Source organism: Microbacterium sp. NPDC007973 (genome assembly GCF_042958465.1).
Classification (GTDB): domain Bacteria; phylum Actinomycetota; class Actinomycetes; order Actinomycetales; family Microbacteriaceae; genus Microbacterium; species Microbacterium galbum.
In genome coordinates this window covers 1-57333 of the sequence record NZ_JBIBJJ010000002.1, presented here as the reverse complement: position 1 = coordinate 57333, position 57333 = coordinate 1, and the positions used below count along the sequence as shown (strand labels likewise).

Annotated in this window: 48 protein-coding genes (1 of these 48 only partly in view); 30 read left to right on the top strand and 18 right to left on the bottom strand. The window is 71.8% G+C overall.

Annotation, left to right across the window (positions count from 1 at the left end):
- On the top strand, window positions 1-394 hold the 3' end of the coding sequence (locus tag ACFZA2_RS05380; protein ID WP_391401663.1) for a cytochrome b/b6 domain-containing protein. The gene continues 1436 nt to the left of window position 1, outside the view; 394 of the gene's 1830 nt are visible here — the last part of the coding sequence; the start codon falls outside the window, past its left edge; the stop codon is at window positions 392-394.
- 132 nt (window positions 395-526) lie between these two features.
- On the opposite strand, the gene ACFZA2_RS05375 is transcribed toward ACFZA2_RS05380, so the two are convergent.
- Window positions 527-1078 carry a TetR/AcrR family transcriptional regulator C-terminal domain-containing protein gene (locus ACFZA2_RS05375; RefSeq protein ID WP_391401661.1) on the bottom strand — a complete coding sequence of 184 codons (552 nt, stop codon included), beginning with the start codon at window positions 1076-1078 and terminating at the stop codon, window positions 527-529.
- Between the two features lie 54 nt (window positions 1079-1132).
- On the opposite strand from ACFZA2_RS05375, the gene ACFZA2_RS05370 reads away from it, so the two are divergent.
- From ACFZA2_RS05370 to ACFZA2_RS05360, 3 genes are read left to right on the top strand one after another with little or no spacing between them, the layout of a single operon-like run.
- On the top strand, window positions 1133-1735 hold the full coding sequence (locus tag ACFZA2_RS05370) for a biotin transporter BioY (protein WP_391401658.1): 603 nt from the start codon (window positions 1133-1135) through the stop codon (window positions 1733-1735).
- Window positions 1732-2418, top strand: coding sequence for an energy-coupling factor ABC transporter ATP-binding protein (locus ACFZA2_RS05365; protein WP_391401655.1), 687 nt, complete (start codon window positions 1732-1734; stop codon window positions 2416-2418). The genes ACFZA2_RS05370 and ACFZA2_RS05365 overlap by 4 nt, the downstream gene beginning before the upstream one ends.
- Window positions 2412-3008 carry an energy-coupling factor transporter transmembrane component T family protein gene (locus ACFZA2_RS05360; protein ID WP_391401652.1) on the top strand — a complete coding sequence of 199 codons (597 nt, stop codon included), beginning with the start codon at window positions 2412-2414 and terminating at the stop codon, window positions 3006-3008. Before ACFZA2_RS05365 ends, ACFZA2_RS05360 begins: the two co-directional genes overlap by 7 nt.
- A 49-nt stretch (window positions 3009-3057) precedes the next feature.
- Here ACFZA2_RS05360 and cofE read toward each other — a convergent pair whose 3' ends face one another.
- Window positions 3058-3864 carry a coenzyme F420-0:L-glutamate ligase gene (gene cofE / locus ACFZA2_RS05355; protein ID WP_391401649.1) on the bottom strand — a complete coding sequence of 269 codons (807 nt, stop codon included), beginning with the start codon at window positions 3862-3864 and terminating at the stop codon, window positions 3058-3060.
- A gap of 2 nt (window positions 3865-3866) precedes the next feature.
- On the bottom strand, window positions 3867-4373 hold the full coding sequence (locus ACFZA2_RS05350; RefSeq protein WP_315994393.1) for a GNAT family N-acetyltransferase: 507 nt from the start codon (window positions 4371-4373) through the stop codon (window positions 3867-3869).
- A gap of 105 nt (window positions 4374-4478) precedes the next feature.
- Between ACFZA2_RS05350 and ACFZA2_RS05345 the strand changes: the two genes are divergently transcribed.
- The gene (locus ACFZA2_RS05345; protein WP_391401645.1) at window positions 4479-5384 is read left to right on the top strand and encodes a DUF817 domain-containing protein; all 906 of its coding nucleotides are present in this window, start codon (window positions 4479-4481) and stop codon (window positions 5382-5384) included.
- Between the two features lie 45 nt (window positions 5385-5429).
- Entirely contained in the window at window positions 5430-5990 is a 561-nt protein-coding gene (locus tag ACFZA2_RS05340; RefSeq protein ID WP_363389000.1) for an acyl-CoA thioesterase, read from the top strand.
- Between the two features lie 30 nt (window positions 5991-6020).
- On the opposite strand, the gene ACFZA2_RS05335 is transcribed toward ACFZA2_RS05340, so the two are convergent.
- Window positions 6021-6998 carry an acetylxylan esterase gene (locus ACFZA2_RS05335; protein ID WP_391401641.1) on the bottom strand — a complete coding sequence of 326 codons (978 nt, stop codon included), beginning with the start codon at window positions 6996-6998 and terminating at the stop codon, window positions 6021-6023.
- A 184-nt stretch (window positions 6999-7182) separates the two neighbouring features.
- Between ACFZA2_RS05335 and ACFZA2_RS05330 the strand changes: the two genes are divergently transcribed.
- The gene (locus ACFZA2_RS05330; protein ID WP_391401638.1) at window positions 7183-10893 is read left to right on the top strand and encodes an aldehyde dehydrogenase family protein; all 3711 of its coding nucleotides are present in this window, start codon (window positions 7183-7185) and stop codon (window positions 10891-10893) included.
- 241 nt (window positions 10894-11134) lie between these two features.
- Window positions 11135-12646: an alpha-N-arabinofuranosidase gene (locus tag ACFZA2_RS05325; RefSeq protein WP_391401635.1), complete on the top strand. Its 1512-nt coding sequence runs from the start codon at window positions 11135-11137 to the stop codon at window positions 12644-12646.
- 194 nt (window positions 12647-12840) lie between these two features.
- Here ACFZA2_RS05325 and ACFZA2_RS05320 read toward each other — a convergent pair whose 3' ends face one another.
- From ACFZA2_RS05320 to ACFZA2_RS05280, 9 genes are read right to left on the bottom strand one after another with little or no spacing between them, the layout of a single operon-like run.
- Window positions 12841-13422 carry an acireductone dioxygenase gene (locus ACFZA2_RS05320; protein WP_391401632.1) on the bottom strand — a complete coding sequence of 194 codons (582 nt, stop codon included), beginning with the start codon at window positions 13420-13422 and terminating at the stop codon, window positions 12841-12843.
- 43 nt (window positions 13423-13465) lie between these two features.
- Window positions 13466-14101 carry a methylthioribulose 1-phosphate dehydratase gene (gene mtnB / locus ACFZA2_RS05315; protein ID WP_391401629.1) on the bottom strand — a complete coding sequence of 212 codons (636 nt, stop codon included), beginning with the start codon at window positions 14099-14101 and terminating at the stop codon, window positions 13466-13468.
- A complete protein-coding gene (mtnC, locus tag ACFZA2_RS05310; RefSeq protein WP_391401626.1) occupies window positions 14098-14802 on the bottom strand; it encodes an acireductone synthase in 705 nt (234 codons plus the stop codon). The genes mtnB and mtnC overlap by 4 nt, the downstream gene beginning before the upstream one ends.
- Window positions 14799-15779 (bottom strand): NAD(P)-dependent oxidoreductase, encoded by a 981-nt coding sequence (locus tag ACFZA2_RS05305; protein WP_391401623.1) that lies wholly within the window; start codon window positions 15777-15779, stop codon window positions 14799-14801. Before ACFZA2_RS05305 ends, mtnC begins: the two co-directional genes overlap by 4 nt.
- Window positions 15776-17413 (bottom strand): FGGY family carbohydrate kinase, encoded by a 1638-nt coding sequence (locus ACFZA2_RS05300; RefSeq protein WP_391401620.1) that lies wholly within the window; start codon window positions 17411-17413, stop codon window positions 15776-15778. The genes ACFZA2_RS05305 and ACFZA2_RS05300 overlap by 4 nt, the downstream gene beginning before the upstream one ends.
- Entirely contained in the window at window positions 17410-18525 is a 1116-nt protein-coding gene (locus ACFZA2_RS05295; protein ID WP_391401618.1) for an ABC transporter permease, read from the bottom strand. The genes ACFZA2_RS05300 and ACFZA2_RS05295 overlap by 4 nt, the downstream gene beginning before the upstream one ends.
- Window positions 18522-19523, bottom strand: coding sequence for an ABC transporter permease (locus tag ACFZA2_RS05290; protein WP_391401615.1), 1002 nt, complete (start codon window positions 19521-19523; stop codon window positions 18522-18524). The genes ACFZA2_RS05295 and ACFZA2_RS05290 overlap by 4 nt, the downstream gene beginning before the upstream one ends.
- 49 nt (window positions 19524-19572) lie before the next feature.
- Window positions 19573-21117, bottom strand: coding sequence for a sugar ABC transporter ATP-binding protein (locus ACFZA2_RS05285; protein WP_391401612.1), 1545 nt, complete (start codon window positions 21115-21117; stop codon window positions 19573-19575).
- Window positions 21114-22130, bottom strand: coding sequence for a sugar ABC transporter substrate-binding protein (locus ACFZA2_RS05280; protein ID WP_391401609.1), 1017 nt, complete (start codon window positions 22128-22130; stop codon window positions 21114-21116). The genes ACFZA2_RS05285 and ACFZA2_RS05280 overlap by 4 nt, the downstream gene beginning before the upstream one ends.
- A gap of 202 nt (window positions 22131-22332) precedes the next feature.
- Between ACFZA2_RS05280 and ACFZA2_RS05275 the strand changes: the two genes are divergently transcribed.
- The 3 genes from ACFZA2_RS05275 (at window position 22333) to rocD (ending at window position 25640) form a co-directional block, all read left to right on the top strand.
- The gene (locus tag ACFZA2_RS05275) at window positions 22333-23292 is read left to right on the top strand and encodes a carbohydrate kinase family protein (RefSeq protein WP_391401606.1); all 960 of its coding nucleotides are present in this window, start codon (window positions 22333-22335) and stop codon (window positions 23290-23292) included.
- Between the two features lie 255 nt (window positions 23293-23547).
- The gene (gene ddaH, locus ACFZA2_RS05270; RefSeq protein WP_391401602.1) at window positions 23548-24426 is read left to right on the top strand and encodes a dimethylargininase; all 879 of its coding nucleotides are present in this window, start codon (window positions 23548-23550) and stop codon (window positions 24424-24426) included.
- Window positions 24423-25640 carry an ornithine--oxo-acid transaminase gene (rocD, locus tag ACFZA2_RS05265; RefSeq protein WP_391401599.1) on the top strand — a complete coding sequence of 406 codons (1218 nt, stop codon included), beginning with the start codon at window positions 24423-24425 and terminating at the stop codon, window positions 25638-25640. The genes ddaH and rocD overlap by 4 nt, the downstream gene beginning before the upstream one ends.
- 141 nt (window positions 25641-25781) lie before the next feature.
- Here rocD and ACFZA2_RS05260 read toward each other — a convergent pair whose 3' ends face one another.
- The gene (locus ACFZA2_RS05260) at window positions 25782-27404 is read right to left on the bottom strand and encodes a molybdopterin-dependent oxidoreductase (protein WP_391401597.1); all 1623 of its coding nucleotides are present in this window, start codon (window positions 27402-27404) and stop codon (window positions 25782-25784) included.
- 228 nt (window positions 27405-27632) lie between these two features.
- Here ACFZA2_RS05260 and ACFZA2_RS05255 point away from each other — a divergent pair, with 228 nt between their 5' ends.
- Complete coding sequence (locus ACFZA2_RS05255) at window positions 27633-29861, top strand: CBM35 domain-containing protein (protein WP_391401594.1); 2229 nt, start codon at window positions 27633-27635, stop codon at window positions 29859-29861.
- 73 nt (window positions 29862-29934) lie between these two features.
- On the opposite strand, the gene ACFZA2_RS05250 is transcribed toward ACFZA2_RS05255, so the two are convergent.
- The gene (locus ACFZA2_RS05250; protein ID WP_391401591.1) at window positions 29935-31695 is read right to left on the bottom strand and encodes an amylo-alpha-1,6-glucosidase; all 1761 of its coding nucleotides are present in this window, start codon (window positions 31693-31695) and stop codon (window positions 29935-29937) included.
- A 181-nt stretch (window positions 31696-31876) separates the two neighbouring features.
- Here ACFZA2_RS05250 and ACFZA2_RS05245 point away from each other — a divergent pair, with 181 nt between their 5' ends.
- From ACFZA2_RS05245 to ACFZA2_RS05200, 10 genes are all read left to right on the top strand, one after another.
- Window positions 31877-32899 (top strand): LacI family DNA-binding transcriptional regulator, encoded by a 1023-nt coding sequence (locus ACFZA2_RS05245; RefSeq protein ID WP_391401588.1) that lies wholly within the window; start codon window positions 31877-31879, stop codon window positions 32897-32899.
- A 45-nt stretch (window positions 32900-32944) separates the two neighbouring features.
- Entirely contained in the window at window positions 32945-34207 is a 1263-nt protein-coding gene (locus ACFZA2_RS05240; RefSeq protein ID WP_391401586.1) for an extracellular solute-binding protein, read from the top strand.
- A gap of 69 nt (window positions 34208-34276) precedes the next feature.
- Window positions 34277-35248, top strand: coding sequence for a carbohydrate ABC transporter permease (locus ACFZA2_RS05235; RefSeq protein ID WP_391401583.1), 972 nt, complete (start codon window positions 34277-34279; stop codon window positions 35246-35248).
- A complete protein-coding gene (locus ACFZA2_RS05230) occupies window positions 35245-36063 on the top strand; it encodes a carbohydrate ABC transporter permease (RefSeq protein ID WP_391401580.1) in 819 nt (272 codons plus the stop codon). The genes ACFZA2_RS05235 and ACFZA2_RS05230 overlap by 4 nt, the downstream gene beginning before the upstream one ends.
- Window positions 36064-36066: 3 nt before the next feature.
- Window positions 36067-38004 carry a glycoside hydrolase family 127 protein gene (locus ACFZA2_RS05225; RefSeq protein WP_391401577.1) on the top strand — a complete coding sequence of 646 codons (1938 nt, stop codon included), beginning with the start codon at window positions 36067-36069 and terminating at the stop codon, window positions 38002-38004.
- A gap of 33 nt (window positions 38005-38037) precedes the next feature.
- The gene (locus ACFZA2_RS05220) at window positions 38038-39207 is read left to right on the top strand and encodes an alpha/beta fold hydrolase (protein WP_391401574.1); all 1170 of its coding nucleotides are present in this window, start codon (window positions 38038-38040) and stop codon (window positions 39205-39207) included.
- A 91-nt stretch (window positions 39208-39298) separates the two neighbouring features.
- A complete protein-coding gene (locus ACFZA2_RS05215; protein ID WP_391401571.1) occupies window positions 39299-40345 on the top strand; it encodes an acyl-CoA dehydrogenase in 1047 nt (348 codons plus the stop codon).
- Entirely contained in the window at window positions 40342-41748 is a 1407-nt protein-coding gene (locus tag ACFZA2_RS05210) for a PIG-L family deacetylase (protein WP_391401569.1), read from the top strand. Before ACFZA2_RS05215 ends, ACFZA2_RS05210 begins: the two co-directional genes overlap by 4 nt.
- On the top strand, window positions 41745-42464 hold the full coding sequence (locus tag ACFZA2_RS05205; protein WP_391401566.1) for a glycosyltransferase: 720 nt from the start codon (window positions 41745-41747) through the stop codon (window positions 42462-42464). The genes ACFZA2_RS05210 and ACFZA2_RS05205 overlap by 4 nt, the downstream gene beginning before the upstream one ends.
- Window positions 42465-42550: 86 nt before the next feature.
- On the top strand, window positions 42551-43732 hold the full coding sequence (locus tag ACFZA2_RS05200; RefSeq protein ID WP_391401563.1) for a zinc-dependent alcohol dehydrogenase: 1182 nt from the start codon (window positions 42551-42553) through the stop codon (window positions 43730-43732).
- 210 nt (window positions 43733-43942) lie between these two features.
- Here ACFZA2_RS05200 and ACFZA2_RS05195 read toward each other — a convergent pair whose 3' ends face one another.
- The gene (locus ACFZA2_RS05195; RefSeq protein WP_391401560.1) at window positions 43943-45166 is read right to left on the bottom strand and encodes a carbamoyl-phosphate synthase large subunit; all 1224 of its coding nucleotides are present in this window, start codon (window positions 45164-45166) and stop codon (window positions 43943-43945) included.
- A 118-nt stretch (window positions 45167-45284) separates the two neighbouring features.
- Between ACFZA2_RS05195 and ACFZA2_RS05190 the strand changes: the two genes are divergently transcribed.
- From ACFZA2_RS05190 to ACFZA2_RS05180, 3 genes are read left to right on the top strand one after another with little or no spacing between them, the layout of a single operon-like run.
- On the top strand, window positions 45285-47078 hold the full coding sequence (locus ACFZA2_RS05190) for a circularly permuted type 2 ATP-grasp protein (protein WP_391401558.1): 1794 nt from the start codon (window positions 45285-45287) through the stop codon (window positions 47076-47078).
- On the top strand, window positions 47072-48004 hold the full coding sequence (locus tag ACFZA2_RS05185) for an alpha-E domain-containing protein (protein ID WP_315994419.1): 933 nt from the start codon (window positions 47072-47074) through the stop codon (window positions 48002-48004). The genes ACFZA2_RS05190 and ACFZA2_RS05185 overlap by 7 nt, the downstream gene beginning before the upstream one ends.
- Before the next feature lie 46 nt (window positions 48005-48050).
- Window positions 48051-48896: a transglutaminase family protein gene (locus tag ACFZA2_RS05180; protein ID WP_315994420.1), complete on the top strand. Its 846-nt coding sequence runs from the start codon at window positions 48051-48053 to the stop codon at window positions 48894-48896.
- Window positions 48897-48918: 22 nt separating this feature from the next.
- Here ACFZA2_RS05180 and ACFZA2_RS05175 read toward each other — a convergent pair whose 3' ends face one another.
- Complete coding sequence (locus ACFZA2_RS05175; RefSeq protein ID WP_391401554.1) at window positions 48919-49530, bottom strand: TetR/AcrR family transcriptional regulator; 612 nt, start codon at window positions 49528-49530, stop codon at window positions 48919-48921.
- A gap of 72 nt (window positions 49531-49602) precedes the next feature.
- Here ACFZA2_RS05175 and ACFZA2_RS05170 point away from each other — a divergent pair, with 72 nt between their 5' ends.
- Complete coding sequence (locus ACFZA2_RS05170) at window positions 49603-51078, top strand: MDR family MFS transporter (protein WP_391401551.1); 1476 nt, start codon at window positions 49603-49605, stop codon at window positions 51076-51078.
- A 21-nt stretch (window positions 51079-51099) separates the two neighbouring features.
- Here the strand turns inward: ACFZA2_RS05170 and ACFZA2_RS05165 are convergent, their stop codons facing one another.
- Window positions 51100-52110 carry a LacI family DNA-binding transcriptional regulator gene (locus tag ACFZA2_RS05165; RefSeq protein ID WP_363389065.1) on the bottom strand — a complete coding sequence of 337 codons (1011 nt, stop codon included), beginning with the start codon at window positions 52108-52110 and terminating at the stop codon, window positions 51100-51102.
- 143 nt (window positions 52111-52253) lie between these two features.
- On the opposite strand from ACFZA2_RS05165, the gene ACFZA2_RS05160 reads away from it, so the two are divergent.
- The 4 genes from ACFZA2_RS05160 to rhaS are packed head-to-tail and all read left to right on the top strand — an operon-like array spanning window position 52254 to window position 57012.
- On the top strand, window positions 52254-53786 hold the full coding sequence (locus ACFZA2_RS05160) for a sugar ABC transporter ATP-binding protein (protein WP_391401548.1): 1533 nt from the start codon (window positions 52254-52256) through the stop codon (window positions 53784-53786).
- A 52-nt stretch (window positions 53787-53838) separates the two neighbouring features.
- The gene (locus ACFZA2_RS05155; protein ID WP_315994425.1) at window positions 53839-54873 is read left to right on the top strand and encodes an ABC transporter permease; all 1035 of its coding nucleotides are present in this window, start codon (window positions 53839-53841) and stop codon (window positions 54871-54873) included.
- Window positions 54870-55934 carry an ABC transporter permease gene (locus ACFZA2_RS05150; RefSeq protein ID WP_391401544.1) on the top strand — a complete coding sequence of 355 codons (1065 nt, stop codon included), beginning with the start codon at window positions 54870-54872 and terminating at the stop codon, window positions 55932-55934. The genes ACFZA2_RS05155 and ACFZA2_RS05150 overlap by 4 nt, the downstream gene beginning before the upstream one ends.
- A gap of 37 nt (window positions 55935-55971) precedes the next feature.
- Window positions 55972-57012 carry a rhamnose ABC transporter substrate-binding protein gene (rhaS, locus tag ACFZA2_RS05145; RefSeq protein ID WP_315994427.1) on the top strand — a complete coding sequence of 347 codons (1041 nt, stop codon included), beginning with the start codon at window positions 55972-55974 and terminating at the stop codon, window positions 57010-57012.
- Window positions 57013-57333: the final 321 nt, after the last annotated feature.

The following is a 57333-nucleotide window of genomic DNA, read 5'->3' as shown; positions in this document are numbered from 1 at the left end:
GCAGCTGTCGTACTTCGCCGTCACCTTCGTCGCCGCGCCCCTCGCGATCGTCAGCGGCGTGCGCCTGTCGGGCGTCTGGCCGAAGGATGCCGAGAAGCTCAACCGGCTGTACCCGGCCGAGTGGGCGCGGAAGGTCCACTTCCCGACGATGCTCTTCTTCGTGGCCTTCATCGTGGTGCACGTCGCCCTCGTGCTCGCGACCGGCGCCCTGCGCAACCTGAACCACATGTACGCCGCCCGCGGGTCGGTCGACCCCGAGGCGTTCACGGGCGATCCGACCGGACTGCTCATCTTCGCGGCATCCCTCGTCGTGATGGCGGCGGCATGGATCGCCGCGCGTCCCGCGGTGCTCGTGCCGATCGCCCGCCTGTTCGGCGAGGTGAAGCAGCGCTGACGCGCGGGCCCGAGAGGGGATACCGAGACCGCATCCGCTCGTCGAGCCCGCCCGCGGTTGCAGGTGAACGTGTGCGGTTTCGGCGGCCGGGTGCGGTTTCCGCGTCGCTCGGGCCGCCGCGCCGCGCCCCTGTCAGACCCGTCCGCGCGCCCGCAGCCCGCCGGCGATGAGGTCGAGGCCGAAGGAGAAGTCCTCGCTCTCGAGGCCCGAGTCACCCTCGCGCGCGCCGAGGCTGTCGTACTGCAGGCGCTGCTGTTCGTGCCAGACGAAGCCGAGCACATAGTGCAGCACCGTGGTTGCGCCGCGGCGCGCGGTGTCGGCGTCGAACCCTGCGGTGGTGATCGCGGCGGTCAGTCGATCGTGCGCGAGGGACGACCCGAGTCCCAGGGCGAGCGTGCTCGAGACCACCTCGGCGCCGTCGCGATAGGCGAGCAGGGCGTCGCGCAGGGCGTGCGCCTCGCGGACGAGGTCGACGGCCGGGCCGGATGCCATCCGTCCGACGATCCGATCCGAGAGCTCTGCGAGCAGCGACTGCTTGTTGGGGAAGTGCCAGTACAGGGCGCTCGGTTGCACCTCGAGCGCCGTCGCGAGGCGTCGCATCGTCAGGTCGGGAAGGCCGTGGTCGTCGAGGATGCGCAGGGCCGTGCGGGCGACGTCGTCGGCGGAGTGTCCTCGCGGTGCCATGGGGATGAGTATAGTGAACGCCGTTCAAGTGAACACCGTTCAGGAAGGCTCCCCATGACTCGCACCCTCGACGCCACCGACCTCGCCCGCGTCGCCGTCTTCGCCGCCCTCATCGCCGCGCTCGGGCTCCCCGGGAGCTTCCCGGTCTTCGGCGGCGTGCCGATCACCGCGCAGACGCTCGGCGTCATGCTCGCCGGTGCCGTGCTCGGCCCCTGGCTCGGCGCGCTGTCGGTGACGGTGCTGCTCGCCCTGGTCGCGGTCGGTCTCCCGCTGCTCGCCGGGGGGCGAGGCGGGATCGGCGTCTTCCTCGGCCCCACCGCCGGATACGCGCTCGGGTGGATCCTCGGCGCGATCGTCATCGGCCTCCTCGTCCACGCGGGAGGTCGCCGCCCGGTCGTCTGGCGCACCGCGCTGGCGATGCTCGGCGGCGGGGTCGGAGCGATCTACGCCCTCGGCATCCCCGTCCAGAGCCTCGTCACCCGACTTCCGCTCGGGGAGACCGCCCTCTCCAGCCTCGTCTTCGTGCCCGGGGATCTGCTCAAGGCGGCGCTGGCGACGGTGGTGGTGACCGCCCTCGTGCGCGCCTACCCCCGCGGCTTCCGTCGGGACTGGCGCGAGGCGGCCCTTGCGCCGGTCGCGGTCGGAACCACGGCGTGAGCACGATCCGCTGCGACGGGCTGTCGGCCCGCCTCGGCGGTCGCGAGGTGCTGCGCGACGTCACGCTCGACCTTTCCGCCCGCACCATCGCCGTCGTCGGCGACAACGGTTCGGGCAAGTCCACGTTCGCGCGGCTCGTGGCGGGCCTCGTCCCGCGCTCGGGGGGAGAGCTGACCGTGCGGGGCCTCGATCCCGATCAGGATGCCACCGAGTTGCGCCGCCGCGCCGCCCTGGTCCTCAGCAACCCCGACGCGCAGATCGTGATGCCGGTCGTCGCGGACGACGTCGGGTTCTCGCTGCGCGCCGAACGCCTGTCGAAGGCGGAGCGCGCGGAGCGGGTGGCCCGCGCCCTGGCGCGATTCGCGCTCGCCGACGTCGCCGATCGGCCCGCGCACGACCTGTCCGGCGGTCAGAAGCAGCTGCTGGCGCTGTGCGGCGCGTTCGTCCGCGAGCCCGACCTCGTCGTCGCCGACGAGCCCACGGCCTTCCTCGACGCCCGCAACGCGCGCCGCATCGCCGACCACCTCCTGGCCGACACCGGGCACGCCCTGATCCTCGTGACCCATGACCTGGCCCTCGCGCGACGGTGCGAGGCCGCCGTGCTGTTCGCGGAGGGGTCCGTGAGCGCCGCGGGCGCGGCATCCGACGTGGTGGACGCCTACGAACGGGCGCTGACGTGCTGAGCCTGTACCGGCCCGGCGACGGCATCCTGCACCGGTTGCCCGCGGGCCCCACGATGCTCCTGCTCGCGATCGTCGCGCTCGGGCTGGCGTCGCTGCCGAGCGCGGCGTGGGCCGCGGCCGTCTGCGGCGGAGCCGTGGTCCTCTCCTATGCCGTGTCCGGCCTCGGGATGCTCGAGCTGGGGAGGCAGCTCCGGGGCCTGCGCTGGATCCTGGCGATCACCGCGACCGGCCAGCTCGTCTTCCTCGGCCCCGAACCCGCGTTGGCGAACACGGCGCGCGTCGCGGCGGCGCTGCTCATCGCGGCCCTGCTGCCGCTGACCACCCGCGTGGACGACATGCTCGACGCCCTCGAGCGCGGCCTCCGCCCGCTCCGCAGGATCGGGATGGATGCCGACCGCGCGGCGCTCCTGCTCGCGGTCGCGATCACGACGGTCCCGGTCCTCGCTCGGCTGGCCGCCGAGGTGCGCGAGGCGCAGCGCGCCCGCGGCATCCGTCCGTCGCTGCGCGCGGGCATCCTCCCTTTCGTCGTGCTGTCGCTCCGGCACGCCGACCAGCTGGGCGAGGCGCTCGCCGCCCGCGGGGTGCGCTGACCTCGCCTCGTCCTCGCCGACGGCGTGGTTCGAGCGACTCGGCGCCCCGCTACGCCCCCGCCGCGCGGCCCGCCGCGAAGCCCTCGGCATAGGCCTCGTCGGCGCCCTGGCGGAACATGTCGCGCACCGGGTCGCGCACGATCGAGCGCGCACCGGGAAGGTCGAGGTCTCCGACGAGGTCGGCGCGCCCGCGCACGATCGCGACGGGCCGGCGCGCGGCCTTGCCCTTGACCAGATCGGTGGCGGCGGCGATCTCGTCGGCCACGCACGGCAGGGTCACCACGAGGGGGCGGCCTTCGGCATCCACCGTCCCGCGGAGGTCTTCGAAGACGTGGATGCCACCGGCCCCGATCGCGTGATCGGTCTGGCCCTCGCGCCAGGCGCGGCCGAGCGTGTCGGTGATGATCACGCCCACGTGCGCGCCCGTCGCCGTGCGCAGGCCCGTGGCGAGGGCTCGCGCCGAGGCGTCGGGGTCGACGGGCAGCAGCAGCACGGTGCCCTCGGGGGTGTTGCTCGCGTCGACGCCCGCGGCGGCCGAGACGATGCCGAGGGGGTTCTCGACGATGCGCGTCACGTGCCCGGTGGGGGAGGTGCGGGAGGCCACGAGGCGCACGGTCTCGCGCGTGATCGCGTCTTCGCGGTCGGCGGCCTCGATGATGCGGCCCTCCGCCTTCGACACGATCTTGCTCGTGACGACGACGATGTCGCCGTCACGCAGCGACCGGTCGGAACCGTCGTGCGGCGATCGGTCTGAACCGTCGCGCGGCGACTCGCGCACGGCATCCAGGATCACCCCGACGAGGTCGTCGCCGGGGGTGATCTCACGGATGCCGTCGAGGGCCCAGATCTGCAGCACGGTCAGCGGACGAAGCGCACCTCGGTGAGCTCCTCGCCGAGGAAGGGCTCGGTGTGCGAGGCGCCGTCGAGGGCGAAGCCGTTGCGCGTGTAGAAGCGGTGCGCGCGGGGGTTGTCCTCGGCGACCCAGAGGTACAGGCCCTCGCCCTCCTCGACGGCGGCGTCGAAGAGCTGCTGGCCGATGCCCGTGCCGTGGTAGGCGTCGAGCAGGTAGATGAAGTACAGCTCGCGCTCGCGCGGGGCGTCGTCATCGCGCGCCGGACCCGAGCCGACGAAGCCGACGATCTCGCCGTTCACGAGGGCGGCGTGCATGCGGTATCCGTCGCCCTGGGCGGCCCAATGGGTCCAGAGCTCGGCCATGCGACGCGGGGAGACGGCCTCGAGGGCCGCCTTGCTGATGAGGTGGTCGTAAGTCTCGTGCCAGCAGGTGGCGTGCACGCGGCCCAGGGCCTCGGCATCCACATCGCGCACCGGACGGACGACGATGTCGGTTCGGGTTTCCGCAGTCATGGCGCGACTCTACGCGCGGGCACGGCGGAGGTGAAATCGGGGTGGGCGCGCGAGGCGATGGGGTAAGAGAGGCGTCTGTCCGGCGCGGTGTGCCACGATGCGCGGGTGCCGGATCGTCGCTCGTTCACCCCCGTCGAGGCCCGCATCGACGCGGTCGCGAACCGTCTGCTCGCCGGCGCGCCCACCTCGGGGGCGCGGGCGCGGGCCGTGGAGTTCGCCGTCTTCGTGCTCAAGCAGGCGTGGGCCTGCGTGTTCGGGGCGGCCTTCCTCGTGGTCGTCCTCGCGGCGAAGCTCTGGTACCCCGACGGCGCCGCGCTCGCCCGCAACGACGCCCTCACGATCGCCGCGGTGCTGATCCAGGTCGCCATGGTCGCCGGTCGCCTCGAGACCCTGCGCGAGCTGCGGGTCGTCGTGCTCTTCCACATCGTCGGTACCGTGATGGAGCTGTTCAAGACCGACGTCGGCTCGTGGATGTACGCCGCCGACGGCGTGCTGCGCCTCGGCGGGGTACCCCTGTACAGCGGGTTCATGTACGCCGCGGTGGGCAGCTACATGGTCCGCGTGTACCGGCTGTTCGACCTGCGCTTCTCGCGGTACCCGAGACGGTGGCTCACCGCCGTGGTCGCGGCGCTCATCTACGTCAATTTCTTCTCGCACCACTGGATCGTCGACCTGCGCTGGGGGCTCGTCCTGGCCGTCGTCGTGCTGTGGGGCCGCACGACCATGCACTTCCGTTTCTTCCGCGGGACGTTCCGCATGCCGCTGCTCCTGGCGTTCGCGGGCGTGGCGCTGTTCATCTGGCTCGCCGAGAACATCGCCACCTACGCGGGAGCCTGGCTCTACCCCTCGCAGGTGGGCGGGTGGCATCCGGTCGACGCGTCGAAGCTGTCGTCGTGGTTCCTGCTCATGATCGTCTCGGTGGTGCTCGTCACGTGGGTCTATCCGCCGCGCAGGCCGGATGCCGAGGAGCCGACGCCACAGGGATCGACCGGTCATCCTGTGGATATGTGACAACGCAATCGCCGATCCGTCGTCGACTCGCTACGCTCGCCCCTCGTGAACGTCCTCTGGCGCACGCTTCTCGTGCTCGTCCGTGCCCGCCGTCGTCTGCGCCGCGAGGGGCCCATCGACCCGAACACGGTGGCGCGCCTGCGCATCCGCGTGCTGCCGACCGACATCGATCTGCTGCGCCACCTGAACAACGGGCGGTACCTGTCGCTGTTCGACCTCGGGCGCTGGGACCTGCTGACCCGCGCCGGACTGATGTCGGCGATGACGACGCAGGGCTGGTACGCCGTGGTGGCGGCCGAGACCATCACCTTCCGCCGCTCGCTGGAGCTCTGGCAGCGCTTCGAGCTCGAGACGCGCCTGATCGGGCACGACGACCGCGCCGTGTACCTCGAGCACCGCGCGCTGGTGAAGGGCGAGATCTACGCCCGCGCGATCATCCGGGCCCGCATCCTGCGCCGCACCGGCGGGACCGTCCCGCACGACGAGCTCTTCGCCGCCGTCGGTCGGCCGGAGGGGCTGCCCGACATCGAGTCGTGGGTGCACGACTGGGCCGCGGGTTCGTCGCTGCCGTCGACGAAGCGCCCGGCGCCGAGCGTCTGGAGCTGAGCGCCGACCCCGCAGCCGCCGCCGAGCGGCTCAGCGACCGAAGCGCGCGTCGAGCCAGGCCACCTGCTTCATGAAGTGACGATAGCCGCCGCCCTCGTGCCCGTTGTAGCGGTAGACCTCGATCGCGGTATCCGTGGATGCCAGCGCGTGGAACGACGCGAAGACGCCCGAGGGCAGCACGACGTCGTCCATCAGCGCGACCGAGAACAGCGCGGGAGCGGTGATGCGGCGGGCGAGGATCGCCCCGTCGACGTAGGAGAGGGTGCGCAGCACCGCGTCCTCGGCATCCCGGTGGACGGACAGGAACCGCGTGATCTCGGTGAAGGGGGCGAGGGGGGTGCGCACGATCGCCGACGGGAAGTCCGCGAGGAACGGCACGTCGGGCAGGAGCGCGGCCACCGCCTCTCCCGCCAGCGCCGCGGCGGCGATCGAGAGTCCGCCGCCCTGGCTCCCGCCCGTCACGGCGATGCGCGAGGCGTCGACGCCCTCCATCCGCGAGACCTCGTCGACCAGCCGCACGGCGTCGGTGTACAGCCGGCGGTAGTAGTAATCGCGGGGGTCGAGGACGCCGCGGGTCATCACGCCCGGGAAGGCGGCGGCCGATCCGTGCGGATCGGGGGTGTCGCCGACGCTCCACGTCGACCCCTGGCCCCGGGTGTCCATGATGACGTGGACGTAACCCGCCGTCGCCCAGGCGGTCTTCTCGCCGGGGAGGCCGCGTCCGCCGCCATAGCCGATGAACTCGACGACCGCGGGCAGCTCCTCGTCGCCGTGCGGGCGCACGACCCAGCCGCGGATCTCGTCGCCGCCGAAGCCGGTGAAGGTGAGGTCCTGCACGCGGAGGGCCCGGACGGGCGATGCGACCTCGGCCAGCCGGAGGGGGCGAGCGGCCGCCCGGGCCTCGGCGAGCGTCTCGTCCCAGAACGCGTCGAGGTCGTCGGGCGCGGTGAGCGCGGGACGGTACTCGCGGAGCAGCTCGAGGGGAAGGTCGGTGAAAGTCTGGGCCATGCGGATCTCCGTCGATGTGGGGGCTGCACCGACAGTAGCGAAGGAGACGATCCGGTGCCCGCCACGGTGTCATCGCATTGCGGCCGGTCGTGCGCGGGTCGTCATCCGAGCGATGCGCGTCGGATCCGCCGCTTGCGCGGCGGGCCGCCGGGATGCCGCGCGCGCGATGCCTAGGCTGGCGCTCATGAGCACGAACGACCCTCGCGCCACCGGTCCTGCGCTCTCCTCCGACGTCGCCGAGCGTGCCGCAGCGCGGATCGCCGCGTTCTCGCCGCGGCCCGTCGCCCCCGCCCGTGGCGGCGACCTCGCCACCGACGCGGAGGCCGCGGACTTCACCGCCGCAGCCGTCGACGGCGTGCTCCGGCCCGAGAGTCTCACCGCGTCGGCCGCGGCCCTGCACCGCCTGGCCGAGGTCGTGCCCTCGTCGCTCCCGTGGTTCGTGCGCGGGGCGCTCCAGCTCGGCGGCGCTGTCGCCCCGGTGATGCCCACGCCCGCCGTGCCCCTCGCCAAGCGCGCCCTGCGCGATCTCGTCGGCTCCCTCGTCGTCGACGCGCGTCCCGAGCGTCTCGCCGCCGACCTCGCCGCGCTCGCCACCGAGGGGGAGACCCCCGATATCCGCCTGGTCGGACCCGCCGTCCTCGGTGACACCGCCGCGCGTCGTCGGCTCGACGGCATCCGGTCGCTCGTCTCCCGCGACGACGTCGAACGCGTCTCGCTCCCGCTCGCCGACGCGGTGGCGGGCCGGTCGGCATGGGCTTTCGACGCCGAGGTCGAGCACGCGGCCGAGCGCGTCCTGCCCCTGTTCCTCGACGCGCTCGCCGCCGGCACGCACCTCACCCTCGTCGTCCGCGACCGCGCCGAGCTCGACGTGACCGTCGCCGTGCTCACCCGCGTGCTCGAGGAACCGCGACTGACCGGCATGCGCGCGGGCATCGCCCTCCCCGTGGCCGTCTCCGAGACGGTCGAGGCCGCGCGAGAGCTCGCGGCGTGGGCACGGCAGCGCACGCACGATGACGGCGAGCGCCTCACGGTGCGTCTCGACGACGCCCCGATCGAGACCCCGGATGCCGCGACCTCCGCCCGCCATGGATGGGAGGCGCCCGCGGTCACCGCGCGCGACGACGTCGACGCCGCCCTCGTGCGCGGCCTCCGCGAAGCGCTGAGCACGCGCGCCCGCGACGGCCTACGGGTCGAGGTGGCCACGGCCGATCCGGAGCGCGCCGCCCTCGCCCTCGCGCTCGGCGACGACGCAGGCGCCGAGGTCACGCTCGTGCTCCCGCGGGCCACGCCGTGGACCCCCGACAGCGCCCGCGTGCGGACGGTGGCGGTCGTGCACCCCGACGACCTCGACGCGGTCGCCGCACCGCTCGCCGCTGCCGCCGCCGCGATGGTCGCGACCGCTGCGGGGCTCCCTCCGGCTGGGCCGATCAGCGCCTCCGGCGAGGCGTCGGGCGACGAGGACGGACCCGACGCCGCGACACCGGAGACCGCCGCGGTCGCCGCCCGCGCGCGCCGCGCGCTCGCCGGAGCCGACGCACCGCCGCCCGCGGGACGCCTGCCGCAGCGCGACGTCGCGCCGGAGCCGGCGATCCTGCGCGATCCCGCCGATGCCGACGCCGACGACCCGGGTCTCACGCAGGCCGTGCTCGGCATCGCGCGAGAGGCCGCGGCGTCCGAGGACACCTCCGCCCTGGGCCCCGACGTGCAGCAGATGCTGTTCGGCGGACAGGCGTTCGTCGACACCGCGGTGTTCTCGGCACGGGAGAGCGCGGAGCTCGCCGGGGGAGCCGCGGGCTTCCGCAACAGCGCCGACACCGACCCGACGGTCGCCGCGGACCGCTCCTGGGCCCTCGCCGTGCTCGACCGCGTCGGCGGCTCGACCGCGGGAGATGCGACGGCCGCCGCGGGGCGCATCAACGACGAGACCGGCCTCGACGAGGTCGTGACGCGCGTGCGCACCGGCGCGGAAGCGTGGGGCGCGTTGGCCGCCGCCGATCGCTCGGCCGTCCTGCAGGCGGCGTCGCGGACGCTCGCTGCTCGCCGCGCCGAGCTGATCGAGGTTCTCGCGTCGGAGGGCGGCGCGCTGCTCGCCGAAGCCGACGCCGAGGTGAGCCAGGCGGTCGACGCCGCCGCGTACTACGCCTCGACGGCGAAGGAGCTCGACCGGGTGCCGGGGGCCGTGTTCGTCCCCGATCGCCTCACCGTCGTCGCGCCCCGGTGGAACGCCTCGGTGGGACTGTGCGCGGGCGAGACGCTCGCCGCCCTGGCCGCGGGGTCGGGCGTCCTGCTCACGCCCTCGCCGCGGGCGCGCCGCGCGGGAGCGGTCGTCGCCGACGCGCTGTGGGCGGCGGGGGTGCCGCGCGACGTGCTCGCCTACGTCGACCTGAACGAAGACGCCTCGGGCCGGGCGCTGATCGCCCACCCGGGTGTCGACCGCGTGCTGCTCTCCGGTGCGCGGACCACGGCCGAGCGCTTCGCCGCCTGGCGTCCCGCGCTGGCGATGCAGGCGCTCACCGCCGGTCGCAACGCCGTGATCGTCGCGCCCTCCGCCGACCTCGACGAGGCCGCGGCCGACATCGTGACCGGCGCCTTCGCGCGGGCCGGGCAGGCGGCCACCGCGGTGTCGCTCGTCATCCTCGTCGGTGCGGCCGCGCGCTCCGCGCGGTTCACGGACCAGCTGAAGGATGCCGTGTCCTCGCTGCGCGTGGGACCGGCCGACGACCCGCTGTCCGATGTCGGGCCCCTGGTCGAGGAGCCGACGGGCGAGGTGCGCCGTGCCCTGACCGTGCTCGGCGACGGCGAACGGTGGCTCGTCGAGCCGCGGGAACTCGACCTCGGTCCCGAGACGGCCGGGCGGTTCTGGTCGCCGGGCGTGCGCACGGGGGTCACCGCCGGGTCGCACCTGACCCGGGCCGCGGTGGCGGCTCCGGTGCTCGGCATCCTGCACGCCCCCACCGTGACGCGGGCGATTGAACTGCAGAACGCGATCGGCTCGGGTTTCGTCGCGGGGCTGCACACGCGCGACGCGGCCGACCTCGACCTCTGGCTCGACACCGTGGAAGCCGCGGTGCTGCGGGTGAACCGCCCCTCGTCGGGCGCGGTGGTGCAGCGCGAGCCGATCGGCGGGTGGGGCGAGGCCGCGGTCGGCGACGGCGCGATGTCGGGCGGGCCGAACCGGCTCGTGACGCTCGGCTCGTGGCGGCCCTCGACCGGCGGGGCGTCGTCGTCGACGCTGCACCTGCGCGGACTCGACAGTCGCATCACCGCGCTCATCGAGGCCGCGCAGCCGACTCTGTCGTACGAGGCGTTCGACTGGCTCCGCCGCGGAGCGCTGTCGGACGCCGTGGCATGGGATCGCGAGTACGGCCGCGTGCGCGACGTCTCGCGGCTCGGCGTCGAGCGCAACCTCCGCCGCTACCGTCCGGCCGACGTGGCCGTGCGGGCGACGGCCGACGCGTCGTGGCAGGCGGTGCTGCGCGTGCTCGTGGCGGCGGTGCGATCGGGCTCGACGTTCTCGCTCAGCACGCCGGTGGGGCTCCCCGCCGCCGTGCGGCACCTGCTCGGCGAGAGCGAGATCGCGGTCTCGGTCGAGAGCGACCAGGAGTGGCTGCAGCGCCTGGCGGGTGGCATCCCGGATGCCGAGACCGGCGGCGAGACGCCCATCGTCGCTCCGCGGCCGGGGCGCGTGCGCCTGGTGGGTCCCGCGACGACGGTCGAGTCGGTGCGCGCGGCGGTCGCCGAGACGGTCGGCGCCGACGTGTCGCTCACCCTCTACGCCGACGAGGTGACGACGGCGGGTCGCCTCGAACTGCTGCCGTTCCTGCGCGAGCAGGCCGTGTCGATCGGCGCGTTCCGCTTCGGCCGCGTCGACCCCTGGAGCGCCGAGGTGATCTGAGGCGCGCTCTCGCTGCGCCCGGGGTGGCCCCTGCCCGGTGGTCGAGGTCACGGGATCTCGCCGAGGTCACGGGTCGTGGCGTGCGCGTTCGCCCGGGTCGCGTGGTCTCGCGCCGGTGCGGGGCGCGAGGGCGCGACCGGGGCGTGCGCCCGCCGCGTCGCCGGCCGTGGGGTGGTTTCGAAAACGCTGGGCGGCCGCGAGGCGGGCGGGTAGCGTCGGAAGCCGAACGCGAGGAGCACCGATGACCGCTGCCCGACTCACCGTCGACCCCCGTTCCCAGATCGGCCCCGTGCGCCGCCGGCTGTTCGGGGGGTTCGTCGAGCACCTCGGCCGCCACGTCTACGACGGCATCCACGAGCCCGGCCACCCCGAGGCCGACGAGCAGGGCTTCCGTCGGGACGTCCTGGAGCTCGTGCGCGAACTCGGGGTGACGATGATCCGCTACCCCGGCGGCAACTTCGTCTCGGGCTTCCGCTGGGAGGACAGCGTCGGCCCGCGCGAGCAGCGCCCGCGTCGCCTCGACCTCGCGTGGCATTCGACCGAGACGAACGAGGTGGGCCTGCACGAGTTCGTCGACTGGCTCGACAAGGCCGGCAGCGAGCTCATGCTCGCCGTCAACCTCGGCACGCGGGGCACGCTCGAGGCGATCGACCTGCTCGAGTACGCCAACCTCCCCGGCGGCACGGCCCTGTCGCAGCAGCGCATCGACAACGGCCGCGAGGCCGCGTTCGACGTGCGCGTGTGGTGCCTGGGCAACGAGATGGACGGCCCGTGGCAGCTCGGCCACCGCTCGGCCGACGACTACGGCAAGATCGCGGCCCGGACCGCCAAGGGGATGCGACAGCTCGACCCGTCGATCGAGCTCGTCGTGTGCGGATCGTCGGGCGCCCAGATGCCGACGTTCGGAGACTGGGAACGCGAGGTGCTGACCCACACCTACGACGACGTCGACATGATCTCGTGCCACGCGTACTACCAGGAGCACGACGGCGACATCGACTCCTTCCTCGCCTCGGCGGTCGACATGGACCGCTTCATCGACGCCGTCGTCGCCACCGCCGACCACGTCGGCGCCGTGCGCGGCAGCGCGAAGAAGATCGACATCTCCTTCGACGAGTGGAACATCTGGTACATGGACCGCGTCGAGTCCGTGAAGCCCACCGCGATCGACGACTGGCCCGTCGCCCCGCGCCTGCTCGAGGACGTCTACTCGGCCTTGGATGCCGTGGTCTTCGGCAGCCTCATGATCTCGTTGCTCGCGCACGCCGACCGCGTGGCATCCGCCTCCCTCGCCCAGCTCGTCAACGTCATCGCGCCGATCATGACGGAGCCGGGCGGCGCGTCCTGGCGGCAGACGACGTTCTTCCCCTTCGCGATCACGTCACGGCTCGCGCGGGGCGAGGCGATCCGCCCGCAGGTCGAGGCGCCGACGATCGACACCTCGCGGTACGGCACCGTGCCCGCGGTGGATGCCGTGGCCACCCACGACGCGGAGACCGGGGAGAGCGCCATCTTCCTCGTCCACCGCGGGCGCGGCGACGCGGTCGAGCTCCGGATCGACGTGGCAGGTCTCGGAGACGTCGAGATCGTCGAGGCGCACGTGCTGCACGACGACGACCCGTCCGCGAGCAACACCCTCGACGACCCCGAGCGCGTACAGCCCCGGACGCTCGGGACGCGCCTGACGGACGGCATCCTGCACGTCACGCTCCCGCCCATCGCGTGGGCGGCGGTGGCGTTGCGGCGGGGGTGACCGGCCCGGGGCCCGCGCTCACACCCTCAGCGATCCGCACGAACGCAGCCGTCTCGAGAGGGAAGCGGCTGAGGGTGTGCGCATTACCGAGCTGCACGCGGCGGACGGGCCTGGCGCGTCGCCACCGCGGTGACACGCGGAACGCCCGCCCCGCGGCATCCTGAAGGCCGATGAGGACGGGCGTTCCGGCGGCGTCAGGCCAGCTGCGCGCGGCGCTCCGCGAGCTGGTCGAAGGTCGCGAACGACTCGGCGATCGGGCTGCCGGTGAAGTGGCCGACCCAACCGTCGTCGTCGTGGAAGAAGCGCACGCTGACGTAGTGGGGGGACGTGCCCATGTCGAACCAGTGCGTGGTGTTCGCCGGCACCGAGATGAGGTCGCCCGCCTCGCAGTAGACCGCGTGCACCTTCTCGTTCGCGTGCAGGTAGAACACGCCCGCCCCCTTGGCGAAGTAGCGGTCCTCGTCGTCGTCGTGCGCGTGCTCCGAGAGGAACTTCTCACGGAACGGCGTCTTCAGCTCGTCGTAGTCGGCCTGCGCGGGGTCGAGGGCGACGACGTCGACGAGGGTGTACCCCTCGCGCTCCTTGACCTCTCCGATCTCGTCGGCGTACAGGGCGAGCACCTCGTCCTGCGAGGCGCCGGGGGCGACGTCCTTGACCTCCCAGCGCGAGAAGCGCGCGCCGAGCTCGGCCAGCGCCTCGCGGATCTCGGCCTCGTCGGTGGTCTCGAGCACGGGCGTGCTCGGGTCGGTCTCTTTCCAGACGGTCAGCAGGGTCATGGCCGCTCCTTTCGTGGGGTGTTCGGTGGGGTGGATGCCGGGCTCAGCGCGTCGCGACGGCGAAGCGCAGCAGCCACTCGGTGATCTCGAGGTGGCGACGCGCCGCGGCCACATCGCTGCCCCAGGCGTACATGCCGTGGTTCGCCACGATGAGGGCGGGGACCTCCGGCACCTCGGGGGTGGCGGGGCGGTACACCTCGTCGAACCAGCCAGCTTCGACGGTCATGTCCTGGTGGTTGCGGATGACGGGGATCGTCACGGTCTCGTGGTCCGCGAGGTGCCCGATGCCCTTGAGCATCTCCATGTCGCGGATCTCCACGCCGCCCGGCCAGCGGTGCCCGGCGACGACCGCGTCGAACGCGTGCACGTGGAACACCGCGTTCGCTCCGGTTCGCGCGGCGATATGGGCGTGCAGCCCGGATTCGGCCGACGGGGGACGATGGTCGTCGGGGTCGATCGCCCGGCCGTCGGCGTCGATGAGCACGACGTCGGCATCGGTGAGCAGCGACTTGTCGAGGCCCGAGGCGGTGACGGCCAGCACGAGCGGGTCGCGCTCGACGACCACGGAGAGGTTGCCCGAGGTGCCGCGCATCCAGCCGTATCCCGAGAAGCGGGAGGCTTCGGCGGCCAGGGCGGCACCGGCCTCGCGGACGCGGTCGAGGGAGGGGAGCGCGGTCATCGGGTCACCTCGATCTCGTCGAAGGATGCCACGGCGGGCGCGGCGAAGTCGGCCCCGGCCCACGGCTCGCCCGCGCGGTCGAGGGCGATCACCTGCCAGCCGGCCGCGAGGGCGGCCGAGACCTCGTCGGGGTGGTCGGTGAGGAAGAGGGCGCGTTCGGGGGCGACGCCGAGGGCGGCGGCGATGGTGTCGAACGACGCGCTCTCCTTCTTCGGGCCGGCCTTGACGGTGTCGAAGAAGTCCTCGACGAGCGGGGTCAGGTCCCCCTGCGGCGCGTGGCGGAACCACGGCACCTGCGAGGCGACGGAGCCGGACGAGTACACGGCGAGGCGGATGCCGGCCTCGTGCCACGCGTGAAGACGCGGGGGCACGTCGTCGAAGAACTGGGAGTGGATCTCGCCCGCGGCGAATCCCTCGGCCCAGATGATGCCCTGCAGGGTCTTGAGCGGGGTCGACTTGACGTCCTGCGCCATGAGGCCGCGCAGCGCCTCCGCGATCTCGGCGTCGGAGGCATCGGCATCCAGGCCCGTCTCGGAGATCGCGTCGGCGCGGGCGTCGCGCACGGTGTCGTCATCGCGGCCGAGCACCTCGTCGAGGCGCGGGCGGGCGTAGTCGTAGAGGTCGCCGAGGATGAAGCCGGCGGCCGAGGTGGTGCCTTCGATGTCGAGCACGACGACGTCGGCGGTGGCGGAGATGGTCACGGGGAGTTCTCTCTTTCGGGGGCGGGGGAGAGGAAGGATGCCACGGCGGCCGCGGCGAGGCGGGAGTGCTCGACGACCACGTCGTCGGAGGCTCCGGCGATGTGCGGCGTCAGCGTGACGTTCGGCAGGCGCAGCAGCTCGTCGTCGCTGGCCAGCGGCTCGTCGTGGAACACGTCGAAGCCGGCGCCGGCGATGCGCCGCTCACGGAGCACCTCGAGCAGCGCGTCGCGGTCGACGAGGGCCGCGCGCCCGGCGTTGACGAGGTACGCGTCGGGGCGGAGGAGGGCGAGCTCGCGCGCGCCGATCAGCCCGGTCGTCTCCGGGGTGAGCGGCACATGCAGCGTGACGATGTCGCTCGAGGAGAGCAGGTCGTCGAGGTCGAGGTGCGCCACGTCGTCACCGAGGGCGCCCGGGGCGAGGAAGGGGTCGTAGACCGCGATGCGCATGCCGAAGCCCTGCGCGCGGCGCACCACGCGTCGACCGACCGCACCGCCGCCCACGACGCCCAGCTGTCGCCCCGACAGGCCGATGCCGCGGAACCGCGCGTAGGGCTCGAACACGTCGTCCGTGCTCCAGTTGCCTTCGCGCAGCCACGCCGAGGCGGCGGGCACGTGACGCACGGTCGCGAGCAGCAGCGCGAGGGTGAAATCGGCGGTGACATCGGCGTTGCGACCCGGAGTGGTGCGCACCTCGACCCCGCGGGCGGCGCAGGCGGCCAGGTCGACGTTGGCGGGGTTGGCGCGGCAGGCGACGACCAGCGACAGACGCGGAGCCGCAGCAAGCGCCGCCTCGTCGATGCGGTCGAGCTCGGCGATGACGACGTCGGCGTCGGCGAGGATCTCGGCGAAGACGGGGTCGGCGGCCGCGCGCGCTGCAAGCGACTGCCCCGTCTCGGCCTCGGTCGCCGTGACGACCTCGCCCGGCAGGTCGGCGGAGATACGCGGATCGAAGGGGGCGGTGATGACGATGCGGGTCACGCGGGGGTCCTCTCGGGCGCGGGGACGTCGACGACGGCGGCGTCGAGGTGGGCAGCGGAGGCTGCGGCGTCGACGCGCTCCGCGGCGATGACGGACTCATTGGGCGTCGGCGCTCCGACTCCGTCGGCGTTCGCGGCCGTTCGCCCGAGCGCCCGCAGGGCCGGCCACTCGGGGCGCAGTGCCGCGCGCACCCGTGCGAACACATCGCGCGCCGCCGAGAGCGCGGGCGACGCGCGAGGTGCGAATTCGACGCTGCCGACGGGGAACACCCGCACCGCCGCCTCGAGGTCGGGGGCCAGGCCCGCCGCGACCACCGCGAGCGTGGCCGCTCCGCGCGCCCCGACCTCGGGGTCGGCGGTGCGGACGATCGTCCGCTGCGACACGTCGGCCAGCAGCTGGCACATCAGGTCGCTGCGCGCTCCGCCGCCGCACACCGGGACGCGATCTCCCGCGTCGAGGAGATCGAGGCACTCGGCCACCGAGAAGGCGAGTCCCTCGAAGACGCTCCGCAGCAGCTGCGCGGGGGTGGTCGCGACAGTGGTCCCGACCCAGGATGCCGAAGCCGCGGCGTCCACGAACGGTGCGCGCTCGCCGCTCGGCGAGCCGTATGGGAGATACACGACGCCGCCGCTGCCGTCGGGCGCGGTGCGCGCGAGACGCTCGAGCTCACTCCACCCGCGGTCGGACAGGCCCAGCGTGTCGCGCGCCCAGTCGAGATTGGGCGTGCCGACCATCGACGACAGCGCCTCGAGCACCTGGGTGCCGCGCCCGGTGGGAATGAGGATGCCGATGCCGCTGTCGGCCGCCGCCCGGTCGACGCGGTTGACGGCCACCGTGGCGGTCGTGCCGAGCACGACCCAGCCGTCCTGATCGGAGAGGGCGCCGAGACCCACGGGGCACGCGGCGGAGTCGACGAGCCCGACCGCGACGGGGACGCCGGCGCGCAGCCCGAGTTCGTCGGCGGCGGACGCGGTGAGGGCGCCGCCGCGCTCGTGCGGGGCGCGGACGGGAGCGAGCAGATGCGCGAAGCGGCGGTGGCCGAGCGCGTCGATCATGTCGTCGGAGTAGGCCAGGGTGGCGGGGTCGAGGTAGGTGCGCGACGCCTCGGAGGGGTCTGTCGCGATCTCGCCGGTGAGACGCTGGCGCACGGCGTCTTTGCAGTTGAGGTGGTGCGCGGCACGGGCGAGCACGTCCGGCTCGGTATCGGCGAAGACGTCGAGCAGCACCGGAAGGGTGCCGGGGAAGCTCGCCGATCCGGTCGCGGAGACGACCGCGGCATCCCGTCCGTCGTGCTGCCACGCCGTGACCCGGTCGGCGCCTCGACCGTCGAGCCACAGCGCTGCCGGACGCACGGGACGACCCTCGGCATCGACGAGCCACGCGCCGTCGCCCTGGCCGGTCACGCCGACGGCGACGACATCGGGACCCGCGCTGCGGGCCTGTGAGAGAGCCTGCCGGACGGCGCCGACCACGGCCTCCCACACCAGGTCGATGTCGCTCTCGGCCCCGCCGTCGGCGGTGCGCACGACGGCGACCGAGCGATGCCCGGCGGCGAGGGTCTCCCCCTCGAGCGAGTACAGCACGGCCTTGACCGCCGTGGTGCCGGCGTCGATGCCGAGCACGGCGGGGGTCATGCCCCGCCTCCCGGAGTGGTGTCGCCGAGCGTCGAACGCGTCGCCGTCGCGGCTCCGGCCGGCGCGACGTCTTGTGCGGGGGCGCCGTGCGGGCGCTTCGCCGCGGGCTTGCGCTCGGCGGCCGCCCGCGCGCGCTGCGCGACGGTGTAGGCCAGCACGAGCGCGACCAGCAGCACCACGCCCTGTACCGCCGCCTTGACGTTGAAGTCGAGACCGAGCAGGTCGAGCCCGTTGGCCAGCACGCCGAGGAACAGCACCCCCACGACCGTGCCGGGCACGTTCGGGCGCGAGCGCGGGTGCATCGACGCGCCGATGAACACCGCGGCGATGGCGTCGAGCAGGTAGCTGAACCCCGCGAGCGGGGTGTACAGCCGCAACGACGCGCTGAGCAGGATGCCGCCCGCGGCGCACAGCACTCCGGCACCGATGTAGACGAGCACGCGGATGCGGCGGGTGCGCAGCCCCGCGACGACGGCCGCGCGATCCTGCAGGCCCATCGCCTGGATGCGCACGCCCGCCGGCGTGCGGTGGAGCAGGATGCCGATCCCCACCGCGGCGATCGCGGCGATGATCACCGGCACGCCGATCCCCAGCACATCCCCCGAGCCGAGGAAGGTGAAGCCCTCGGGTGCGGCGCGGAAGCTGACGCTGGCGCCGCCGTTCGTGCCGATCTGCTGGGCGCTGCGGCCGATGAAGAACGTGCCGAGGGTCGCGAGGAAGGGCGTGACGCCGAGTCCCACGATGAGGAACGCGTTCAGCGCACCGATGAGCGCCCCGCCGAGCAGACCGAGCAGGACGGCCACCGGCCACGGCATCCCGAACGACATCATCGACACGATCGCGAACCACGCGCCGAAGTCGACGGCCACGGCGGCCGACAGGTCGATGCCGCCGGAGGACACCACCACGGTGAGGGCGAGGGCCACGAGCACCAGGATGGCGACGCCGTCGAGCACGTTGAGCAGATTGCTGGGACGAAGGAACGCGTCGCTCGCGACCGAGAAGAACACGATCAGCAGCGCGAAGGCGGCGACGAAGCCGTAACGGGTGACGGTCGCCGCCGCGGAGCCGGCGACGCCGGACCACCGCGGGCGGGGTGCGGGGATGCTCACGCGCGGGCCTCCTCGTTCTTCCGGGCAGCGGCGGCGGCCACCACGAGCAGGATCAGCACGCCTTTGAAGCCGTCGACCCACGCGTTCGCGACGCGAGACAGGATCAGGCCGTTCGACAGGAGGGCGACGAACAGGGCGCCCAGCACGGACCCGAAGACGGTGACCGTGCCGCGCCGCGTGAAGGCCGCGCCCAGGAACGTCGCGAGCACCATGTCGACCATGAGCCGCTCGTCGATCCCGGGGCTGCTGCCGGAGCCCCGCGCGATGAGCAGCAGGGAGCTGAGGCCGGCGACCGCGCCCGCGATGACGAACGTCGACATGATGTAGCGCCGGGTCGGGATGCCGGCGAAGGTCGCGGCATCCCGATTCCCGCCGACGGCCTGCAGACGGAGGCCGTACGGCGTGCGCGCCATGACGAAGACGAGCACGGCGGCGACGAGGAGCATGAGCACCGCGGCCAGGGGGATGCCCGCGACGCGGGTGTCGCGCACCGCCACGACGAGGGGATCGGCCACATCGATGCGGCGATTGCCGCTGACCACGCGCGTGATGCCGACGACGGCGACGTAGACGGCGAGCGTCGCGAGGATCGACGACAGCCCCACCCACCCGACGAGGACGGCGTTGAGCAGGCCGAACGCCGTGGTGACCAGGATGCCGAGGGTGAAGGCGAGCGCGAACGGGGTGCCGAAGGTGGTCAGCTGGTCGCTCACGATCGCGGTGGCGAGCGCCGCGGTCGCGGGGATCGACAGGTCGATGCCGCCGACCACGACGTCGTCGCCGCCGCCGATCACGACGATGGCGAGCCCCATCGCCACGAGGGCCACGGGGGCGGCCTGCGTGAGGCTCGCCGTCACGTTGGCGACGCCGAGGAAGCCCTTCGCCGTGACGGCGAGGTACACGGTCATCGCGAGCACGACCAGCAGCGGGCCGCGGCGGGCCAGCAGGCTGCGCACGCGCGGGACGAGGGCGGGGCGCTCGATGATCGCTGCGCTCACGCGGCACGTCCTTCGCTCGGTCGGGCACCGCTTCCGGTGATGAGGGCGTTCACGCGGCATCCCCCTCCGCTCGCTCGTTCGTGCTTCCGGTGACGAGGGCACTGAGATGCGCGAGGGTGAGCCCCTCGGTCGTCACCTCGTGGGCCACGCGCCCGCGCTCGAGGACGACGACGCGGTCGCTCAGGCCGAGGACCTCGGCCGGGTCGGTCGAGACGACCACCACCGCGGTCCCGGATTCCGCGAGCTCGGACAGCAGGCGGTAGATCTCCTGCTTCGCGCCGATGTCGACGCCCACGGTGGGCTCGTCGAGCACGATCACGCGGGCACCCGCGGCGAGGCTGCGGCCCAGCACGACCTTCTGCTGATTACCCCCGCTCAGCAGGCGCGTCTGCACGCTCGTGTCACGCGGCCGGATGTCGAGACGATCGGCCAGCTCGGCGGCGCGAGACCGGGACGCGGCGTCATCGAGCAGCCCCGCCCGGGTCGCCTCGGCGAGGGTCGAGAGCGTGAGGTTGCGCTGCGTCGAGAAGTCGAGCACGACACCGTCGTGGCGGCGATCGCGCGGAACGAGCACCACTCCCGCCTCGAGAGCTGCGGCGGGGCTCGACGGCCGGAACCGGCGCGCGTCGAGCGAGAGGTCGCCGGTGTGACGGTGGAGGCCGACCAGGGCCTCGGCCAGTTCCGACGCCCCCGAGCCGAGCAGTCCCGTGACCCCGAGGATCTCTCCGGGGCGCACATCGAGGTCGACGCCGTGCACGGCAGACCCGACGCGCAGGCCACGGGCGCGCAGGACCGGCTCGGCGGTGACGGCGGGGCGACGGGCGGGATAGAGGTCGTCGATCTCGCGCCCGATCATCAGGCGGATCATCTCGCGGCCACTGTCGGGGCCCATCGCGTCGATGCGTCCGACGTCGAGCCCGCCGCGGAGCACCGTCACGCGGTCGCAGATGCGGGTGACCTCGCCGAGGTAGTGCGAGATGTACAGGCTCGAGATGCCGCGGTCGCGCAGGCGCCCGATGATCGCGAGCAGCTGCTCCGCCTCCGCGCTGGCGAGAGGGGCGGTGGGCTCGTCGAAGACGATGAGGCGCGCGTCATCGTCCACGAGCGCGCGAGCGACCTGCACCAGTTTGCGCTCGGCGGGACCGAGGTCGCGCACGAGTCGAGCGGGCGAGAGGCGGATGCCCAGCACCTCGTGGAGCACCTCGGCGACGCGGGCCTTCATCGCTCGAGCCCGCAGCAGCCCGCGCGCGCTCTGCTCGTTGCCGAGCCAGATGTTCTCGGCCACCGTCATGTCGGGGACGAGCTGGAGCTCCTGATGCACGAAGCGGATGCCGGCGGCGTGCGCGTCGGCGGACGTGAGACGCCCGGCATCCGCGCCGTCGATCGCGACCGCGCCGCCGTCGCGCTCGTAGATCCCGGCGAGGATCTTGATGAGTGTGGACTTGCCCGCGCCGTTCTCGCCGACCAGGCCGTGCACCTCGCCCGGACGCACGTCGATCGAGGCGCCCCGGAGGGCCGGGACGCCCGCGAACGCCTTCGTGACGCCGGTCATCTGCAGGACCGGCGTCACGAGGGGGGAGGAGCTGATGGTCACTGGGTGTAGCCCAGCTCCTTCGAGACCTTCTTCGCCTCGTCGGGGCCGGCGACCGGGATGGTGTCGACGTAGCTGACCTTCTCGACCTCCTCACCGAGGAAGTACTTGCCGACGTTGTCGGCCGAGATCGTCGCGATCTTGCGCGGCAGCTGCGCGATGTTGCCGACGAACGGGCTGTTGGGCTCGCTCATGATCTCGAGGGTGTCGGGGCCGGCGTCGAAGGCCGTGACCTTGACGTCGGTGCGGCCCGAGTCCTCGATCGCCTGCACGACACCGATCGCGGGCTGGTCCCAGCACGCGACGTGGATGTCCTGGATCGTGCCGACCGGGTACTTCTCCAGCAGCGCGAGCGTCTGCTGACGCGCGTCATCGGGAGCGTTGGCGAACTGCTCCGCGAGCTCGGGCTCGATCAGTTTGATGTTCGGGTAGTTCGTCGACAGCTCGTTCTTCCACGCGTCGTAGCGCTCTCCGCAGAACGACAGGCTCGAGCCGAAGGCGTTGAAGACGGCGATGTTGCCCTCGCCGCCGAGGGCCTCACCGGTGATCTTGCCCAGGGCCGTGCCGCCGACCTGGTTGTCGGATTGGGCGTTGTTCACCGCGTACTCCGAGGCGTGGTCCACCCCGAAGACCGGGATTCCGGCGTCGTGCAGCTGCTGGAGCTTGGGGTCGACCGACGCGTCGCCGAGGATCGTGATCACGGCGTCGACGTTCTGCGCGAGGAAGATGTCGTGGTTCTGCGCGTGCAGGGTGTTGTCGCGGTTGCCGTCCGTGGTCAGCGGCGTGCCGCCGAGCTTGGTGACCTCGTCCACCGCGCCCTGGAACGCCTCGCGGTCCCAGAAGTGCTGCGTGCCGACGACGGCGATGCCGATCGTCTTCCCCGCGAGCGGCTGGTTCGGATCGACGCCGTCGCCGTTCGGGGCGGCGTCGCCTCCCGAGGAGACGGTGGTGCACCCGGCGAGGGCGAGGCCCGCCGCGACGACGAGCGCCGGGAGGGCGAAGAGGGACTTTCTCACGGTGGGCTCCTGTGGGGCCGGTGGGCGCTCGCGTCAGTGCGCGCGTCGCCGCGGATGCTGTGTGGGGACCGCCGGGCAGCGGTCTCTCGAATCGTAGGGAGGGGTCATGACGGCGTTCGACTCGGGCGTCACACGGTGAAATGAAGCCGTCACCGATGTGCCCCTCAGTAAGCTTCGCCCGTTCGCCCACCCGAGGAGACCCATGCCCCAGCCTGCCGCTCGCGTCGTCACCGTCGGACTCCACGTCGCCGACGTCCTCGGCCGCTACGTCGAGGCCATCCCGCCCGGACAGGGGCTCGCTCTGCTCGACGAGATCCGCCTCACCGTCGCCGGGACCGCGGCGGCCACCGCCGTCGATCTCGCGCGCCTCGGCGTCGCCGTCGCGACCGTCGGCGCCGTCGGCGACGATGCGCTGGGCGTGTTCCTGCGGTCGACGATGGCCGAGGAGGGCGTCGACGTCACCGGGCTCGCCGTCCGGCCTGAACGCCCTACCTCGGCGACGATGCTGCCGATCCGACGCGACGGAAGCCGCCCTGCGCTGCACGTCATCGGCTCGAACGCCGCGATCCGACCCGAGGACCTCGCTTCCCTCGATCTCGACGGCGTCGCCGTCCTCCACCTGGGCGGCTCTTGCCTGCTCCCGGGGATCGACGGACCGCCGAGCGTCGACCTGCTGCGTCGTGCACGCGAGGCCGGGATCGTGACGACGATGGATTTCATTCCGACCGGGGGTGCGGGCGATCGCGACGCGGTACTCCCGTGCCTGCCGTTCGTCGACTATCTGTTCCCGAGCGAGGAGGACGCCCTGTCGTTCGCCGGCACTCAGGCGCTCGACGAGGCCATCGCGTTCTACCTGGATGCCGGTGTGCAGACGCTCGTCATCACCCGAGGCGCCGCGGGGGTGAGCGTCAGCACGCGCGAGGAACGCGACATGCGCCTTCCGGCATATGCCGTCGACGTGGTCGACACGACCGGGTGCGGCGACGCGTTCAGCGCGGGGTTCATCTGGGGTCTGGTCAGCGGTGCGGGCGTCGTCGAGGCCGCCGAGCGCGGACTCGCCTGCGGAAGCCTCGTGGCGACGGGGCTGGGCTCCGACGCGGGCCTCCACTCGACGGCGGACGTCGCCCGGCTGCGGGTCGAGGGGGTCCGCGGAGCCGTGTGACGCGGCATCCGGTGCCGTCCCTCGGACGCGCGTCAGCCGGGCGCAACTCCGATTCGAGGCGAGGGATACCGCGTGTCGGCCGCACATCGCCGAAGTCGCTGGGGCTGCGCGCCGGCCTCGTGAGACAATGACCACGGCGTGCTCGGACCGACCTTTCCCCGCACGGCGCCGCAGCGATTCGATCGGCGCCTCCGGGTCGAAGGGCCACCGAGCCCCAGGACAGCGTCCGCCGCACCTTTCCTCCGAGGAGCAGAGATGTCCGCTACCCCCGCCACCGCCACCGAGGCCACGACCGAGCGCGTCCAGCAGCACCGCCGCTACCTCATGTGCAAGCCCTCGCACTTCACGGTGAGCTACAGCATCAACCCGTGGATGGAGCCCTCACGCCCCACCGACACGAATCTCGCCGTGCAGCAGTGGCAGGCGCTCTACGACACCTACATCGAGCTCGGCCACGAGATCGAGCTGATCGACCCGCTCGAGGGCCTGCCCGACATGGTCTACACGGCCAACGGCGGGTTCGTCATCGACGGGGTCGCGTACGGCCCCAAGTTCCGCTTCCGCGAGCGGGCCGCCGAGGCGCCCGCGTTCATCGACTGGTTCGCCGCCAACGGCTTCGAGGTCGCCGAGCCCGTCGAGGTCAACGAGGGCGAGGGCGACTTCCTGCTCGTCGGCGACACGATCCTCGCGGGCACCGGCTTCCGCTCGACGGGCGACAGCCACCGCGAGGTCGGCGAGGTGTTCTCGCGCGAGGTCGTGTCGCTGACGCTCACCGACCCGCGGTTCTACCACCTCGACACCGCGCTCGCCGTGCTCGACCCGGTCGAGGGCCCCGGCGGCGTGGACAAGGCGAACATCGCGTACCTGCCGAACGCCTTCGACGAGCACAGCCAGGCGATCCTGCGCGAGCGCTTCCCCGACGCCATCCGGGTCTCGGATGCCGACGGCTCGGTGTTCGGCCTCAACTCCGCCAGCGACGGGAAGAACGTCATCATCTCGCCGCGCGCGAAGGGCTTCGAGGCGCAGCTGCGCGAGCGCGGTTACACGCCCGTGCTCGTCGATCTGTCCGAGCTGCTGCTCGGCGGCGGCGGGATCAAGTGCTGCACGCTCGAACTGCGCGGGGGCACCCGATGAGCACCGCCGTCGACGACCTCGGCGCGCAGCTCATCGCCGCCGAGGGGGCGCACCTCGCACACAACTACCACCCGCTGCCGGTCGTCGCCGCGCGCGCCGAGGGGGTCTGGGTCACCGACGTCGAGGGCAAGCGCTACCTCGACCTGCTGTCGGCGTACTCCGCGCTGAACTTCGGTCACGGCCACCCGGCGATCCTCGCCGCCGCCCGCGAGCAGCTCGACCGGCTCACGCTCACGAGCCGCGCGTTCCACAACGACAAGCTCGGCCCCTTCGCCACGGCGCTCGCGCAGTTGTGCGGCAAAGACCTGGTCCTGCCGATGAACACCGGAGCCGAGGCCGTCGAGACCGGCATCAAGGTCGCGCGCGCCTGGGGTTACCGCACGAAGGGCATCGCCCCGGATGCCGCGACCATCATCGTCGCCACCGGCAACTTCCACGGTCGCACCACGACGATCGTCGGTTTCAGCGACGACCCCACCGCGCACGACGACTTCGGCCCGTACGCGCCCGGTTTCGTGCACGTGCCCTACGGAGACGCGGATGCCATCGCCGCCGCGATCGACGAGAACACCGCCGCGGTGCTCCTCGAGCCCATTCAGGGCGAGGCCGGCGTCGTCGTCCCGCCCGAAGGCTTCCTCCGTCGCGTGCGCGAGATCTGCACCGAGAACGACGTGCTCTTCATCGCCGACGAGATCCAGTCGGGTCTCGGCCGCGTCGGAGAGACGTTCGCGTGCGACCGAGAGGGCGTCGTGCCCGACGTGTACCTCCTCGGGAAGGCGCTGGGCGGCGGCATCCTGCCGGTGTCGGCGGTCGTCGCGAACGAAGACGTCCTCGGCGTCATCCGTCCCGGCGAGCACGGCTCGACGTTCGGCGGGAACCCGCTGGCCGCGGCCGTCGGCTTGCGCGTGGTCGAGATGCTGGCATCCGGGGAGTTCCAGACCCGCGCGAAGGCGCTGGGCGCGCACCTCGAGCAGAACCTGCGGACGCTCGTGGGCCAGGGCGTCACGGCCGTGCGCATCGCTGGGCTGTGGGCCGGTGTCGACATCGACCCCGCCGTGGGCACCGGTCGCGAGATCGCGGAGAAGCTGCTGGCCCGCGGCGTCCTGGTGAAGGACACGCACGGCCAGACGATCCGCATCGCGCCGCCGCTGACGATCCGCGCGACCGAACTCGATTGGGCCGTCGAGCAGCTCAAGCACGTGCTGGCGGCCTGACGGCGACGGCCCCCGCGCGATAAACGCTCGCTGCACCGATGAACGCTCGTTGCGAGCGTTTCCCAGTGCAGCGAGCGTTTATCGCGCACTTGCGCCCGCAGGAACGCGCCCGGCCGTCTGGCCGCGCGGTCGGCTCGGCGCTCATGCGACCGAGATCGTCGCCTCATCCCAGCCGGTCGCTCCGTCGGGGGCGGGAGGGGCCTGGTCGGACGTCTGCGTGCTGCCGTCGGCCGAGATCGCGCGGCAACGCGCGGTGTGCAGGCCGCTCGTCGCCTCCCACGGCAGGCTCCACTGCACCCACGTGTCGGCGGAGACGGCCGTCGCCAGCGTCGCCGGCTGCCACGGGCCGTCGTCGATCTGCACCTCGACACCGGCGACGCCGACGTGGTTGTGCCAGGCGACCCCGGCGATGACGGTCGAGCCGGGCTCCACGCGTGCACCCGCGCGGGGGACGTCGATGCGCGACTGCAGCTTCACCGGTCCGCGCTCCGACCATCCGCGCGGGGTCCAGTACCCCTCGGCGCGGTCGAAGCGCGTGACCTCGAGCTCGCTCACCCATTTCGTCGCGGAGACGTAGCCGTAGAGTCCCGGCACGACCATGCGCACGGGGAAGCCGTGCTCGATCGGCAGCGGTTCGCCGTTCATGCCGATCGCGAGCAGCGCGTCGCGGTCGTCGGTGAGCGCCTCCAGAGGACTGGATGCCGTGAACCCGTCGACGGAACGCGAGAGCACCATGTCGGCCTCGGCGGTCGGCTTCACCCGCGCGAGGATGTCGCGGATCGACACGCCGAGCCACCGCGCGGTGCCGATGAGCGAGCCGCCGACCTCGTTCGAGACGCAGACCAGGGTGGCCACGGTCTCCTTCTGGGGGAGGGCGACGAGGTCGTCCCAGCGCAGCACCACCTCCTGCTCGACGAGGCCGTGCACGCGCAGCGTCCAGGTCGCGGGATCGACCTGGGGCACGACGAGGGCGGTGTCGATGCGGTAGAAGTCCGCCGACGGCGTGATGACGGGGGAGAGGCCGTCGATGCCGAGGTCGGCGGCATCCGGAACCGTCGTCGTGGTCGCGGGCTGCGGCAGGCGCAGGGCGGAACGCACGGCGCTGATCGCCCGCGCCCCGCCGCTCAGCGCCACTGAGCCGAACGCGGCGAGGGCGCCGGCCATGACGGCGACGCCCGAGAGGGCGAGCACGCCGCGTCGGGTGACGCCGTCGTCAGCGGGGGCGGACGCTGCAGGGGAGACGGCGAGCGTGTCGGCATCCGTCGCCGGCGACCCTGCCGTCTCGTCCTGGGAGGACGTGGAGTCGGCGCGACGCGACGGCCGCCGAAGGCGTGCGATCAGCACGGCGCCGACGACGGACGCGACCGCACCCGCGACGATCGAGGGCACGGGCGACAGCATCACGGCGTCGACTCGGGTCAGCGAGACCACGGCGCCGGCGGCTCCCAGCGCGCCGAGGACGCTGCGGCCCCACGGGGGACGACGGAGCTCGACGACCCCGGCGACGGCGGCGACCGCGAGCAGGAGGAGTGCGATACCGACGAGCAGCGCGACTTTGTCGCCCGTGCCGAAGAGATCGATTGCGAGGTCTTTCGCCCAGGGCGGAGCGACGTCGATCATTCCGCCGCCGATGACGGCGAACGGGCTCGCGGAGGGGGCGACGACCGCCGCCGTCAGTTCTCCGACTCCCGCACCGAGGGCGGCGGCCGATACGGAGGCGACGATCGCGGCGAAGGTGCGAGGGCGGGACGGGGCGGGGCTCACGATCGGAGCCTAAAGAGAGCGCGGTGCCCCGGAGTCCGCAGCCCGTGAACTCACAGCGAACCGGCACGATCGATCCGTCCCACCGGGGCTTTGCATCGCCTGGGCGAGGTGTTCGTGATTCGGCCTTTCGTTATCGCATGGCGCCCGGTAGATTGCTTCCCGCCGTGTCGAACCGGTTCGACAATCGTTCGACACGACGGCCTGTCCCTGTGATGCGAAGGAGCATCGATGTCCCCCAGTGAAGACACCTCCCGCCGGTCGCGGAGGATCATGCGCGCCGCCGGCGCCGCCCTGGCCGCCGTGGCAGTGGTGACCGCGGTCAGCGCGGTCGTTCCCGCCACGGCCGCGGTCGGCGGCAACACCCTCTCGATCGACGCGAGCAAGGTCATCCGTCCGGCCACGCACGTCGCGTCCGGTGGCCTCTATGCGTTGGCCACCGACACCGTCCCCGATAAGAACGTGCTGTTGCCGCTGCGGCTGAATCAGCTCACGCAGCCGGCCCCCGGGGTCCAGCAGCTCGGGAACGGTGCCACCACGCCCAGCGGCGACGCGCTCAAGGTCGCTCCCACCGCGATCGCGACGGGTGCGCAGCAGACGATCCGCATGCCCGACATCTACCCCGACTGGCCCTACAAGTGGGTGAGCTGGGACGACTATCTCGGCAAGGTCCGCACGATGGTCCAGGCGCGGTTGGATGCAAAGAGCACGACGAACATCAACGGCTGGGAGCTGTGGAACGAGCCCGATGGCACGTGGAATACGTCGGCTGCGGGCAACTTCACCGACGGCTGGGCGAAGATCCACGCCGAGGTGCGCAAGCTCGACGGAGTCACCCCGATCGTGGGGCCCAGCATCCAGGGGTACAACCACGACTGGATGCTGAGCTTCCTCACCGCGGCGAAGAAATCCAACACCGTGCCCGACATCATCAGCTGGCACCAGTGGAACGCGGATGTGCTGCCGGGGCAGCTCGCCGATCTCCGCAAGATCGAGAGCTCTCTGGGCATCACCCCGCGCCCGGTCTCGATCAACGAGTACGCCTGGCCCGACCAGGTCGACGTGCCGTCGTCGTCGCTCCGCTACATCTCGACGTTCGAGCGCGAGACCGACGTGCGCGATGCCGAGCGCCCCTACTGGTTCGAGTCGGGAACGGTGAACGGCCTGCTGCACAACGGCCAGCCCACCGGTACCTACTGGCTCTACAAGTGGTACGGCGACATGACCGGCAACATCGTCTCGGTCACGCAGAACGGCGCGCAGGACGGGGTGGCTGCCCTCGACTCGACGCGGAAGATCCTCAACGCCGTCGTCGGCGGCGCAACCGGCAACAACTCCGTCTCGATCGCCGGTCTCGGCGGCTTCGGCAGCTCCGTGCAAGCCACCGTCAGTTACACGCCGGACTCGGGACGCTTCGCGAACGTGGCCGCGCCCACCACGGTGTGGTCGGGAACGCTGTCGGTGAGCAACGGCGCCATCAGCGTGCCGCTCACGGGTCAGGACCCGGCGGGTGCCTACCAGATTCTCGTGACGCCCACGACGGGACCGACCACGTCGTACCAGCAGACGTACGAGGCCGAGAACGCCAGCGTCTCGAACGCGATCCGCTACTCCTCGACGGCCGCGTCCAACGGCGGCTACGTCGGCGGCATCGACACCGTGGGCGATGCGCGCAACAACAGCTTCGTCGACTTCCAGGTGCAGGTGCCGGTGGCGGGCGACTACGCCCTGTCGATCCGGTACGCCAACGGCACGGGCTCGACCTCGACCCAGGGGCTCGCGTACAACGGGGGCGGCTGGACGACCGTGAGCTACCCGAGCACGGGCGGATGGGGTTCGACGGGGAAATTCGGTACGGTCAGCGGCCCGACGCTGAAACTGAACGCCGGATTCAACACCATCCGTCTCGCGAAGGGCTCGCCGTACTTCGCCGGCGGCAGCGGCTACGCGGAGCTGGACTCGATCACCGTGACGACGTCGGCATCCGTTCCCACCTGGACGGCGCCGGCGAACCCGCCCGCCGCGACCTTCGTCTCGCGCAAGGAAGCCGAATCGGCGACCATCGCGGGTGGGACGGCGTACTCGTCGGGCAACGCATCGAACGGTTCGTTCGTGGGCAGTCTCGACGCGAAGGACAGTGCGGTGACCTTCACCTTCGACGCCCCGTCGGCGGGCGCGTACACCCTCACCCTGGGTGCCGCCAACAGCGGCGGCTTCTTCCAGAACGGCACGCCGAGTGCCGTGGTCGCGGTGTCGGTCAACGGCGGGTCGGCCAATGACACCACCGTCCCGGTCACCGGACCCTGGGGGGCCAACGGTGGATTCTTCGCCGCCGTGACCACGACCGTGCAGTTGAACGCCGGATCCAACACGATCCGCGTCGGTCACAAGGACGGACAGAACTACGCCGAACTCGATTACGCGCAGGTGTCCAACCCGGCGGGGGCCGTCGTCCGCTGAGAAGGGAAGGGGTGGGTCGGGACATGTGCCCGGCCCACCCCTTCGTCGTCGGGCAGCCCCAGTGGCGCTGCCGTCAGCGTGGAAGATCGCCGCGACGCACGGCGTCACGCACGAGGACGAGATAGACCGCAGCGGTCCAGGTGTACGCGCGGTCACGCAGACCCTCCCCGGTCAGCGCGTCGAAGTTCTCGGCGAAGCCGCCTCGCTCGCAGAGCCGCCGGAAGCGCGCGGCGATGTCGTCCGCGACACCCGGATGCCCCGCCCGGCGCAGACCGTCTTCCAGCAGCATCGTCGACGGCGCCCAGATGGGTCCGCGCCAGTAGCCGTCGCTCTCGTAGCGCGTGCTGTCAGGTCGTTCCGTGGCCGGCCCCCACTGCGTGAGGAACGCCGCGACGCCCTCGGACAGAGCGTCGCGTGCCGCCGGAGGGAGGTGCTCGCCGGCGGCGATCGCCAACAGGGGCAGCAGGCTCGTGCGGTCCACGTCCTCGCCGTCGGCCACTCCGCGCGCGACGTAGCCGTCGCCACGCCAGAGTTCCGCGAGGCCCCCCGCGACATGATTCTGCTCCTCGCGCCACGGTGTCGCGTCATGACCGCACTCCTCGGCCAGGCGCGCGAGCGCATCGAGCTGCAGCAGGAGGAACGCGGCGAGGTCGGGCGACTCGATGAGCCGCGTCCGGTCGAACACCGTGGCGTTGTCCCACCCGCTGTCGTTGCCGTGCTGGTAATGCGCGAGCGCGCGACCGCGGACGCGCCGCTCCTCGAGCCAGAAGCGCGTCCAGCGGGCGAGCTTGTCGTAGACGTCGTCGCGCTCGCCCGCAGTGAGCGTGACGCCTTCCGCGCGGAGACGATCGAGCGCCCACCCGTGGATGGGGGGCTTGACGAAGTTGTAGAGCCGCTCGGAGTGGGCGATCGAGTCGGGCAGGGCACCTGTCTCGTCCTGGTGGTCGAACGGGGCCAGGAACTGGTCGAGCGCGAGCCGGGGCTCGGCCGGCGCGAGAGCGATCGCGTTGAAGCAGTGATCCCAGCTCCACACCTTGTCCATCCAGTGCTTCGACATGAGCACCGCCTCGCGTCGGAGGAACCCGGCGGGAGACACCGTCGCCGACCACAGCACGTAGGCCGCGCGCAGCGACGCGTCCCGCGTCGAGGACGGCACGTCGTGGTCGTCGGCCCACGGAGCGGTGCGGGTGGCGAAGGCGGCGAACTCGGTCGACACCTCGGCGACGCACGCGGCGAACGGGACGGATGCCGAGAACGGCGGGCGCGAGCTCTCGAACTCCTCGATCGCGATCTCCCAGTGATCTCCTCCGTCGGATGCCGAGACCGTGACGGCGCGCGTGGCTTCGCCCAGGCTCTCGGCGCCCTCCACGCGGAGCTCCCCTTCCAGAGCGGTCACGCGGTAACGGCATCCCGTCTCGTACGAGGTGAAGACGGCACTGCCGTCGCGAGGGTCGCGGAACAGATAGGTGCCGGTGAAGGGGGTGAGCTCGACCGCGGCCTCGGTGAGTCGGAGGGCCGCGGCGGCGTCGCCGCGCACACGGAGGGTGTCGGGGGCGGCGAACACGGCCTGGATGCTCGTAGGGCCGAGGGACCAGCGCACGCTCGCTGCGTCGGCGGCGACGTCCCACCTCTCCTGCGCGGGGTGGGCGTCGTCAGGGGTGGATGCCGACCGGGGTGAGAAGCCGATCACCGCGTGCATGCCGGTGCGGTGCGAGACGAGGTGCACGTCGTCGACGGTGCGGTGCGCGGCCACGACGGGGGAGAGGTTGATCCAGGATCCGCGACGGCTGAAGGGGATGTGCCGCAGATCGAAGGCGGGGATGAGGCTCGACATCGAGGTCTCCGGTTCATGAAGGGATTGAGTATTGCGAAGACTGCATCGCCATTGTACTGTCGAACCGGTTCGAATCGAACCCGTTCGATACAGACACACGCCGTCCAGCGAGGGACACTCGGAACACCACCGATTCATCCCTCCCGGGCGACGGACGCCCGGCGACAGAAAGGACGGCGACATGGTCAACATCGGCGATGTGGCGCGAGCCGCCGGAGTATCCCGGAGCACGGCTTCCTACGCCCTCTCGGGCAAACGCACGATCTCTCCCGCCGTGCGGCAGAACGTCGAGCGGGCCGTGCGCGAGCTGGGGTACACCCCCAACGCGGGCGCCCGCGCCCTGGCCACCTCCCGCACGAACGTGCTGGCCGTTCTGGGGCAGTTCTTCGACGACGAATTCGCGCCCGCCATGCTGCAGTACATCCTCGGCATCACCAACCGGGCCCGTGAGCTCGGCTTCGATACCCTGCTCGTCACCGAGAGCGACGGGGTCGGCGCGCTCACCCGCATCGCGGCCTCGCGCATGGTCGACGGTTTCGTGCTGCTGAACGTGGCCGAGTTCGACGAGCGTCTCGCCCCGCTCCGCGCGATCAGCCAGCCCGGCGCGCTGGTGGGGCTCCCCGGCGATCCGGCCGGGGTCGATGCGTTCGATCTCGACTTCGACGCCGCCGGTCGGCTCATGGTCGACCGCCTGCACGAGATGGGGCATCGCGAGCTCACGCTGGTGTCGCAGCCCGAGCACGTCGTCGAGCGCGGGGGCGCCTACGTCTGGCGGCTGGCCGATGCCGCCCGCGCGCGTGCCGACGAGCACGGCATCCGTCTGCATCACGTGTTCGGGTCGTCGCATCAGCCCGACATCGGTCGCGACCTGCACGCGGTACTCGACGCCCACCCTGACGCGACCGGACTGCTGCTCAACAACGAGGCCGCCGCCGCGGCGCTCCCCTCGGTGCTCGCCTCGCGCGGGCTGACCTCGCCCGCCGACCTCTCCGTCATCGGGCGCTACTCCGACGAATTCGCCCGCACGTTCTCGCTGCCCTTCAGCGCCATCGACAGCGCCGCCGATCTGCTGGGTCGGCGGGCCGTCGAACACCTCGTCTCCCGTGTGCGCTCCGACGCTCCCACGGACTCCCACGTCGTCGACTTGATCGCGCCCGTCATCGACGACCGCGGCAGCATCGCCGCACCCCCACCCCGCCGCTGAGGCGGCACCACACAGCTCTCACCCGAGCATGTTCGAGGAGGAACAATGAACACCAAGGTCCTGCGCCTTACCGCGGTCCTGGCCACGGCGACCGTCGCCGTTGGCGCGCTGGCCGGATGCTCCGGCGGTACCACCGGAGGCGACTCCGGCTCCGACGCGGCCGGCGGAACCTACACCTGGTGGGACCCGTACCCGCAGCACGCCGAGGACTCCGACTGGGCCAAGCGCGTGCAGGACTGCGGCACCGAGGCCGGTGTCACGATCCAGCGGACCGCCTACGACACCACCGCTCTGACGAACCAGGCACTGCTGTCCGCGCAGGACGGCACGTCGCCCGATGTCATCCTCATCGACAACCCCGCGGTGTCGACCCTGGCCGACACCGGCATGCTCTCGACCACCGACGACCTCGGTCTCGACACCTCGAGCATCGACGAGAACCTGCTCGCCGCGGGCGTACTCGACGGCAAGACCTACGGCATCCCCATCGGCGCCAACACGCTGGCGCTGTACTACAACGCCGACGTGCTCAAGGCAGCGGGCGTCGACCCCGCGTCCGTCACGGATTGGGCCTCGCTGGATGCCGCCCTGGCCAAGGTCTCGGCGGCCGGGAAGAAGGGCATCACCTTCTCGGGCATCAACACCGAAGAGGGCACCTTCCAGTTCCTCCCCTGGTTCTGGGGCGCCGGAGCCGATCTCACCGATCTGTCGTCGTCCGAGGCCGTCGACGCCGTGACCCTGTGGAAGAACTGGCTCGACAAGGGCTACGCCCCGAACTCGGTCATCACCAACTCGCAGAACACGGTGTGGGAGGAGTTCCTCACGGGCGACTTCGCGTTCGCGGAGAACGGCACCTGGCAGGTCAACAGTGCCGCCAAGGCGCCGTTCGCGACCGGCGTGATCGAGCTGCCGGCGAAGGACGGCGGGGCAGCCCCCGCGCCCACCGGCGGCGAGTTCATCGTCGCGCCCGTCCAGAAGGACACCGCACGCTATGAGACCACCCGCAAGATCATCGAGTGCATGACGACCCCGGAGGGCTTCGTCGACACGGCGAACACCTTCGCGTACTACATCCCGCCGACGGAAGAGGGCCAGAAGCAGCTCCTCAGCGAGCACGCCGACCTGAAGACGTGGGTCTCGGCCGTTCAGGCCGCGAAGGGTCGCACGAGCGACAACCTCGGCACCGACTACCCGCTCATCTCCGAGCAGCTGTGGACGGCGGTGCAGAACGTCCTCTCCGGCGCCCAGACGCCCGAACAGGCCCTCGACGCCGCGCAGGCCGCGGCGAAGTCGGCGACCGGTAAGTAACAGCGGCATCCACCGGTGTCCGGGGGAGCGGCCACGCTCCCCCGGACACCCCCGTCGAAAGAAGCATCGATGTCCTCATCGACCCTGCGCGAGCGTCCCCGCGCCGCAGACGACACCGTCGCCGTCACCGTCCCCCCTGCCCGGCACCGTCGCGCCCGACGCGATGGGTCGCCGTGGGTGGCCGCGGCGTTCGCCGCGCCGCTCGTGATCTACCTGGTCGTGTTCTACCTGTGGCCGCTCGTGCGCAGCATCGATCTGAGCGTCCACGACTACACGGTGCGGGCCTTCGTGCAGGGCGATGCGGCGTTCGTGGGCCTCGACAACTACCTTGCGGTGATCTCCTCGCCCACCTTCGGTCCGGCCCTCGCCAACACCGCGGTCTTCGTCGTGGTCTCGCTCGTCTTCCAGTACGCCATCGGCCTGGGGCTGGCCGTCTTCTTCCGCTCGCACTTCCCGCTCAGCGGCGTCCTACGGGGTCTGTTCCTCGTGCCGTGGCTCCTGCCGTTGATCGTCTCGGGCTCGACCTGGTCGTGGATGCTGAACAGCGACAACGGCATCGTGAACTCGTTCCTCGAGGCCTTCGGGATCGGCCAGATCAACTGGCTGACCTCCCCCGACACCGCGATGATCGCGGTCGTCATCGCGAACATCTGGCTCGGTATCCCGTTCAATCTCGTCATCCTGTACTCGGGTCTGCAGAACATCCCGACCGACCTGTACGAGGCGGCCTCGCTCGACGGTGCCGGACCGTGGCGGCAGTTCCGCAGCATCACGTTCCCGCTGCTGCGCCCCGTCTCGGCCATCACCCTGCTGCTCGGGCTCGTCTACACGCTCAAGGTCGTCGACATCATCTGGATCATGACGCGCGGCGGCCCCGCCGACGCGACCACCACCCTGGCCATCTGGTCCTACCGCGAGGCGTTCGGCACCGGTCAGCCCGACCTGTCGCCCGCGGCCGCCGTCGGCAACATCCTCATCGTCATCGCCCTCGTCTTCGGGTTCGTCTACCTGCGGGCCCAGCGTCGCCAGGAGAACTCATGATCGCCCGCCGCTCGTGGTGGAAGACGGGCCTCGGCCTCGTCTTCACCGCCCTGATGCTCTTCCCCGTCTATTGGATGCTCAACGTGTCGTTCACGAAGACGAGCGACCTGCGCGACAGCCCGCCGCACGTCTTCCCCTTCGACCCCACCGTCGAGGGCTACACCGCGGTGCTCAGTCAGCAGCTGCCCAACCTCGGGACGAGCCTGATCATCGGCCTCGGCTGCGTCGTGGTGACGGTCGTCATCGCGGCCCCGGCCGCGTACGCCATCGCTCTGCTGAACCTCCGTGGCGGGCGGACGCTGAACTTCGTGCTGCTGGTGGCGCAGATGATCCCCGCCGTCGTCATGGCGATGGGCTTCTATGCCATCTACGCCCGAGCGGGGCTGCTGAACAGCGTGCCCGGGCTCATCCTCGCCGACTCCACCGTGGCGGTGCCCTTCGGCGTGCTGCTGTTCGCGGCGTTCATGGGCGGCCTGCCGCGAGAATTGCTGCAGGCGGCGCGCATCGACGGTGCGGGCTCGTGGCGCACCTTCGTGTCGGTCGTGCTGCCCCTCAGCCGCAACTCCGTGCTGACGGTCGCCCTGTTCTCGTTCCTCTGGGCGTGGTCGGACTTCATCTTCGCCTCGACGTTGGCCCGCAACTCGGCGCTCAAGCCGATCACCCTGGGCATCTACGCCTACATCGGCAACAACACCACGCAGTGGAACGCCATCATGGCGACCGCCGCTGTGGCATCCATTCCCGCGGCGATCCTGCTCGTCGTGGCCCAGCGCTATGTGGCCGCCGGCGTGACCGCCGGGGCCGTCAAGGACTGACCCGTGGTTCTCGAACACGCTTCCACGGCGGTGACGCGCGCCGTCCCCGTCGCACCAGTCACTGCTCGCGCGCACGGGCTCGACGTCGCCGCCTTCCGCGTGGATGCCGAGGGCTTCTGGGGGCGCCGGCAAGCCGTCAACGCAGAGGCCACCCTCGCCCACTGCCTCGAGTGGATGGACCGTCTGGGCTGGCTCGCCAACTTCGACCGCGTGGCGGACGGCGGCCCCCTCGACGAGCGCACGGGGTGGGTGTTCTCGGACTCCGAGATCTACAAGCTGCTCGAGGCGATGGCCTGGGAGCTTGGACGCGCCCCCGATCCCGCTCTCGAAGCGACCTTCGGCGATCTGGTCGACCGGGTCGCGCGCGCCCAGGACGACGACGGCTACCTCGGCACGGCCTTCGGCCACCCCGGGCAGGCGCCGCGGTACAGCGACCTCTCCATGGGGCATGAGCTGTACAACATGGGCCACCTGCTGCAGGCCGCCGTCGCCCGCGCCCGCACAGGCGCACCCGACGATCGTCTGGTCGAGGTAGCCCGGCGGGCGGCCGACCACATCTGCCGGGAATTCGGCGCGGGCGCACGCGAGGGCGTGTGCGGTCACGCCGAGATCGAAGTGGCGCTCGCCGAAGCGGGGCGCGCGTTCGGCGAGCGTCGCTACCTCGAGCAGGCCCGGCTCTTCGTGGAGCGGCGCGGTCGCGGTTCCCTCCCGGTGCCGCCTTTGCAGTCGCCTGAGTATTTCCAGGACGATGTGCCCGTGCGCGAGGCGCACACCCTGCGCGGTCACGCCGTGCGGGCGTTGTACCTGTCGGCGGGGGCGGTCGACGTCGCCGTCGACACCGGCGACGACGAGTTGTTGGCGGCGCTCGAGCGCCAGTGGCGTCACACCGTCGCGCGGCGCACGTACCTGACCGGGGGCATGGGTTCGCGGCACCAGGACGAGGGATTCGGCGACGACTGGGAGCTGCCCGCCGACCGCGCGTACTGCGAGACCTGCGCCGGCGTGGCGTCGATCATGCTCGCGTGGCGGCTGTTCCTGCACACCGGCGACGTCGTGTATCCCGACCTCATCGAGCGCACGCTCTTCAATGTCGTCGCCACCTCCCCGGGTGACGACGGGCGCTCGTTCTTCTACGCCAACCCGCTGCACCAGCGGGAGGCGGGGGCGCTCGCGATCGACGGGGTGAACACCCGCGCCGAGGGGGGTGTGCGCGCCCCGTGGTTCGAGGTGTCGTGCTGCCCGACGAACGTCGCCCGCACGCTCGCCTCTCTCTCCGCGTACGCGCTGGCGTCGGATGACGAGGGTCTGATCGTGCTCCAGTACGCGGCCGGGGAGGTGGACGCCGACGGGTGGCGTCTGCGCATCGACACGCGTTACCCCGACGACGGCCGGGTGCGGATCACCGTCCGCGACGTCCCGGTCGGCGGTACACGCCTGCGGCTGCGGATCCCCTCCTGGGCAGACGGTGCCGTCGTCACGGTCGACGACGCTGGCCCCCTGGTCGCGGTGCCCGGATGGTTCGACGTCGATGACGTGATCCCGGGGACGACGGTCGAGCTCGACGTGCCCCTCCACCCCCGGCTGACCTTCCCGGACGATCGCATCGATGCCGTGCGCGGAGGCGTTGCGATCGAGCGCGGGCCACTCGTGCTGTGTCTGGAATCGATCGACCTACCCGCGGGCGTCTCGATCGACGAGGTGAGCATGAGTCCTGTGAGGCCGCAGTCGTTCGCCGACGGAGCGCGAGCCGAGGTCATACCGCGGCGGCGCGTCAGCGGATCGGAGACCCTGCCGTACACCGCTACGCCCCCTCGGGCGACCTCCGGACGCCCCTTCCCGGTGACCTTCGTCCCTTACCACCGATGGGCCGAGCGTGGGCCGACGGCGATGCGGGTCTTCGTACCCGTGCACGTTCTCGAGGAGGATCCCGCGGCGCCCTGACACACCCACGCCCCGCAGCGGTAGCGTTCCCCCATGCGTGAGAGCCTGCGGCACGTCCGGCGCCCGGCGGCCGACGGCGCGCCCGCCTTCGACCTGGCGTACGTGCGGACGGGACCGCGCGGCGCGACGCCTGTCGTGATCATCCCCGGCGGTCCGGGCTTGGCGTCGGTCTTGCCGTACCGCGGCCTGCGGCGGCGGGCGGCCCGCGGCGGGCTCGATGTGATCATGATCGAGCACCGCGGCATCGGACGCTCCCGCCGCGACCTCGACGCTCGCCCGCTCCCTCCCGCGGCGATGCGCATCACCGCCGTGCTCGACGACGTCGCGGCGGTGCTCGACGCGGAGGGCGTCGATCGTGCGGTCATCGTCGGCTCCTCCTACGGCAGCTACCTCGCGATGGCGTTCGGGGCGCGGCATCCGGAACGGGTCGCGTCGATGCTGCTCGACTCCGCGCTGCAGTCGGCCCACGACATCGACATCGAGCGCGCTGCGGTGCGGGAGTTGTTCTGGGATGCCGAGGACGACATGGCCCGCGGGGTGCGGCGCCTCGTGGCGGCGGGGGTCTCGGAGCGCATCGTGCTCGACGTCGTCCGCGCCGCGTACGAGCTCGGGGGGACCGACCTCGTCCACCCGCTCGTGCGCCACGAGCCCGGTCTCGCGTGGCGGGCGCTGACCGCCTACGCCACGCGCGACGCCGAGATCGCCGAAATCCCGCGCATCTACGAGTTCGACCTCGTGGGCACGATCGCCTTCCGCGAGCTGGGCTACGGGGGCGCACTCGACGGGCATCCGCTGGACCCGGTGCGCACCTACCTGCCCCTGGCCTCGCGCTACCCCGCCTTCGCGGGGGAGCCGTACGACCTGCTCGCGGCCGTGCGCGGGTTCGACTGGCCGCTCGTCGTGCTCTCGGGCGATCGCGACCTGCGCACCCCGGCCGCGATCGCCGAGCGGGTGGTCGCGGCGGCTCCCCATGCCATCCTCGTGCACCTCCACAACGGTCACAGCGCCCTCGACACCCATCCGATGGCACTCCTGAACGCCATCCGGCGGCTCGTGCGTGGGCAGCAGGCGGCTCTCCCCGGCGAAGAGCCGGCGCTCGACCGGCTGCCGCGCACCGGTCTGTCGGCGTCGTTCCCGTCGCTTCTCGTGCAGATCGCGCGGCTGGACGCCCTGGTCCGCCGCCGCGTGCTCCGCCGCTGCTGAGCCGCGGCGCCGGCAAACGGCATCCCCTGTCCGCCGGCGGGTCGGTGTCAAGGCTCTGTCGTGAAACGTTCCCCGCGCCGAGGCTGGGCCGGTGACAGACGGCGACCATCCCCGCTTCCCCCTGCTCCTCCCGCCCGACGCGGTCGATCTCGACGGCGTCCGTGCGGCTCTCGAGCGGGCGGATGCCGTGAAGTCCCTCGGCACCGATGTCGCCGCCACGCTCGCGTGGGCGACCGGGGTCCCCCGGCCGCGGTCGCTCGCGGCGACCTGGGAGCTGCTCGCCGGGGTCGCCGCCCGCGACGTCGCCGCCGCCCGCATGCTGGAGCCGCATCTCGATGCCCTCGCCATCCTCGACGAGGCGGCCGCCGACGGGATCGTGCTCGATACCGCGACGAACGGCTCGTGGGGGGTCTTCGCGGCCGAGGGGCCTGGCACGCGCCTCGAGGCGCGACGGGATGCCGGCACTTGGAGGCTGCGCGGAACGAAGCCCTGGTGCTCTCTCGCCGCGGACCTCGACCGCGCGCTCGTCACGGCCTGGGTCGACGACGACCACCGGCAGCTCTTCGCGCTCGACCTGCACGACCCGGCCGTGTCGGCGCGCTCGGGACCGTGGCACGCGCGAGGCCTCGACCGGGTCGTGAGCGCCCCGATCGACGTCGACGGCGCGATCGCCGTGCCCGTCGGCGATCCGGGCTGGTACCTGCGCCGGCCCGGATTCGCGCACGGCGGGGTCGGTGTCGCGGCGTGCTGGTGGGGCGGGGCGATGCCCCTGCGCGACGCACTCGCCGCGGCCGCCGCGGGGGAGCGGGCCGACCAGCTCTCGCGCGTGCACCTCGGACGCGCTGATGCGGTTCTGTGGGCGGCGCGCGCCGTCCTGGTCGAGACGGCCACGGTGTTCGAGGCGGGCGGGTCGGCATCCCCGGGGCTACGCGCCACCCGCGCGCGCACGGTCGTCGTCGACGCCGTCGAGCAGACGATCGCGGCGACGGCGCACGCCCTCGGACCGGCGCCGCTCGTCGCCGACGAGGGGCACGCCCGGCGCGTGGCCGACCTCCAGATCTACGTGCGTCAGCATCACGCGGAGCGGGACCTCGCCCGCATCGGATCCGACGTCGCCGCGGGAGACGGAGGGTGGTGAGCTTCGACCACCGCGATCCGGGGACCGCCGAGAACGTGTGGAGCCTCGCCCTGCGGCGCGAGCTCCCGACGCTCGCTCTCGACGTGGACCGGGTCATCGTCGTGGCCGCGCATCCCGACGACGAGACCCTCGGCGCCGCCGGCCTGATCGCGACGGCCGCCGCTCGCGGCATCCCGGTCGACCTCCTCGTCGTGACCGACGGCGAGGGGTCGCACCCCGACTCGCCCACGCACAGCCCCGCGACCCTCGCCCTGGCCCGCCGCCGCGAACTGCGCGAGGCGGCGTCGATCGTGGGGATCGAGAGCGAGCCGGAGTTCCTCGGACTTCCCGACGGCGGCACCGACGAGCACCGCGACGCCATCGCCGCGGCGGTGATGCGCGCGATCGACCGGGAGCCCTCCGACCGGGTGCTCGTCCTCTCGCCGTGGCGCGGCGACGGACACCGCGACCACCGGGTGGCCGGCGAGATCGTGGAGGACGTGTGCGCGGCGCGCGGGGTGCGTTCGCGCTCCTTCCCGATCTGGCTCTGGCACTGGGGCGGCGTCGACGACGTGCCGTGGGAGCGCGCGGAGCGCCTCGCGCTCGACGCGGCGGCTCGGGATGCCAAGACCCGCGCCCTCGACGCGCACGCGAGTCAGCTCCAGGCGTTGTCGCCCGCGCCCGGCGACGAGCCGATGGTGCACGCGGGCATGCGCGCGCACTTCGAGCGCGACGGCGAGGTGTTCTTCGCCCCGGAATCCGCGACGGAGTCCGCCGCGGAACCGACCGCGCGGGACGCGGGGGCGACACCCGCCGCGCCCTCCGTCGGGCAGGACTACTTCGACGACATGTACGCGCGCCACGACGATCCGTGGGGGTTCGATTCGCGCTGGTACGAGCACCGCAAGCGCGCAGCGCTGCTCGCGGCGCTTCCGCGCCGGCGCTACCGGGCGGTGTTCGAGGCCGGCTGCGCGACGGGCGCGCTCACCGCCGAGCTCGCCGATCGCGCGGACCACGTCATCGCCGTCGACCTCGCCTCCGCCGCGCTCGAGCGCGCCCGCGCGCGGCTCGCCGACCGTCGGAACGTCGAGCTGCGGAGAGCGACGCTGCCCGCCGACTGGCCGGAGGGGAAGTTCGACCTGATCGTGCTGTCGGAGGTGGCGTACTACTGGGCGGGCGACGACCTCGAGCGGGGCCTCGCGGCGGCCGTCTCGACGTTGAGCGTCGACGGGCACCTCGTCGCCTGCCACTGGCGGCATCCGGTCGCCGGATACCCGCGGAGCGGCGACGAGGTGCACGCCGCGATCGGCGCCCGACCCGACCTCGTGCGCCTCGTGCGGCACGAGGAGGAGGACTTCGTGCTCGAGGTGTTCGGACGAGCGGGTGCCCGATCGGTCGCGGCCGAGGCGGGCCTGCTCGCGTGACGGCGCTGGCGGTGGTCATCCCGGCCCACGACGAGGAGGCGCTGATCGGTCGGTGCCTCGCCTCGGTCGAGCGGGCGGTGGCGCACGCGCGCGAGCGGGACCCCGGGCTGTCGGCGGTGGTCGTGGTCGCCCTGGATGACTGCACCGACACCACGGCGGCGCAGGTGCGGCGCCGCGGGATCGAGGCGGTCGAGCTGACGGCGCGGCGCGTGGGCACCGCCCGCCGCGTCGGCGTCGAGCGGGCCCTGAGCCTTCTCGGGAGCGACCCGGCGCACACCTGGATCGCGATGACGGATGCCGACACCACGGTGCCCCGCGACTGGATCACGCACCAGCTCGAGCTGATGGATGCCGGCGTCGATCTGATCCTGGGCACGGTGCGTCCCGACTTCGCCGATCTCAGCGCGCGGCATGCGGCGTACTGGCGTGCGACGCACCGGCGCGGTGAACCGGCCGGCAACGTGCACGGCGCCAACCTCGGCGTGCGCGCGAGCGTCTATGCGCGGGCCGGCGGGATCCCCGATCTCGCCGAGCACGAGGACGTCGCCCTGGTCCGCGCGGTGCGGGCCATCGGGGCGACGGTGCGCGCGAGCGACACCCACGAGGTCGAGACGTCGGGGCGGTTCACGGGACGCACCCCGGCGGGGTACGCCGCGTTCCTGCGCCGCGTGCACGCGTGGGTGGACTCCCCACCTCTCGCCGAGACCGGCGCCTGACCCACGAGACGGGGGTTCGTCAACCACCTCGGCGGTCTTCCGGTCTCGCCGCAGACTGGCCGTCCCCCGGAACGAGAGGCATCACCATGAAGGCACTGACCTGGCAGGGCACCCGCAACGTGAGCGTCGAGGAGGTCCCCGACCCCGAGATCCTCGAGCCGACCGATGCGATCGTGAAGATCACCTCCACGGCGATCTGCGGCTCCGACCTGCACCTCTACGAACTCTTCGGCCCCTTCATCGACAAGGGAGACGTGCTCGGCCACGAGCCCATGGGCGTCGTCGTCGAGGTCGGCTCGGCCGTGACGAACCTCGCGGTCGGCGACCGCATCGTCGTCCCCTTCAACATCTCGTGCGGGCACTGCTTCATGTGCCGCCGCGGTCTGCAGTCGCAGTGCGAGACCACGCAGGTGCGCGAGTACGGCAGCGGCGCGGCGCTCTTCGGCTACACCAAGCTCTACGGGCAGGTCCCCGGCGGTCAGGCCGAGTACCTGCGCGTGCCGCTGGCCGACTACAACCACATCCGCGTCGGCGACGACCTGCCCGACGACCGCTACCTGTTCCTCAGCGATATCGTGCCCACCGCCTGGCAGGGCGTGAGGTACGCGAACGTCCCCGAGGGCGGCACGCTCGCGGTGATGGGTCTCGGCCCGGTCGGTCAGTTCGCCGCGCGCATCGGCGTGCACCTGGGCTACCGGGTGCTCGCCATCGAGCCCGAGCCGGAGCGGCGCGCGATGGCCGAGCGTCACGGCATCCTGACCTACGACCTGACCGACACCGTCGTCGACGAGCTCATCGACCTCACCGAGGGACGCGGGGCGGACGGCGTGGTGGATGCCGTCGGCATGGAGGCCCACGGCAACGGCCGCATCAAGCTCGCGCAGAACGCCGTCGGGCTGCTCCCCGACGCCCTCGCGCAGAAGCTGATGGACAAGGCCGGCCTCGACCGCCTCGCCGCGGTCTACGCCTCGATCGACCTCGTGCGCCGCGGCGGAACCGTGTCGCTGAGCGGGGTGTACGCCGGCGAGGCCGACATCCTGCCCATGAAGACGATGTTCGACAAGCAGCTGAACCTGCGCATGGGCCAGTGCAACGTCAAGCGCTGGATCGATGACCTGCTGCCGCTCGTCGAGGATTCCGCCGACCCGCTCGGCGTGATGGATCTGGTCACCCACCACGCCCCGCTCGAGGACGCCCCTCGCCTTTACGAGACGTTCCAGAAGAAGGAGGACGACTGCATCAAGGTGGTGCTCCGCCCCGGCGCCTGACGCCCGCCCCGACCTCCCGTCGAGTGTCCAGGACACGCCGCCCGCTCCGCGTGGGGACGGCGTGCTTCGGACACTCGGCAGAGATTCGGGCTGACGCGGGTGCCCTCGACCGCGTTCGATTGTCCAGGACACGCCGCCCGCTCCGCGCGAGAGCGGCGTGTCTTGGACACTCGACAGGGGGGGTGCCGGGCGGTGGCGGATGCCGGAGGGTCAGACCCGACCGGCGTGCACCGCCTCGAGGGCCTCGGCATCCGCCGGGGTCATCCCCTCGATCGGCTCGCCGTTCCACACGATGTCGTCGCCGAGGGCCGCGAGGATCTCCTTGCGATCGCCGTGCGAGATCTTGGCGCCGTGGACGATGGTCGCGGGGCTCCACAGCATCGCGGCGTCGTCCCACCACCCCGCGCCCACGTCGCGCACGTGCAGCAGGTCGTGCAGCGTCTTGGGCAGGTGCTTCAGCGGCTCGGTGAACGCGTCGGCGAGTACGGCGAGGGTGATCTGCCGCTCCGTGCCCGGCACGGCCGCGACCGGCTCGGCGAGCTCGCCCTGGATGGCCTTCGACACGTCGTCGGCCTCGAGCAGGATGACGCCGTTCGTCGGCCGCGGGTTGCACTCGATGATCTTGTAGTCGGGGGCCGCGGCGCTGCCGTGGTCGACGAAGTCGAACGAGATCTGTCCGGTAAAGCCCGGGTCGAGGGTGTCGACGAGCTGCTGCGTGTAGCGCAGCGTGTCGGTGCTGTCGACGGCGATGAACGCGATCGCGGTGGAGTGCGCCCACTGCTCGGCGGCCTTGTACGTGGTGTGCGCCTGCACCCGGCCGTCGACCACGACGCTGTAGGTGCACACCATCGGGCCGTCGACGAACGGCTGCACGAGCCAGGGCTGCTCGGGGGTGGGGACGCACTCGTCGACCGGGATCTTGCCCGCGAGCGGACCGGTGTTGGTCAGCAGGCCGACGCCGCCGCGCGAGAACGCCGCGCGGGCGAAGTAGCGGGGGAACGAGGCGATCGCCTCGCGCAGCTCCTCGGGAGAGGTGACGACCACCGTCTCGGGGATGGGCACCCCGGCATCCTGCGCCAGGCGCTGGAAGCTCGCCTTGTCGTGCAGGCGCGCGAGGTCGGCGAAGCTGCCGGCGTACAGGCGCACGCGCGGGGGCAGGTCGGCCACGCGGGCGGCGAGGTAGAACACCTCCTCGAACGTGGGGATGATCACGTCGATGTCGTGCTTCTCGACGTAGTCGCTGACCGCGGCGATGAAGGCGTCGGTCTCGAACCGCGGCGACGGGGTGGCGAGGTGCCCGGAGAGGAAGCGCGAGTGGTTGCCCACGGCGCCGTCGTAGGTGTCGCTCGCGAACACCGTGTGCCCGACGCTGCCGAGCTTGCGGATCAGGTCGAGGGCGAAGGTGTTACGGGAACTGGTGACGAGCACGCGCATGGAGGCACCCCTGGTCGTTGCGGCGGACGGTGGGCGTCACTCTATCCATCGGCTGTGCGGACGTGGGAGAGGTGTAGGGGAAACGTTCCCGCAACACGGTGCTGAGTAGAGTCTCAGCATGGGTGACCTGTTCGACGGTTACGGCTCCACGCTGGCGCCGCGCAAGACCGCATCCGGCATCCCGGCGTACGACGAGATGTTCGGCGTCCCGGCCTCGCCCGGAGACGCCGCCCCCTCTCGCGAGGCGTATCGGGAGCTGTACCAGACGCTCGCGCAGATGACCCAGGAGGAGCTGCGCGGCCGCACCGAGTCTCTGGCGAGCTCGTACCTGGCGCAGGGCGTCACGTTCGACTTCGCGGGCGAGGAGCGGCCCTTCCCCCTGGATGCCGTGCCCCGGGTCATCGCCTACGACGAGTGGTCGCGCATCGAGGCGGGCGTGAAGCAGCGGGTGCGCGCCCTGGAGGCCTTCCTCGACGACGCCTACGGCAACCAGCACTGCGTGCGCGACGGCATCCTGCCCGCGGGTCTCATCTCGTCGTCGCAGTACTTCTACCGCCAGGCCGCCGGCATCCGCAGTGCCAACGGCGTGCGCATCCAGGTGTCGGGCATCGACCTCATCCGCGACGAGCACGGCGAGATGCGCGTGCTCGAAGACAACGTGCGCGTGCCCTCGGGCGTCTCGTACGTCATCTCCAACCGTCGGGTCATGGCGCAGACGCTGCCCGAGCTGTTCGTGTCGATGCGCGTCCGCCCCGTCGGCGACTACCCCAACAAGCTCCTCGCCGCGCTCAAGGCGTCGGCCCCGCCCGGGATCGACGACCCGAACATCGTCGTGCTCACCCCGGGTGTCTACAACTCGGCGTACTTCGAGCACACGCTGCTCGCGCGTCTGATGGGCGTCGAGCTCGTCGAGGGACGCGACCTGCTGTGCATCGGCGGCAAGGTCTTCATGCGCACCACGCGCGGACCGCAGCGCGTCGACGTCATCTACCGCCGCGTCGACGACGACTTCCTCGACCCGCTGCAGTTCCGCGCCGACTCGATGCTCGGCGCCCCCGGCCTCATGCTCGCGGCGCGCCTGGGCAATGTCACCATCGCCAATGCCGTGGGCAACGGCGTCGCCGACGACAAGCTGCTCTACACGTACGTGCCGGATCTCATCCGCTATTACCTCGCGGAGGAGCCGATCCTCAAGAACGTCGACACCTGGCGGCTCGAAGACCCGGGCGCGCTCGAAGAGGTGCTCGATCGCCTGCCCGAGCTCGTCGTCAAGCCGGTCGACGGCTCCGGCGGCAAGGGGCTCGTCGTGGGCCCCGACGCTTCGCCCGCCGAGCTCGACGCGCTGCGCAAACGCCTGCTCGCCGACCCCCGCGGCTGGATCGCGCAGCCGGTCGTCATGCTCTCGACCATTCCGACGCTGGTGGAGGACGGGATGCGACCGCGGCACGCCGACCTGCGTCCCTTCGCCGTCAACGACGGCGACGACATCTGGGTGTTGCCCGGCGGCCTGACCCGCGTGGCCCTCCCCGAGGGTCAGCTCGTGGTCAACTCGAGCCAGGGCGGCGGCTCGAAGGACACGTGGGTGGTCGGCGGATCCGCGCCGTCTCACGTCGAGTACGGCCAGGGCAACGGCGTCTCGGGTCTCGTCGCCGACCAGGCGGCGGTGACCGAGGCGATCCCGATCATCTACGACGGTCAGCCCGCGCCCACCACCTCCCCGCGCGATCCGCGCCCGGGCTCCGGCAAGGAGCAGCAGGAACAGCAGCAGCAGGACGCCGGGGTGCAGCACGGCCCGCAGGCGGAGCAGCAGCAGCAGGCGCGCGAGGGGGTAGCGGACCCCTCGACGAGCTCAGGGTCCTCGGGGGGCTCGGCCGCGCCCGCCGGTGACGGAGGGGGGCGGGGATCATGCTGAGCCGCATCGCGGAGAGCCTCTTCTGGATCGGGCGCTACATCGAGCGCAGCGACGGCACCGCGCGCATCCTCGACGTGCACCTGCAGCTGCTGCTCGAGGATCCCTGGATCGACGAGGACACCGCGTGCCGGTCGCTGTTGAGCGTGATGGGCTCGGCCTGGCCCGAGAACGTCGACTCGGTGCGCCGCGACGACGTGCTGGCCCGCCTCGCGGTCGACCGCATGAACCCGTCGAGCATCGCCTACTCGCTCACCGCGGCCCGCGAGAACGCCCGCCGCGCGCGCGAGATCGTCTCGACCGAGCTGTGGGAGATCCTCAACACCACGAATTCGCGGATGCCGCGGCGGTTGCAGACCGACAAGGTGCACGAGTTCTTCCAGTGGGTGCGCGAACGTGCCGCCCTGGCGATCGGCATCGTCGACTCGTCCACCAACCGCGACGAGGCGTGGCAGTTCTTCACCCTCGGCCGCAGCATCGAGCGCACCGACATGACGGCCCGCCTGCTCGCGACCCGGTCGCTCACCGAGGTGTCGGGGCCGTCGTGGACGACGATCCTGCGCTCGTGCGGCGCCTACGAGGCCTACCTGCGCACCTATCGAGGCATGCCGAGCGCCCGCAACGCGGCGGAGTTCCTCCTGCTCGACCGCCTGTTCCCGCGCTCGATCATCTACTCGATCCAGCGGGCCGAGGACTGCATGAGCGCGATCGACCCGCGCGCCGACCGTGTCGGGCACTCCAACACCGTGCTGCGGGCCCTCGGTCAGATCCGCAACGACCTCGAGTACCGGCCGGTCAGCGACGTGCTCACCGACCTGCCGGAGCACATGCAGCGCGTGCAGACGGTCACGCGCGAGGCGTCGGAGGCGATCCGCTCGCGATTCTTCCCGACGCAGGCCGAGCCGAGCTGGATCGGGGAGATCTCATGATGGATGCCATGACCGCGGCGACCGCGACGACCCCGGGGGGTCTGCGATGAAGCGCCTGCGCATCGAGCACCAGACCGGCTTCGTGTACCCGGGCGACGTCGTCGCCTCGTACAACGAGGCGCGCATGCTCCCGCACTCCACCGACAGCCAGTTCGTACTGAGCTCGTCGCTCGACATCGAGCCCTCCACCTCGGTCAACCAGTACGTCGACTACTTCGGCACGCGGGTCGCGGCGTTCGACGTCCTCTCGCCGCATGCCGCGCTCACGATCACGGCGCGCTCCCTGGTCGAGGTGCGCCCTCGACCGATCGAGCACGCCGACATCACGTGGGAGCAGCTCGCCGCCGAGGCGGACCGATCGATCTCGACGGTGGAGCAGTTGTCGCAGACCCGCCGCACCACCCCGCACGCCGAGGTGGCCGAACTGGCGCGATCCATCGCCGCCCAGCACGACCGTCCCGGCCCGGCCGCGCACGCCATCGCCGAGGCGATCGGGAACGCGATCGAGTACATGCAGGGCGTCACAGGCGTGACCTCCACGGCGATCGACGCGTGGGAGGCCCGCAAGGGCGTGTGCCAGGACATCGCGCACGTCGCCATCGGAGCGCTGCGCGAGGTCGGCATCCCGGCCCGGTACGTCTCGGGCTACCTGCACCCGAAGCCGTCCGCGGAGGTCGGTGAGGCGGTCACGGGCGAGTCGCACGCGTGGGTCGAGTGGTTCGCGGGCGACTGGCAGGGCTTTGACCCCACGAACAACATCGAGATCGGCGACCGTCACGTGCTCGTCGGTCGCGGCCGCGACTACAACGACGTCCCTCCGCTGCGGGGCGTCTACGCCGGCCCCGGCAAGAGCAACCTCAAGGTGAAGGTGACGATCACGCGCGAGACGTGACCGCCGCGGTCGTGTCGGCGGGTCAGACGGCGTCCGCCAGTCGGGCCCGCACCTCGCGGTGCAGAGCTTTGAGCGTGCTCGCCTCGCCGCGGTCGTAGCGGCGCGCCCACTCGTCGAGGGTCGTCCGCATCTCGAGGCCGGCCACTCCGAGGGCCGTGCGCACGTCGAGCTCGGCGAGCCCGACCCGTTCGGCGATCTCGGGGACGAAGCGGTCGGCCGAGGTGACCTCCCGGCGCACGGCGGCGCCGAGCAGGGCGGGCTCGTGGGCGATGAGTCGCCGCACGCGCAGGTACCGTTCGCGCGCCCGGGCGTCGGCATCCAGGAGCTGGAGCTCACGGGCGAAGACGTCGCGCAGAGCCGAGAGGAGGGCGCGGATGCCGTCGCCGGCGTCGCCGACCCCCGCCAGGGCGTCGGCGAAGCGGCCGTCGTCGATGAAGACCGCGTCTTCTTTCGTGCCGGCGAGGCGGAAGAACGTGCGGGCGGAGACGCCGGCGCGCGCGGCGATCTCGTCGACCGTCGTGCCGTGCACCCCCTTCTGCTCGAAGAGGTCGAGAGCGGCGGCGCAGATCTCGACGGCGGTCTCGCGGCGGCGGCGGTCGCGCAGGCCCTCGACGGGGGCCGCGGGAGTGCTCATGTCCGATACAGTAGTCGATGTCTTATTGGCAGTAACTGCCAACTTGTCGTAACCTGCTCAGATTGGTCGCCCATGGTCTCCACCGGAACCGTACCCACCACCGCCGCCACGCCGCCCGGCAGGAGCGACGTCCGCCCCGGTGCGGTCATCGCCCTCCTCGTGGTCGCCGCCTTCGTCGTCATCCTGAACGAGACGATCATGGGCGTCGCCCTGCCCGAGCTGATGCGCGAGCTCGACATCGCCGCCGCCACCGCGCAGTGGCTCACCACGGCCTTCCTGCTCACGATGGCCGTGGTCATCCCCACCACCGGGTTCCTCATCCAGCGCTTCCCGCTCCGCACGCTCTTCTTCGCCGCGATGGGGCTGTTCACCCTCGGCACGGTCGTCGCCGCCGTCGCGCCGGGCTTCGGTGTGCTGCTGCTCGGGCGCATCGTCCAGGCGTCGGGAACGGCGATCATGATCCCGCTGCTGTTCACGACGGTGCTCAACGTCGTCCCCGCCCACCGGCGCGGACGCATGATGGGCCTCATCTCGATCGTCATCTCGGTGGCCCCGGCCGTGGGGCCCACCGTGTCGGGACTCATCCTGTCGGTCTTCCCCTGGCGTGCGATGTTCATCGTCATGGTGCCGATCGCCCTCGTCGCGATCGCGCTCGGCGCCCGCTGGGTGCAGAACCTCACCGAGACCCGGCGCGTCGCCCTCGACGTGCTCTCGGTGGTGCTGTCGGCCCTCGCCTTCGGCGGCATCATCTTCGGACTCTCCAGCATCGGCGAGGCCGCCGGCGGACACGCCCTCGTGCCCGTGTGGATCCCGCTCGTGGTCGGTGCGGTTGCGCTCGCCGCCTTCGTCGTCCGGCAGGTGCGGCTCGGCGCGACCGAACGCGTCCTGCTGAACCTCGCCGTCTTCCGCCACTCGACCTTCACCGTGGCCGTGATCCTGGTCGTCGTCGCCATGACCACCCTCTTCGGCGTGCTCATCCTGCTGCCGCTGTACCTGCAGAACGTCCTGGGTCTGGGAACTCTCCCCACCGGCCTCATGCTGCTGCCGGGCGGACTGCTCATGGGTCTCATGGCGCCGATCGTCGGCAACCTCTTCGACCGCTTCGGCGCGCGCCCGCTGGTGCTCCCGGGCGCGGTCGTCGCGAGCGTCGCGCTGTGGGGCTTCGCGACGCTCTCGGCCACGACGCCGATCGGCTTCGTCATCGCCGTGCACTGCGTCCTCAGCCTCGGCCTGGCGTTCATGTTCACCCCGCTCATGACCTCGGCGCTCGGCTCGCTGCCGCGTGCGCTCTACCCGCACGGCTCCGCGATCGTGTCGACAGTGCAGCAGCTCGCGGGAGCGGCGGGCACCGCGGTGTTCGTGACCCTCATGACCGTCGGCGCCGCGTCGGCGGCCGGCGGGGGAGCGGGTGCCGTGGATGCGACGGCCTCCGGCATCCACACCGCGTTCTTCGTCGCGGCGTGCCTGTCGATCGCGGTGGTCGTGCTCGCGGCGTTCGTGCGGACGCCGAAGCAGGCCGAGGCCGCTGAGGGGATGCCGGCGCACTGACGCCGGCGCGGGGGCGTCGGGCTACGGCGCCCCCGTGGACGCTCGGGCGACGAGCTCCGGCGCGAACACCGTCTGCCGCGTCGGGCGCCCGGGATCGTCGGCCTCGTCGAGCAGGATGCGCATCGCCGTCCCCCCGATGAGCGCGCTCGGCTGGCGGACGGAGGTGAGCGGCACGGCCGCCGCGGCGGCGAAGGGGATGTCGTCGAAGCCGACGACGGCGATCTCGTCCGGCACGAGCATGCGGCCGTCGACGACCAGGCCCTGGAGGAGTCCGAGGGCGAGGAGGTCGTTGGCGGCGAAGACCGCGTCGGGGCGATCGGCGCGGTCGCGGGCCAGGAGCCGCCGCCCGGCGGCCACTCCTTCGTCGACCGTGAGCGCGTGGGTGGGAACGACCTCGAGCGTGGCGGGGTGGGCGCTGTTCTCGACTGCGCTGCGGGCTCCGGCGAGACGGTCCGTGACCTGACGGATGTCGAAGGAGCCGCCGACGAAGGCGATCCGGCGACGACCGCGCGAGAGCAGGTGCTCGGCCGCCAGTCGCCCACCGGCCACGCTGTCGACCGAGACCGACGAGAAGCGTCCGTCGCCCGAGAAGCGGTCGATCAGCACCGACGGGATGCCGCGGGCGCGAAGCCGCGTGAGTCGCGCGGTGACGTCGCCGAACGGCGCGATGAGCAGGCCCCGCACCATCTGCTGCTCGAACAGGTCGATGTACAGCGTCTCCCGGGCGGCGTCCTCGTCGCTGTTGCCGTGCAGGACGGCGAGACCGCGCGCGGTGGCCTCGTGCTCGGCGCCACCCACGACGTCGGCGAAGAAGGGGTTGCGGCCGTCGAGTGCCACGAAGCCGACGGTCGTGCTCACTCCCGCGCGCAGTTGGCGCGCTGCGTCGTTGCGCACGTAGCCGAGCTGCTCGATCGCACTGTTGACGCGTTCGACTGACGAAGCGGAGACGGCGTCGGGGCGGTTCAGCACGTTCGAGACGGTCCCCACCGACACGCCCGCCAGGGTCGCGACATCGCGGATGCTCACCGACACGGCGCCTCCTCACGTCACGATCCGGTCTCGACGCGATCCCGACTTGACCACGTCGTCGGGCTCACCCTACAGTGACTGGCATCCGATCTGAAACGTTTCAGATTCGACCGGGAAACCGGACCGACCCTCAATGAGGAGGCCGCATGGCTGACGCGATGGACGCGACCCACGCCCCGTCCGACCACGCCCTCGAGCTGCGCCGCGTGATGAAGTCCTTCGGCCCCGTGGTGGCCCTGCGGTCGGGGAGCCTCGTGCTCGACCGCGGTTCGATCCACGCGCTGATCGGCGAGAACGGCGCGGGCAAGTCGACGCTCGTGAAGATCATCGCGGGCCTCTACCGTCGCGACGACGGCGACTTCCTGCTCGACGGCGAGAGCGTCGATTTCGTCAGCACCGCCCAGTCGAAGGCCGCGGGGATCGCGGTCATCTACCAGGAGCCGACGCTGTTCCCCGACCTGTCGGTCACCGAGAACATCTTCATGGGCCGCCAGCCCACCGGCCGTCTCGGACGCATCGACCGCGCCGCGATGCGTGAGGAGGCGACGCAGATCTTCGCCCGCCTGGGCGTCGCCCTCGATCCCGATCGGGTGACCGAAGGGCTCTCGATCGCCGACCAGCAGATCATCGAGATCGCCAAGGCCATCTCGCTCGACGCTCGGGTGCTGATCATGGACGAGCCCACCGCGGCGCTCAGCGGCGTCGAGGTCGAGCGGTTGTTCGCGGTGGCGCGGAGCCTGCGCGACGAGGGTCGCGCCCTGCTGTTCATCTCGCACCGCTTCGACGAGGTCTTCGCCCTGTGCGACACCGTCACCGTCATGCGCGACGGGGCATACGTCCACACGACTCCCCTGGCCGACACGACGGTTGACGACCTCGTGCGGCAGATGGTCGGGCGCGACGTGACCGAGCTCTTCCCGAAGCTGCCGTCCACCCCCGGCGAGGTCGTGCTCGAGGTCGAGGGAATCACACGCAAGGGCGTGTTCCGCGACATCTCGTTCACGCTGCGCGCCGGCGAGATCGTCGGTCTCGCCGGACTCGTCGGCGCCGGGCGCAGCGAGGTCGCCCGCGCGATCTTCGGCGTCGACCCCTACGAATCGGGCACCGTGCGCCTCGCGGGCAGCGTGCTGCCGAAGAACGCCGTGCGTCAGGCGACGGCACGCGGTCTCGCGCTCGTGCCCGAAGACCGCCGCAAGCAGGGGCTCGTCCTCGACGAGGGCGTCTCGCGCAACATCACCCTCGCGATCCGACAGAAGCTCTCGCGCTGGGGACTCCTGCGCAGCTCCGATGAGAACCGCGCGGCGCGCGAATGGGCGAGCCGCCTCGAGGTCAAGACGGCGGCCCTGGATGCCACGACGGGAACCCTCAGCGGCGGCAACCAGCAGAAGGTCGTCATCGGCAAGTGGCTCGCGACGCAGCCCAAGGTGCTGATCGTCGACGAGCCCACTCGCGGCATCGACGTCGGAACCAAGAGCGAGGTGCATCGCCTCCTCTCCGAGCTCGCGCAGCAGGGCCTCGCGATCCTCATGATCTCGAGCGAACTGCCCGAGGTCCTCGGCATGGCCGACCGCGTCCTCGTCATGCGCGAAGGACGACTGACGGGGGAGTTCGCGCGAGCGGATGCCACCCCCGAGGCCGTCATGTTCGCCGCGACCGCCGAGGCGGGGGCATCGCTGTGAGCGCGGCATCCTTCCTCCCCGTCCCGACCACCCCTGAAGCGGAGAGCCTCCGATGAGCACCGCCACCCCCGTCCGTCCGGGCACCAGCCCCGCGGCGAAGCTCGTCTCGCACGTCGCCACCGCGCGCGAGAGCGGCATCGTCCTCGCGCTCGTGCTGATCATCGTCGTGGCGACGCTGAACAACCCGACGTTCCTGTTCTCCCCCGACGGCTTCCGCGATCTGCTGCTCACGCCGTCGCTGCTGCTGCTCGTCGCCGTCGGCCAGGCGATCGTCATCATCACGCGCAACGTCGACCTGTCGGTCGGCTCGGTCGTGGGGCTGACCGCCTACCTCACCGGGCGCCTCTTCATCGACGTGCCCGGGCTGCCGCTGGTGGTCGTCTTCCTCGCGGGCATCGTGGTCGGCGGCATCCTGGGCTTCGTCAACGGCGCGCTCGTCGCCTACGCGAAGGTGCCCGCGCTGGTCATCACCCTCGGCACGATGTACATCTACCGCGGCATCAACGTCGCGTGGGCGGGGAGCAACCGCGTCAACGCCTCCGACCTGCCCGCCGACTTCCGCGGGCTCGGGACGGGCCAGATCCTCGGCATCCCGATCCTGACCATCCTCGCCGTCGTGGTGCTGATCGTCGCGGCCTGGTACCTGCGCAACCTCCGCAGCGGGCGCGAGCTGTACGCGATCGGGTCCGACCCGGCCGCCGCCCACCTGTACGGCCTCAAGGTGAACCGCCGCATCATCGGCGCGTTCGTCACCAGCGGCGCCCTCGCCGGTCTCGCGGGCGTGCTCTACGCCGCCCGGTACGGCACCGTCGCCTCCAATGCCGGATTCGGCTGGGAGCTGCAGGCGATCGGGGCGGCCGTCATCGGCGGCGTTGCGATCTCGGGCGGCGTCGGCACCGTCTGGGGTGCGGCGATCGGCGCCTACCTGCTCCTCACGATCAACCGCGCGCTGCCGATCCTCGGCATCGACGACTTCTGGCAGCGCGCCGTGGTCGGCGCGCTCATCCTCGGCGCCATCGTGCTCGACCGCGTGCTGGCCGTCCGGCAGTCCCGCAAGCTCACCGCAGAGAGGGAGACGGGTCGATGACCTCCACCACCGTCGACGAACGCGCCCGCACCTACCGCGCGCACGGACGCCCGTTCTGGCGTCGCGCCCTGCTCACGCGCGAGGCCGCCATCATCGGCATCCTGCTGCTCGTGATCGTCGTCTCGCTGGCGACCGTGCGCAACTTCGACAGCCCGCTCACCGTCACGTACCTGCTGCGCGACATCGCACCGATCCTGTTGATCGCGCTGCCGATGACGCTCATCATCATCACCGAGGAGATCGACCTCTCGGTCGCGAGCATCGTCGGTCTCTCCAGCGTCACCGTCGGCGTCCTCACGCAGGCGGGCTGGCCGTTCGAGGTCGCCGCCCTCGCGGCGATCGTCGTGGGTCTGGTGGCCGGGGCGATCAACGGTTTCCTCGTGACGGTCGTGGGACTGCCCTCGCTCGCCGTCACGATCGGGACGCTCGCGCTCTTCCGCGGCATCGCCGTTGGCCTTCTCGGCACCGAGGCGGTCACGGAGTTCCCCGAGACCTGGACCGACCTCGCCAAGGCGAACATCCCCGGCACGCCCCTGCCGCTGATCATGATCCCGTTCGCGGTGCTCGCGATCGTGTTCGCCGTGCTGCTGCACCTCACCCCGTTCGGGCGGTCGCTGTACGCGATCGGCCTCAACAAGGAGGCCGCGCAGTTCTCCGGCATCGACGTGGCCCGCACGAAGTTCGTCCTGTTCGTGCTCAGCGGCACGGTCTCGGGCTTCGCGGGGGTCTACTTCACCCTGCTCTACAGCAACGCCCGCGGTGAGAACGCCATGGGCATGGAGCTGCAGATTATCGCCGCGGTGCTGCTGGGCGGCGTGTCGATCTTCGGCGGCCGCGGCGCCCTCCACGGCGTGATCGCCGGCGTGCTGCTCATCGGCACCCTCGGCAGCGCGCTGCGGCTCGCGGGGGTGACGAGCGACATCATCAACGTCATCACCGGCGTGCTCCTCGTGCTCTCCGTCGTGTCGGCCAGCCTGCTCGCCTGGGTGCAATCCCGCCGAGCGGCCGCCCTCGGCAAGCGCAGGAACGCGCGTTCCTCCGCGCCCGCCGCCACCGTCTGACCTGCTCACCACACCCGCATCACGAAAGGAAACAACGATGTTCGCATTCACGCGCAAGACCCGCGTCGGCACCGCTGCCGCCGCTCTCGCCCTGGCGGTCACCCTCGTCGCCACCGGCTGCTCCGGCGGCTCCGGCGGAGGCTCCGGTTCAGGGGGTGACGGGGGAAATCTCGCGATCACCTTCCTGCCGAAGAACCTCGGCAACCCGTACTTCGAGACCTCGAACAAGGGCGGCGAGGAGGCCATCGGCGAGTTCGGCGGCACCTTCGAGCAGGTCGGTCCGAGCGAGGCGACGCCCACGTCGCAGGTGCAGTACATCCAGACCGCGGCCCAGCAGGGCGTGGGCGGCCTCGTCATCTCGGCGAACGACCCCTCGGCCATCTGCGACGCGCTCGACGAGGCACGCAGCGCCGGCGTCAAGGTCGTCACGTTCGACTCCGACACCGACGCGAAGTGCCGCGACCTCTTCATCAACCAGGCGACCGCCGAGGGCATCGCCAAGGTGCAGGTCGACCTCGTCGCGAAGCAGATCGGCGACGCCGGTCAGGTGGCGATCCTGTCGGCCGCGGCCAACGCGACGAACCAGAACGCCTGGATCGAGCTCATGAAGGCGGACTTCGCCGCCAACCACCCGAACATCGAGCTCGTCGACGTCGTCTACGGCGACGACGACGACCAGACCTCCTTCGACCGCACCGCGGCCCTGCTGCAGACGTACCCGAACCTCAAGGGCATCGTCTCGCCGACCACCGTCGGCATCGCCGCCGCCGGTCGCTACCTCTCGACCTCGGAGTACAAGGGCAAGGTCGCGCTGACCGGTCTCGGCACGCCCAACCAGCTCCGCGAGTACGTGCAGGACGGCACCATCACCGCGTTCGCCCTGTGGAACCCGGCCGACCTCGGCTACCTGTCGGCGTACGCGACCAAGGCGCTGATCGACGGCACCATCACGGGCAAGGAGGGCGACTCCTTCGAGGCGGGCAAGCTCGGCGAGTTCACCGTCGGCGCCGACGCCACGGTCCTCCTCGGCGACCCCTACGTGTTCGACTCCTCGAACATCGCGGACTTCGACTTCTGAGTCGACGCCCCGCATCGGCCCCGGCCGCCCTCGTGGCGGTCGGGGCTTCGCCGTTCCGGGGGCGTCGGTGTTCCGGGGTATCGGTGTTCCGGGTCCGTGGTCATCCGCGGGCTTCGGCGGTTCCGCGGCTGCCCCCCCCGCGACGGTCGGCCCCGCGAGCGTCCACGAATACCGGATGCCGGGGAGGCGGTCTCCGGGTGTCTCGGACACTCACCCGGGGGGGGGGGGGGGGGGGTTACCCGGGGGGGGGGGCCAAAATGGACCCGGGGTTTACAATTGACAAACCAAACCCAACATTCCCTCAACCACCGAATCCCCCCG

Excerpts from the sequence above, each read along its gene's own strand:
- ACFZA2_RS05200 (WP_391401563.1), top strand. The coding sequence starts at position 42,551 with ATGAAGGCACTGACCTGGCAGGGCACCCGCAACGTGAGCGTCGAGGAG.
- ACFZA2_RS05350 (WP_315994393.1), bottom strand. The coding sequence starts at position 4,373 with ATGACTGCGGAAACCCGAACCGACATCGTCGTCCGTCCGGTGCGCGAT.
- ACFZA2_RS05230 (WP_391401580.1), top strand. The coding sequence starts at position 35,245 with ATGATCGCCCGCCGCTCGTGGTGGAAGACGGGCCTCGGCCTCGTCTTC.
- ACFZA2_RS05220 (WP_391401574.1), top strand. The coding sequence starts at position 38,038 with ATGCGTGAGAGCCTGCGGCACGTCCGGCGCCCGGCGGCCGACGGCGCG.
- ACFZA2_RS05240 (WP_391401586.1), top strand. The coding sequence starts at position 32,945 with ATGAACACCAAGGTCCTGCGCCTTACCGCGGTCCTGGCCACGGCGACC.
- ACFZA2_RS05160 (WP_391401548.1), top strand. The coding sequence starts at position 52,254 with ATGGCTGACGCGATGGACGCGACCCACGCCCCGTCCGACCACGCCCTC.
- ACFZA2_RS05185 (WP_315994419.1), top strand. The coding sequence starts at position 47,072 with ATGCTGAGCCGCATCGCGGAGAGCCTCTTCTGGATCGGGCGCTACATC.
- ACFZA2_RS05175 (WP_391401554.1), bottom strand. The coding sequence starts at position 49,530 with ATGAGCACTCCCGCGGCCCCCGTCGAGGGCCTGCGCGACCGCCGCCGC.
- ACFZA2_RS05330 (WP_391401638.1), top strand. The coding sequence starts at position 7,183 with ATGAGCACGAACGACCCTCGCGCCACCGGTCCTGCGCTCTCCTCCGAC.
- ACFZA2_RS05255 (WP_391401594.1), top strand. The coding sequence starts at position 27,633 with ATGTCCCCCAGTGAAGACACCTCCCGCCGGTCGCGGAGGATCATGCGC.
- ACFZA2_RS05335 (WP_391401641.1), bottom strand. The coding sequence starts at position 6,998 with ATGGCCCAGACTTTCACCGACCTTCCCCTCGAGCTGCTCCGCGAGTAC.
- ddaH (WP_391401602.1), top strand. The coding sequence starts at position 23,548 with ATGTCCGCTACCCCCGCCACCGCCACCGAGGCCACGACCGAGCGCGTC.
- ACFZA2_RS05195 (WP_391401560.1), bottom strand. The coding sequence starts at position 45,166 with ATGCGCGTGCTCGTCACCAGTTCCCGTAACACCTTCGCCCTCGACCTG.
- ACFZA2_RS05300 (WP_391401620.1), bottom strand. The coding sequence starts at position 17,413 with ATGACCCCCGCCGTGCTCGGCATCGACGCCGGCACCACGGCGGTCAAG.
- ACFZA2_RS05375 (WP_391401661.1), bottom strand. The coding sequence starts at position 1,078 with ATGGCACCGCGAGGACACTCCGCCGACGACGTCGCCCGCACGGCCCTG.
- ACFZA2_RS05325 (WP_391401635.1), top strand. The coding sequence starts at position 11,135 with ATGACCGCTGCCCGACTCACCGTCGACCCCCGTTCCCAGATCGGCCCC.
- ACFZA2_RS05180 (WP_315994420.1), top strand. The coding sequence starts at position 48,051 with ATGAAGCGCCTGCGCATCGAGCACCAGACCGGCTTCGTGTACCCGGGC.
- ACFZA2_RS05155 (WP_315994425.1), top strand. The coding sequence starts at position 53,839 with ATGAGCACCGCCACCCCCGTCCGTCCGGGCACCAGCCCCGCGGCGAAG.
- rocD (WP_391401599.1), top strand. The coding sequence starts at position 24,423 with ATGAGCACCGCCGTCGACGACCTCGGCGCGCAGCTCATCGCCGCCGAG.
- ACFZA2_RS05275 (WP_391401606.1), top strand. The coding sequence starts at position 22,333 with ATGCCCCAGCCTGCCGCTCGCGTCGTCACCGTCGGACTCCACGTCGCC.
- ACFZA2_RS05235 (WP_391401583.1), top strand. The coding sequence starts at position 34,277 with ATGTCCTCATCGACCCTGCGCGAGCGTCCCCGCGCCGCAGACGACACC.
- ACFZA2_RS05170 (WP_391401551.1), top strand. The coding sequence starts at position 49,603 with ATGGTCTCCACCGGAACCGTACCCACCACCGCCGCCACGCCGCCCGGC.
- ACFZA2_RS05370 (WP_391401658.1), top strand. The coding sequence starts at position 1,133 with ATGACTCGCACCCTCGACGCCACCGACCTCGCCCGCGTCGCCGTCTTC.
- ACFZA2_RS05245 (WP_391401588.1), top strand. The coding sequence starts at position 31,877 with ATGGTCAACATCGGCGATGTGGCGCGAGCCGCCGGAGTATCCCGGAGC.
- ACFZA2_RS05250 (WP_391401591.1), bottom strand. The coding sequence starts at position 31,695 with ATGTCGAGCCTCATCCCCGCCTTCGATCTGCGGCACATCCCCTTCAGC.
- ACFZA2_RS05320 (WP_391401632.1), bottom strand. The coding sequence starts at position 13,422 with ATGACCCTGCTGACCGTCTGGAAAGAGACCGACCCGAGCACGCCCGTG.
- ACFZA2_RS05190 (WP_391401558.1), top strand. The coding sequence starts at position 45,285 with ATGGGTGACCTGTTCGACGGTTACGGCTCCACGCTGGCGCCGCGCAAG.
- ACFZA2_RS05150 (WP_391401544.1), top strand. The coding sequence starts at position 54,870 with ATGACCTCCACCACCGTCGACGAACGCGCCCGCACCTACCGCGCGCAC.
- mtnB (WP_391401629.1), bottom strand. The coding sequence starts at position 14,101 with ATGACCGCGCTCCCCTCCCTCGACCGCGTCCGCGAGGCCGGTGCCGCC.
- rhaS (WP_315994427.1), top strand. The coding sequence starts at position 55,972 with ATGTTCGCATTCACGCGCAAGACCCGCGTCGGCACCGCTGCCGCCGCT.